Annotated in this window: 48 protein-coding genes and 2 pseudogenes; 17 read left to right on the top strand and 33 right to left on the bottom strand. The window is 62.5% G+C overall.

The genetic code is table 11. The features are described from left to right. The first annotated feature begins 820 nt into the window (after nt 1-820). Nucleotides 821-1333, top strand: coding sequence for a DUF1640 domain-containing protein (locus CKO31_RS14620; RefSeq protein ID WP_200238845.1), 513 nt, complete (start codon nt 821-823; stop codon nt 1331-1333). A gap of 312 nt (nt 1334-1645) precedes the next feature. Here CKO31_RS14620 and CKO31_RS14615 read toward each other — a convergent pair whose 3' ends face one another. From CKO31_RS14615 to CKO31_RS14605, 3 genes are all read right to left on the bottom strand, one after another. Further along, a complete protein-coding gene (locus CKO31_RS14615; protein ID WP_200238843.1) occupies nt 1646-1951 on the bottom strand; it encodes an MBL fold metallo-hydrolase in 306 nt (101 codons plus the stop codon). 780 nt (nt 1952-2731) lie between these two features. Further along, entirely contained in the window at nt 2732-3241 is a 510-nt protein-coding gene (locus tag CKO31_RS14610; protein WP_322789148.1) for an MBL fold metallo-hydrolase, read from the bottom strand. Between the two features lie 1968 nt (nt 3242-5209). Beyond that, on the bottom strand, nt 5210-6727 hold the full coding sequence (locus CKO31_RS14605) for a helix-turn-helix domain-containing protein (protein WP_200238839.1): 1518 nt from the start codon (nt 6725-6727) through the stop codon (nt 5210-5212). A 643-nt stretch (nt 6728-7370) separates the two neighbouring features. Here CKO31_RS14605 and CKO31_RS14600 point away from each other — a divergent pair. The 16 genes from CKO31_RS14600 to CKO31_RS14525 all read left to right on the top strand — a co-directional run bounded on the left by CKO31_RS14600 (nt 7371) and on the right by CKO31_RS14525 (nt 30084). Further along, nucleotides 7371-10178: a beta strand repeat-containing protein gene (locus tag CKO31_RS14600; protein ID WP_200238836.1), complete on the top strand. Its 2808-nt coding sequence runs from the start codon at nt 7371-7373 to the stop codon at nt 10176-10178. 1296 nt (nt 10179-11474) lie between these two features. Further along, nucleotides 11475-15173: a S8 family serine peptidase gene (locus CKO31_RS14595; protein WP_200238833.1), complete on the top strand. Its 3699-nt coding sequence runs from the start codon at nt 11475-11477 to the stop codon at nt 15171-15173. Nucleotides 15174-15600: 427 nt separating this feature from the next. Continuing rightward, nucleotides 15601-16512 (top strand): ABC transporter permease, encoded by a 912-nt coding sequence (locus tag CKO31_RS14590; protein WP_242475387.1) that lies wholly within the window; start codon nt 15601-15603, stop codon nt 16510-16512. Nucleotides 16513-16516: 4 nt separating this feature from the next. After that, nucleotides 16517-17770, top strand: coding sequence for an ABC transporter ATP-binding protein (locus CKO31_RS14585; RefSeq protein WP_200238830.1), 1254 nt, complete (start codon nt 16517-16519; stop codon nt 17768-17770). Between the two features lie 161 nt (nt 17771-17931). Then, nucleotides 17932-18705 carry a glucose-1-phosphate cytidylyltransferase gene (rfbF, locus tag CKO31_RS14580; protein ID WP_200238828.1) on the top strand — a complete coding sequence of 258 codons (774 nt, stop codon included), beginning with the start codon at nt 17932-17934 and terminating at the stop codon, nt 18703-18705. Continuing rightward, nucleotides 18705-19793: a CDP-glucose 4,6-dehydratase gene (rfbG, locus tag CKO31_RS14575; RefSeq protein ID WP_200238825.1), complete on the top strand. Its 1089-nt coding sequence runs from the start codon at nt 18705-18707 to the stop codon at nt 19791-19793. The genes rfbF and rfbG overlap by 1 nt, the downstream gene beginning before the upstream one ends. A gap of 27 nt (nt 19794-19820) precedes the next feature. After that, entirely contained in the window at nt 19821-20387 is a 567-nt protein-coding gene (locus CKO31_RS14570; RefSeq protein WP_200238823.1) for a dTDP-4-dehydrorhamnose 3,5-epimerase family protein, read from the top strand. Beyond that, on the top strand, nt 20384-21610 hold the full coding sequence (locus CKO31_RS14565) for a class I SAM-dependent methyltransferase (protein WP_200238820.1): 1227 nt from the start codon (nt 20384-20386) through the stop codon (nt 21608-21610). Before CKO31_RS14570 ends, CKO31_RS14565 begins: the two co-directional genes overlap by 4 nt. Nucleotides 21611-21681: 71 nt before the next feature. After that, nucleotides 21682-22524, top strand: coding sequence for an NAD-dependent epimerase/dehydratase family protein (locus CKO31_RS14560; RefSeq protein ID WP_200238817.1), 843 nt, complete (start codon nt 21682-21684; stop codon nt 22522-22524). Nucleotides 22525-22849: 325 nt separating this feature from the next. After that, nucleotides 22850-23620 carry a cephalosporin hydroxylase family protein gene (locus CKO31_RS14555; protein WP_200238815.1) on the top strand — a complete coding sequence of 257 codons (771 nt, stop codon included), beginning with the start codon at nt 22850-22852 and terminating at the stop codon, nt 23618-23620. A 311-nt stretch (nt 23621-23931) separates the two neighbouring features. Beyond that, nucleotides 23932-24852 carry a glycosyltransferase family 2 protein gene (locus CKO31_RS14550; protein ID WP_200238812.1) on the top strand — a complete coding sequence of 307 codons (921 nt, stop codon included), beginning with the start codon at nt 23932-23934 and terminating at the stop codon, nt 24850-24852. After that, nucleotides 24849-25631: a sulfotransferase family protein gene (locus CKO31_RS14545; protein ID WP_242475390.1), complete on the top strand. Its 783-nt coding sequence runs from the start codon at nt 24849-24851 to the stop codon at nt 25629-25631. The genes CKO31_RS14550 and CKO31_RS14545 overlap by 4 nt, the downstream gene beginning before the upstream one ends. Then, on the top strand, nt 25610-26551 hold the full coding sequence (locus tag CKO31_RS14540; RefSeq protein ID WP_200238807.1) for a polysaccharide deacetylase family protein: 942 nt from the start codon (nt 25610-25612) through the stop codon (nt 26549-26551). Before CKO31_RS14545 ends, CKO31_RS14540 begins: the two co-directional genes overlap by 22 nt. A 299-nt stretch (nt 26552-26850) precedes the next feature. Beyond that, nucleotides 26851-27708 (top strand): sulfotransferase, encoded by an 858-nt coding sequence (locus CKO31_RS14535; protein WP_200238804.1) that lies wholly within the window; start codon nt 26851-26853, stop codon nt 27706-27708. Nucleotides 27709-27815: 107 nt separating this feature from the next. Beyond that, on the top strand, nt 27816-28736 hold the full coding sequence (locus CKO31_RS14530) for a hypothetical protein (protein ID WP_200238801.1): 921 nt from the start codon (nt 27816-27818) through the stop codon (nt 28734-28736). A gap of 184 nt (nt 28737-28920) precedes the next feature. Continuing rightward, entirely contained in the window at nt 28921-30084 is a 1164-nt protein-coding gene (locus CKO31_RS14525) for a glycosyltransferase family 4 protein (protein ID WP_200238799.1), read from the top strand. Nucleotides 30085-30605: 521 nt separating this feature from the next. Here CKO31_RS14525 and CKO31_RS14520 read toward each other — a convergent pair. The 30 genes and pseudogenes from CKO31_RS14520 to CKO31_RS14380 all read right to left on the bottom strand — a co-directional run bounded on the left by CKO31_RS14520 (nt 30606) and on the right by CKO31_RS14380 (nt 54219). After that, nucleotides 30606-30908, bottom strand: coding sequence for a glycosyltransferase family 2 protein (locus CKO31_RS14520; RefSeq protein WP_242475386.1), 303 nt, complete (start codon nt 30906-30908; stop codon nt 30606-30608). A gap of 13 nt (nt 30909-30921) precedes the next feature. Beyond that, nucleotides 30922-31953, bottom strand: a complete 1032-nt coding sequence (locus CKO31_RS14515) for a glycosyltransferase (RefSeq protein WP_200238794.1) — start codon at nt 31951-31953, stop codon at nt 30922-30924. Between the two features lie 132 nt (nt 31954-32085). Further along, a complete protein-coding gene (locus tag CKO31_RS26865) occupies nt 32086-32643 on the bottom strand; it encodes a rhamnosyltransferase WsaF family glycosyltransferase (RefSeq protein ID WP_242475385.1) in 558 nt (185 codons plus the stop codon). A gap of 308 nt (nt 32644-32951) precedes the next feature. Then, nucleotides 32952-33416 (bottom strand): annotated as a pseudogene (locus CKO31_RS27675) (glycosyltransferase family 4 protein); the annotation flags it as partial. Nucleotides 33417-33586: 170 nt separating this feature from the next. Continuing rightward, a complete protein-coding gene (locus tag CKO31_RS14500; protein WP_200238787.1) occupies nt 33587-34690 on the bottom strand; it encodes a rhamnosyltransferase WsaF family glycosyltransferase in 1104 nt (367 codons plus the stop codon). 205 nt (nt 34691-34895) lie between these two features. After that, nucleotides 34896-35963, bottom strand: coding sequence for a glycosyltransferase family 4 protein (locus CKO31_RS14495; RefSeq protein ID WP_200238784.1), 1068 nt, complete (start codon nt 35961-35963; stop codon nt 34896-34898). Between the two features lie 69 nt (nt 35964-36032). Then, complete coding sequence (locus CKO31_RS14490) at nt 36033-37754, bottom strand: asparagine synthase-related protein (RefSeq protein ID WP_200238782.1); 1722 nt, start codon at nt 37752-37754, stop codon at nt 36033-36035. 248 nt (nt 37755-38002) lie between these two features. Beyond that, complete coding sequence (locus CKO31_RS14485; RefSeq protein WP_200238780.1) at nt 38003-39571, bottom strand: asparagine synthase-related protein; 1569 nt, start codon at nt 39569-39571, stop codon at nt 38003-38005. A gap of 228 nt (nt 39572-39799) precedes the next feature. Next, entirely contained in the window at nt 39800-40957 is a 1158-nt protein-coding gene (locus CKO31_RS14480; RefSeq protein WP_200238777.1) for a glycosyltransferase, read from the bottom strand. Between the two features lie 76 nt (nt 40958-41033). Next, nucleotides 41034-42278 carry a glycosyltransferase gene (locus tag CKO31_RS14475; RefSeq protein WP_200238775.1) on the bottom strand — a complete coding sequence of 415 codons (1245 nt, stop codon included), beginning with the start codon at nt 42276-42278 and terminating at the stop codon, nt 41034-41036. Beyond that, a complete protein-coding gene (locus tag CKO31_RS14470) occupies nt 42278-43288 on the bottom strand; it encodes a glycosyltransferase family 4 protein (protein WP_322789147.1) in 1011 nt (336 codons plus the stop codon). Before CKO31_RS14470 ends, CKO31_RS14475 begins: the two co-directional genes overlap by 1 nt. Nucleotides 43289-43365: 77 nt before the next feature. Beyond that, nucleotides 43366-44052, bottom strand: a complete 687-nt coding sequence (locus CKO31_RS14465; RefSeq protein ID WP_200238770.1) for a class I SAM-dependent methyltransferase — start codon at nt 44050-44052, stop codon at nt 43366-43368. Continuing rightward, nucleotides 44036-45259: a glycosyltransferase family 4 protein gene (locus tag CKO31_RS14460; protein WP_200238767.1), complete on the bottom strand. Its 1224-nt coding sequence runs from the start codon at nt 45257-45259 to the stop codon at nt 44036-44038. Before CKO31_RS14460 ends, CKO31_RS14465 begins: the two co-directional genes overlap by 17 nt. Next, a complete protein-coding gene (locus CKO31_RS14455) occupies nt 45256-45414 on the bottom strand; it encodes a hypothetical protein (protein ID WP_200238764.1) in 159 nt (52 codons plus the stop codon). The genes CKO31_RS14460 and CKO31_RS14455 overlap by 4 nt, the downstream gene beginning before the upstream one ends. Before the next feature lie 804 nt (nt 45415-46218). Then, a complete protein-coding gene (locus tag CKO31_RS14450) occupies nt 46219-46440 on the bottom strand; it encodes a hypothetical protein (protein WP_306341747.1) in 222 nt (73 codons plus the stop codon). 43 nt (nt 46441-46483) lie between these two features. Then, a complete protein-coding gene (locus tag CKO31_RS14445; protein WP_306341746.1) occupies nt 46484-46780 on the bottom strand; it encodes a hypothetical protein in 297 nt (98 codons plus the stop codon). Nucleotides 46781-47004: 224 nt separating this feature from the next. Continuing rightward, nucleotides 47005-47499 carry a hypothetical protein gene (locus CKO31_RS14440; protein ID WP_438874011.1) on the bottom strand — a complete coding sequence of 165 codons (495 nt, stop codon included), beginning with the start codon at nt 47497-47499 and terminating at the stop codon, nt 47005-47007. Beyond that, nucleotides 47496-48332 carry an Rpn family recombination-promoting nuclease/putative transposase gene (locus CKO31_RS14435; RefSeq protein WP_200238762.1) on the bottom strand — a complete coding sequence of 279 codons (837 nt, stop codon included), beginning with the start codon at nt 48330-48332 and terminating at the stop codon, nt 47496-47498. The genes CKO31_RS14440 and CKO31_RS14435 overlap by 4 nt, the downstream gene beginning before the upstream one ends. Before the next feature lie 672 nt (nt 48333-49004). Then, entirely contained in the window at nt 49005-49163 is a 159-nt protein-coding gene (locus CKO31_RS26855) for a hypothetical protein (RefSeq protein WP_242475388.1), read from the bottom strand. Between the two features lie 75 nt (nt 49164-49238). Next, the gene (locus CKO31_RS14425; RefSeq protein WP_200238759.1) at nt 49239-49688 is read right to left on the bottom strand and encodes a DUF29 domain-containing protein; all 450 of its coding nucleotides are present in this window, start codon (nt 49686-49688) and stop codon (nt 49239-49241) included. A 430-nt stretch (nt 49689-50118) separates the two neighbouring features. Then, complete coding sequence (locus CKO31_RS14420; protein WP_200238756.1) at nt 50119-50532, bottom strand: hypothetical protein; 414 nt, start codon at nt 50530-50532, stop codon at nt 50119-50121. Nucleotides 50533-50584: 52 nt separating this feature from the next. Then, nucleotides 50585-50896 carry a nucleotidyltransferase domain-containing protein gene (locus CKO31_RS14415; RefSeq protein ID WP_200238754.1) on the bottom strand — a complete coding sequence of 104 codons (312 nt, stop codon included), beginning with the start codon at nt 50894-50896 and terminating at the stop codon, nt 50585-50587. 192 nt (nt 50897-51088) lie between these two features. Continuing rightward, a complete protein-coding gene (locus tag CKO31_RS14410; protein WP_438874010.1) occupies nt 51089-51751 on the bottom strand; it encodes a hypothetical protein in 663 nt (220 codons plus the stop codon). Between the two features lie 21 nt (nt 51752-51772). Continuing rightward, entirely contained in the window at nt 51773-52024 is a 252-nt protein-coding gene (locus tag CKO31_RS14405) for a PIN domain-containing protein (RefSeq protein WP_200238751.1), read from the bottom strand. Beyond that, a complete protein-coding gene (locus tag CKO31_RS14400; RefSeq protein ID WP_200238749.1) occupies nt 52005-52196 on the bottom strand; it encodes a PIN domain-containing protein in 192 nt (63 codons plus the stop codon). The genes CKO31_RS14405 and CKO31_RS14400 overlap by 20 nt, the downstream gene beginning before the upstream one ends. Next, nucleotides 52196-52438, bottom strand: a complete 243-nt coding sequence (locus tag CKO31_RS14395; protein ID WP_200238746.1) for a DUF2281 domain-containing protein — start codon at nt 52436-52438, stop codon at nt 52196-52198. Before CKO31_RS14395 ends, CKO31_RS14400 begins: the two co-directional genes overlap by 1 nt. Nucleotides 52439-52455: 17 nt before the next feature. Next, the gene (locus CKO31_RS27670) at nt 52456-52677 is read right to left on the bottom strand and encodes a hypothetical protein (RefSeq protein WP_200238744.1); all 222 of its coding nucleotides are present in this window, start codon (nt 52675-52677) and stop codon (nt 52456-52458) included. A gap of 19 nt (nt 52678-52696) precedes the next feature. Beyond that, nucleotides 52697-52780: pseudogene (locus CKO31_RS27255) on the bottom strand (Uma2 family endonuclease); the annotation flags it as partial. A 15-nt stretch (nt 52781-52795) separates the two neighbouring features. After that, on the bottom strand, nt 52796-53044 hold the full coding sequence (locus CKO31_RS27250) for a DUF29 domain-containing protein (protein WP_200238741.1): 249 nt from the start codon (nt 53042-53044) through the stop codon (nt 52796-52798). Then, nucleotides 53041-54219: an IS630 family transposase gene (locus CKO31_RS14380; RefSeq protein WP_200238739.1), complete on the bottom strand. Its 1179-nt coding sequence runs from the start codon at nt 54217-54219 to the stop codon at nt 53041-53043. Before CKO31_RS14380 ends, CKO31_RS27250 begins: the two co-directional genes overlap by 4 nt. Between the last annotated feature and the right edge of the window lie 105 nt (nt 54220-54324).

The following is a 54324-nucleotide window of genomic DNA, read 5'->3' as shown; positions in this document are numbered from 1 at the left end:
GCGAGCCACGCGAGTGGCGCCGGGTCGAGCCGCCGGTGTGGACGGAGCGGATGTTGGCGGCCCTGGCAACGGGGTCCACGCGACGCCTGCGGGCGTCCCCTGCGCTGGCCCGGAGTCGATCACCCGAAATGGTGCTCCTGCCGGCGAGCCAATCCCGATGAGGAAACAACCGACTGGAGAGCCGTGTGCGGGAGAACTGCACGCACGGTTCGGAGGGAGGGGAGGCGCAAGCCTTCCCTACCCCTATCAGCGCCAAGGGCCACTGTGGGAGCGGCCTCTGGCCGCGACAGCCAGCGCCGAGCCCCGTGTCGCGGCCAGGATGCCGCTCCCATAGCGCCAAGGGCCGCCGTGGGAGCGGCCTCTGGCCGCGACAGCCAGCGTTGAGGCCCATGTCGCGGCAAGGATGCCGCTCCCACAGCGCCAGGGCCCACCGTGGGAGCGGCCTCTGGCCGCGACAGCCGCGTTCGAGGCCCCGGTCGCGGCAGGGATGCCGCTCCCACAGCGCCAGGGCTCGCTGTGGGAGCGGCCTCTGGCCGCGACAGCCGCGTTCGAGGCCCGTGTCGCGGCAGGGATGCCGCTCTCACAGCGCCAAGGGCCTCTGTGGGAGCGGCCTCTGGCCGCGACAGCCAGCGTCGAGGCCCACGTCGCGGCAGGGATGCCGCTCCCACAGCGTCAGGCGCCACTGTGGGAGCGGCCTCTGGCCGCGACAAACACCACCCCCGCCGGCTCAGCCGCGGGCCTCTGCTATGATCCAAGCAGACCCGAAAGACGCCAGCGTCAAAACATATCAGCCCTTCAACACAGCCCCACGTCCCCTCCCATGACCCTCGCCTTCGAGCTCTACGACCAGATCAACGAAGCGCCCGACGACCGCACCCGCTTTCGTCTGCTCGTGGACGCGATCCGGGCGCTGGAAGAGAGATGGCCGCAACCGGCAGACATCGCCCGCGGTGCAGACGTGCGCGAGTCGGAGCTGCGGCTCCAGAAAGAGATCGAAGTCGTCCGCAAGGAGATGAAGGAAGCAGAGCTGCGGCTACAGGGAGAGATCGAAGGCGTCCGCAAGGAGATCGAAGGCGTCCGCAAGGAGATCGAAGTCGTCCGCAAAGAGATGAAGGAGGTCGAGCTGCGGATCCAAGGCGAGATCGAGCTGGTCCGCAAAGAAATCAAAGAGGTCGAGCTGCGCCTGCAAAAGGAGATCGACCAAGTCCGCGTGGACCTCAAATCCACCGAGGCCAACCTCCGCACCGCCATACACCGCCAGACCATCTGGATCATCGGCGCCATCGGTGCCGTGACTGGTCTCATTCGCCTGCTCGACTGGCTGCTCGCCTAGCAAACGGCTGAGCACCGGTCTCGCAGAGCCCAATCCGGCGCCCCGCGCCCCCGAACCACCGGGACCAACCGAGCCTCACAGAGTCAAAAATCCCCATATCCCAGAAGCGTAGGGTGGACAAGCGAAGCGTAGTTCACCCCGTCTTCCACGGAGTGGGCGGCTCTGCAAGCGGCATCGAGACCGGCCAATTAAGGTAACCGTCACCATAATTCGGCGACGTGCGCCCGGACCGCCGGGACCAAGGTTGACGCACGAAATAAGGTTACCGTCCCCGTAATGTCGCTCAGCCGCCGGCTGGGTGTAAAGCCCACCTTACAGCGCATCCTCCGGCACCAGCGCCGCCGAGACCGGGCTGCACAGGATCGGCCCGCGGTAACCGGCCGCCGCCAGAGACGGCAGCCGGCCCACAGGGTCCATGCGCAGATGCGTCACCACCAGCGCCGCCATGGGCGCCATGGCAAAGCCGATCTCCAACTGCTCCGCCCAGGCGCCGTCCGGCCCGGCTTCGGCACCCTGAAGCAGCCCGCAGTCGACGAGCGCAGCGCGGCCGACATCCAGCGTCAGCTGATGGCAGGAGCCGGTGACGCGCCCGACGCCGACGTGGTGGTGGTTGTGCATGGGTGCTCCCCGCCTGATCCCGCGGCGCTCTCGGGCCTTGGCCTGCAAGATCGTAGGCGGGGTTGCAGCCAATTCTCCGTCAGCAGGCCCGGGACGCGCGCAAGCTCGGCGAGGTTGTCCGTCACGGCGACCGCACCCAACGCGATACCCTGCGCGGCGATCCAGAAATCACTGGCGCCGATCGGGGTGCCGAGGCGCTCCAGATGGGCTCGGATCTCCGCGTCCGTTCGGCTGACCCGGCCATCCAGTGGCGCCACTTCCATCCTCTCGACCAGTTTCGCCAGGCGAGCCGCGTTGTGCTCCCGATAAGCACGCTTTTCGACCGGAGGATGGACAAACGAAGCCTAGGGCGGACAAACCAAGCGTAGCGCGGACAAACGAAGCGCAGGGCGGACAAACGAAGCGTAGCGTGGACAAACGCAGCGTAGGGTGGACAAGCGAAGCGCAGTCCACCCCGTCTTCCAAGGAGTGGCCGGCGCTGCAAGCGGCATCCATACCGACCAATTAAGGTTACCGTCCCCATAATTGACGATCTGCGCCTCCGGCACCAATCTGGCAACGACTCGGCCTCGGCGCATGCTGGCGACCGTCTCGCCCGCTTCGACGGCGGCGAGCAATCCGGAGAGCTTTGCCTTGGCTTCCGCCAGCTACACGTGGCGCATGTGGGCACCCTGAAGTATGACTATGCGGTCAGAACAGAGCGGCGTCTCACGGAAAACAGGCCGTGTCAGGATTGCGGCCCGGCATACACGCTAACCTGTGCGAGGACCGGGACCAGCATCAGGCCGCCGTTTTCGCGGTGCCTGCGCAACGAGCGTCCCTGGGCGCTCGGTGCCCGATGCCTATCATCGCGGACGCAGTCGTCTTTCTGAAGGGTTCACGAACAACGTCAACACTTGTAGGGCGGACAAGCAAAGCGCATCCGCCGGCGCCAATGCTTTCCAGTGCCAGCGCCAGCAGCGCCGCCGAGGCCGCGCTGCACAGGATCGGCCCGCGGAACCCGGCCGCCGGCAGATACGGCAGCCGACCGACATGGTCAATGTGCACATGGGTCACCACCAGCGCCGCGATGGGCGCCACGGCAAAGCCCATCTCCAACTGCTCCGCCCAGGCGCCGTCCGGCCCGGCTTCGGCACCCAGAAACAGCCCGCAGTCGACGAGCACAGCGCGCCCGTCATCCAGCGTCAGCTGCTGGCAGGAGCCGGTGACGCCGTCGACGGCGCCGCGGTGGAAAATCTGCCTGGTCTCAATGCCACTTTCGCTCACAGCGTCAGACAGCGGCAGGGTCACCCGCAATGACCCCAAAAGCGTACACCGCAGCCCGAGCACAACGCCGAAGCCCATACAACGCAGGCCCGCAGCCCGTACAGCGGACAAGCGAAGCGCACGGTGAACAAGCAAAACGCAGCGAGGACAAGCGAGCGAGGCCGGACAAGCGAAGCGAGGACGGACAAGCAAAGCGCAGGCCGGACAAGCGAGCGTAGGGTGGACAAGCGAAGCGCAGTCCACCCCGTCTTCCACGGAGCGGCCAGCTCTACAAGAGGCATCCATACCGACCAATTAAGGTAACCGTCCCCATAATTCAGCGAGCCCAACACTGTAAAAAATCCCGACACCCCCCGCCGCCGCCCACGCATCGCCACCAGCGCAAGCACATACAAGCCGGTGATCAAATCCAACAGGTCCCGCTGCGCAGCTCAGCCGCTGCACGACGTATCTGCTTTGAAGAGTTAAAGTTCGGCGCCCACCGTGGGAGCGGCCTCCGGCCGCGACGGCCAGCGTCAAGGCCCACGTCGCGGCAAGGATGCCGCTCCCACAGCGCCGGGGCCCACCGTGGTAGCACCATCCCTGCCGCGACTTCAGCACCAACAGAGGCGATCCCGGCCGGCCTTGATCCTGATGCCGACCAGACTTGTAGCCGGGACGGAGCAGTCAACGACCGTTACAGCAGGACAGGCGCCAGTCCAGCGCTCCACCGTCCGGGATCACCTGAGCCCAACCCTGTAAAAAATCCTGACACCCCAGCCAAAGCCCTACCGGCACCGCCAGCGCCCCGCCGGCCATTGGGAGCAGCGGCATCCCTGCCGCGACAAACGCCAGCCCCAACCCCGCGGCCGGCTGTCGCCGCCATGCTCCCCCCAAACCACCAGCCCACCAAAGCCCCCAACAACCCCACACGCTTGCCTTCAACCTAACAACGGCAGCTGAACGGCCCCCAGGATGCATCCCGCAGGCCTGATCCCAAACCGGCCAGCAAGCCACAACCAGGCACAATAGCCAACCGATTCCAACGCGTTGTCACGCAGCAGGGCGCCGCACGGGCCTGCCAGGGCGCCCGTAGCGGCCCGCAGCCGCAAGCTGAGCCGTCACCCGGCAGGAATACTCAATTCGCGCAGACACTTGTAGCAGCAACAAAGCGGTCAGACGCCGCTTCTAGGCTCAAGCGTGAACGCCATCCGCGCCCCGGAGCGCGCCCCGGAGGAGGGCTGCCCGAACCGAACACATGGCCCGCGCCACGGACGCGCGCAGGCCGCAGCCGCCGCGGCCACAGGACATCGACCAGCGCCGCGGGCCCCCAAAGTCCACCGCGCCCCACCTCCGCACCGCCATGCACCGCCAGACCCTGTGCATCATCGCCGCCACCAGCGCCGGCACCGGCCGCAGCCGCCTGCTCGACGGGCAGGGCGCCGCAAAAGCCAGCCGAGGGCCGCCGAAGCCCGAATCACACCAAGGGTGCCAGCCCCGACGGCACTCGGCCGCTTGCGCCGACCGCTCCCGCTGCGCCGCCGCCGCCACCCGATACCCGAGCACCGCGGTCCCCAGCTGCACGGCCCAGCGGCAATGCTCCTACCGCTCAGGCGCCGCCCAGCCCCGGGCGCCGCTGGTGGCAGCTGCGCCCGGCGCACGGCGACCAGGGGCTTTTCCCGATACCCGGGATGGCGGCGCCCGCACCGCGTGCTCACGCCAGGTGTAAAATTCAGCTTACAGCGGCTCCGCCCGGCGAACCGTTGGCGGACCCAGGCGGATCGCAGTCACGATGGTCGCCCAATCCGCCGACAGGTTACGGACGAAGCGCTTCGCTGTTCGGCAGGCGGTGCGCTCCTGGGCGGCGAGAACGTGGTCTGGCCCGGGTTGCCCCAAGCGTGCGGTGCTGGGGTCGGGCGGGTCCCGCTGCCAGGGTTGAGTAGCGCGGCGCGAGCGGTCCCCTGAGCCGATTAGTCCCTTACCTCCAAAATCCTCGACAAACCGGTGAAGAGTTCAAAGCGCCGCCCTAACCAGGCTGGGCTGCACGAAGTACTCGCGCATCACCAGTGCGGTGATGACGACGCGGCGGCCGAGCTTGGTGAAGAAGTACTTGTAGGTGTGGGCGACCTTCTTGATCAGGCCGTGGGTGCGCAGGCGCTTGATCAGGTAGGAAGCGCGGGCGGGCGTGAGCCCTGCGATGTGGGCGCGCAGGTCGCCGGCGCGGAAGCCGGAGATGGACCACTCGCCGCGGGCGAGGGTGAGGAACAGGCGGTAGTCGGGGTCAAGGAACAGGTCGAAACCGCGGTAGGAGCGGCCCTTGATCTTGACCGGTGCGGCCATTTTCGCCAGCGCCTTCTGCGCCGCGTCGGGGTTGTCGAGACAGGCCATGAAGGCGAGGTAGCGCTCGTTGGCGGCGTGCATGAGCTGGCGCAGATCGCCGAGGCTGTAGATCGATTTACGCAGTGGAGCGAGCTTGAAGACACGCTCGCCGTTGCGCTGTTCCACGTGGCGGTGGTGCTTGAAGAAGGAGACATCGTTGGCGGTGCACTCCACACGCGCGATGATGCCGGCTTTATCGTAGAGCTTGAGGCTGGCAGGGCCCATGTGGTGGCGGATGCGGGTGCCCTGGATGCGGGTGGAGAAGTCGTTGCCGACCTCGCCTTGGAAGTTGGCATTGAGTTTGTGGCCGAGGAAGGTGGCGACCTGCTCGGCCTTGACCACATGCACGGCGGTGCGCACGATCGCCTCGTACAACGGTTGGAAGGTCGCCTGGCGACGGAACACCACATCAGTGGCGTACTCGACCTGCATGAAGCTCCAGTGCACGCCGTTGCGGAAGTGGCGCACGACGGGGCAGTAGCGCCGTGCCCAGGCATCGAGGTGGCGATGCAGCGCGGTGGCATCGAGGCTGTCCGCCAAGCGCTGGGCCTCGGCGGGATCGGCAAGGTGCAGGAAGGCGTTGTCGGCGGTGTCGAACGCGATGCCGGCCTGCGTCAGTTGCCGCGCCAGCCAACCGTGGCCGTTGAAGTAGACCTGCAGGCGAAACGGCGCCCAAGTCGGCACCCGCACGTAGCACAGGCCGAACTGCGCGTCGATGAAGTAGAAGTAGTAGTGCAGGCACTTGCCGCTGATCGGCTTGAAGAAGGTCTTGCCACTCGCCTTGTCATGCCAGGGACGATAGGAGGAGCAGGCCTCCATGGCGGAGAAGATGTGCACCAGCCCGGGGTGGTCGCCGCGCTCGGCGAGGATCTGCTGGACCCGATCCTCCTTGCGAAACGCCTTGAGCTTGCGGATGAATTCGATCTCAAGCCCAGCCTCGGCAGCCAGACGATCGGCGTTCGCGCGGATCTCATCGCGCAGCGGCTCGGCCCAGTGCGCATAGTCGAACAGGCGGATGCCGCGCCCACCGAGGTAGCCCGCCATCGCCCGGGCGTGGCAGATGTCCGGCAGGGTGCCTGTGATCACGACCCGGTCGAAGCACGAGAGCACGCAGCCGATCTCGTCCCGGTGTTGCTCGACGAAGGGGTTCATCGCTCGACTCCGTTGCTGAGGTGCTTACCCCGAACGATAGTCGATCCGCCCTGTTTGGTTCCGGCTTCGCCGGGTTAGGGTTACCGTCCCCAGATTTGGGATGCCGCTCGCGCGATGCCGAGCGCCCTCTTCCAAGCAAGGGCTCGCGTTGGCCTTCCACGTTCGTGTAAAGTCCTGGCACGAGGCGCCCGGAGTTGCCCTTTGATGCCGTAAATGATGAAAAAGAGCGGTTTATGGGGCTTGCGTGTCGATCTGACCCGGTTCTTTACGAGCCAGGCTCTGATACCGCCGACGACTCGGCTCACCGAGCGACAGGAGACTGTCAGTTTTTTTTACAGAGTTCGATCTTCGCTGGATGCCCGGAAGCCGGCATGGTCGTAAGATACTGTTTCAAAGGCTCAAGCAATTTGTGGCATTAGTTTTGCTTTGTGGGGCAGTAATGATTGAGTGTTGGGCACTCCAGGATAGAGCGAGGGGCTCCCTCGTAACCTGCTCGCGACCTCCGGGCAATCCGGCAAGGTCCTCCGGCAGCAGCGCCAGGCCCGGCTCGAACCTACTTTGAAACGCAGAGCAGCAAAGCAGAGTCATAACAACTCGTTCGCCGACCCTACCTCGGCGCCCGGCAAATCTTGGGAGTAATGTGATGCAAACGCGGAAATCGTTTCGGCCGGCGGCGCGGACGGCCAGCTCACTCATCGGCTTGATGGTAGCGCTGGGCAGCAGCAACGCTTTAGCAATCGCTATGGATGGCAGTGATCCGCCGAACGGGGTGTACTCTTTCAATGAAAGTGGAAATTGGGAAGACGACACCGCTCCGGTACCCGGGCAGTCCTACGAGACTCTGTCCTTCAGGATAAATACCCCCCCTGGCACGGGCGATTTTACCTTCGCGGGTGATCAGCTCACTGTGAATGGTGGGCTGTTCGTCTTCAAGGGTTCCGGCATCGTTACGGTCAACAGTGTTGGCGGCTCTGACGGTTTGGTGTTGAGCGATGGTGCCACAGTAGTTGGTGGACAATCAGGGCTACGATCAACTCTCAGCGGCTTGGTCACCTTGGAGCAAACCAGTACCATAAACGCTGCCGACCCGGGTCGCGGCATCGATTTCAATTCCAGCATCACTGGAAGTGGTGGGATGACGCTTGTTTCCACTGCCGGAGACTCTGGGGAGATCGTCCTACTCAACCCCAACAACGATTATTCCGGGGCCACGACGCTTCAGACTACCCCCAACGCCGGCGGCGACAGGGGTGTGATACTCCGCGCTGGCGCGCCCGGCGCTCTCTCTCCCAACAGCGACATTATCGTGACCGCGGGCAGTACCGTCGAGTTGGACGGTAACGACAATACCATCGCCGGCTTAGCCGGCGACGGCACGGTGGAAAACGCCAGCGCTACTGCCGCCGAGCTGACAATTCAAGGTGGCACCAACAATAGCTTCTCTGGCTCCCTGCAAGACGGCACTGGCGGTGGCGCCCTGTCGGTACGCAAAACCGAAGACACCCGCCAAATCTTCTCCGGCACCGGCTTCAGTTACACCGGCGGCACGACAATCGAAGACGGCCAACTCCGCCTCGCCGCTGGCGCCAGCCTCGGCGCCGGCGCTGTCACCATCACCGGTGACGGCTCCGGCACGGTGGAGCTGGACAACACGGACATCAATTATGCCGTCACGCTGGAGGGCCGCGGCTCCGACACCGCACATATCGACAACATCGCCGGCAACAACACAGTCAGCGGACCGCTCACACTCCAAGAGACGGCAGATAGCAACGACCCGGCCATCTTCACCATCGATTCTTCCGGCGGCGACCTAGACGTCTCCAGCGACCTAGCCTTCACCGGCACTGAAGCCTCAATCCTCAACCTCGGCGGCGCCAGCACGGGCACGGTCACGGGCAACATCAATCTCGCCGGCGGCGGCAGCAATGCCCTGGAGAAAGAAGACGGCGGTACCTGGACGCTTGCTGGCACCACCAACACGGACACGGTGACCGTGAACGCGGGCCAGCTGAACATCGCCGACACCCTGACCACGTCGGGTGATGTCACCGTCACCAGCGGCGGTACGCTGCAGCAGCAGGCCGGCAGCCAGTTCGACCGCGCCGATCAGGGCGGTAAATTCATTGTCGACGGCAGCCTCGACCTCAACGGCAACGACGCGTCCATCAGCGCCCTCGACGGCGCGAGCACCGGTGTCGTCGACAACACAGGCCCCGCCGCCGTCACCCTCACCCTGGGTAACAGCACGCCGACCGCGGGCAGTTTCGCCGGCACAATTCAAGATACCGGCACCGGAGCCTCGGTCAACATCGTCAAGGACGGCAGCAACACCCAAACCTTCAGCGGGGCCAACACCTACACCGGCTCCACAGAGGTTCAAGCCGGTGCGCTGAACATCCAGAACGACGATGCACTGGGCACCACAGACGGCGACACCACCGTCAGCGGCAGCGGTCGCGTGCAGCTTGAGGGAGGCATCACCGTCGGCGAAGCCTTCGACCTGATCGCCCGCAGCAACATGGGCGTGCACCTTGAGAATGTGTCCAACAGCAACACCATCAGCGGCGCCGTGACGCTCGAGGACGACTCGGGATCAACCACGGACGACAACTACACCATCTCCTCGACCAGCGGCATGCTGGATCTCGACGGCGGCATTACCTCGTCGCTGGCCACTGGCAACCGCATCCTCGACCTCGGCGGCAGCGGCGACGGCACGGTTGCAGCGCTCACCTTCGACGAAGTCGGCAACCAGCTCGTCAAAAGCGGCGACGGCACCTGGACGGTGTCCGACGCAACCATGACCGACGGCACCATCACCTCCGAGCAGGGCGTGCTGGCCCTCGCTGGCGACGCCAGCAATTTGGACGGCAGCATGGTGTACGAGGTCCTCAGCGACGCCGAGCTGGACGTAACCGGGATTACCTCGCCCACAACCGGCACCCTGGACCTGGACTCCGGCCAGCAGCTCAAGGGCAACGGCCTGGTCGACGGTAACGTTGTCGCAGCCTCTGGCTCGGAGCTGACACCGGACGATTTCGGCACGGTCGGCGAGCTTGAGATCAGCGGGGACCTTAATCTCGACGGTACGCTCCAAATCGACATCGCCGGCACCATGATCGACAAGCTGATCGTTGGCGTTGGCAGCGATCTCGACATCAGCGACGCCTTCGTGGAGTTCAGTCTTGCCGGCCGCCTGAATCGAGACGTTGCCGCTTATGTCTTTGCGCAGTACGGAACCCTGTCGGGCTCACCACTGGGCGTGGATGACTTCACTGCACCAGACGCGCTGACGACGTTCTATGACCTCGACTATGACTTCGGGAACAACGGCCAAATCGCCTGGGTCCGCAATGATGTCCCAGCACCAGCGCCGCTGGCATTGATCGGCATCGGTGCACTCCTATGGGGCGGTCTACAGCTCCGCGCCAAGCGCCGAGCAGCCTAAAACCCGCAAGCCGCAACTAGCTCAGGCAATGCCCACAAGCCCCCGCCCGCGGGGGCTTGTCATGTCCGGGGCGGTGAGCCGCAGCAGCGCCGGCGGTACCCATGTCGGCAGAGCCGGCCTTACTCACAACGCCGACCACCCCGCCCGCTGACTGTGTAGTCAGGCCATCTCAGCCTGTGACACCATCGGGGCTGGAAGCTCTGACTACGCAGCGCCCGCCCGCGCATGAACGGCGTTCCGATCAAGCCCCGGCTGCGCAGACCTCACCAGCAGCACATGGTCTGGCTCATAATCCAGACCCGTCAGCCCAAGCTAACCAACCTAGATCCGCTATTGGAGCCACAAAGAGCACGACGGGGCTCAGCAGCATGCACAAGTGCGCATCGCCACCTGCCCGGTGAGTGGGCTTTGGCCATAAGTCCGACCACGCGGATAGGCGCAGGGTGTAGGGTGGACAAGCGAAGCGCAGTCCACCATATTCCGCGCTGCTCGGTGGACTTCGCTATCGCTCGTCCACCCTACTGACCGTGCTTACGATCAAGGCCCCGTGCGTAGCCAGGGCGTCCAGCCCTGGTGCCGTCAGGTCAGCATGGCCTCACTACGCAGACGACCGCTGCTGTGGTTGCAGTGATGCTCGAGGCCGGTGAGTGAGCCCCAGCAAAGCCAGCCCCTACCTGTCTCTCGTTCGTCACGCCCTGCTTCATGGGCGCCATGACTGACCCCAACTTCAGGAGGCCGCGCGGGCGCGCCGACCACCGCAAACGCGAACCGCGACCTGACAGAGACCGACAAAGCAGTCCCGTCCCCCTCCACCAGTCCCCGCAACCGGGGCAAGCCCGGAGCCAGCCGACCCCAGCCTCGCCACGCCCAGGCGCCGGCACACACCCGTACATCCGCTTCAGCGCCCGACCCTCCAGACGCGCAGCGCCCGCATGCCTGAGCAGGCGAGCGCCAGCCCGCTCCCGCGGCGCGAGCGAGCGACAAGCTTGAGCCGATCCTGCCGCCCAAGTCACTCCACGCGATGGGCGCACCGGGCGCCGGTACTTTGCCCGCAGCGTACACGCAAAGCTCAACTGTGACGGCCAGCACAAGCCGCCGCATAGGATGTACCGACCAGATAAACTAGGCATTCTCCCCAGATAAAACCTGGGTCACGCTTCTAGCATCTGGTGAGATCTCCGCTTATCCGCTTGTGAATCCCGTCTCGGCCGACGCTAGGGGATCTTCCGATCCTTTGCGCGTAGGGGCGCCAACAGCAGTGGCGCGCCACGGCAAGACGAACGCGGGAGTAGAGGCATGAACGCACAGCAGCACCACGGACTTCGAGCAATTTCGGCAATCGTACTGGCAATGGTGTTCACCGGCGTCGCCGGTGTGCCCCAGGGACCGGTACAACAGCATACGCCCGGCCTCGGCGCCAAGCACCAAGTGCTGCAAGAGGCGGTGCAGGCAGAGGGAACCGCCCGGGTGCTGGTGCGTTTTGCGGTGGACGCCGCGACCTCCCCGGCGCCCGAGCGCGCCCCTCGGGGCCAGATGGCGGGCGGCGCGCCGAGCACCAAGGGCCAGCAACTGGCCGAGCGCAAGCGCGCGGTAGCGCAGGCGCATCAGCGTTTCGTGCAGCGGCACAACCTCGCGCCCGGGCAGGCCAAGGGCTTCTCCTTCGTGCCCTATGCGGCCGTCGAGGTCGACGCGGCACTGCTCGCAGAGCTGGCGGCCTCGCCGGACGTGCTCGACATCACGCCGGACGACTTCAATGAGCTCTCGCTGGCCTCCACACGATCAGTCATCGGTGCCGACGTCGCCCAAGCCTCCGGCTGGGACGGCACCGGCTACGACGTCGCGATTCTCGACACCGGGGTCGACTCCGACCACCCCATGTTGCAAGACAACATCGTGCCCGACACCGCGGCCTGCTACTCCAACGCCATCTACGCCTACGACGTCTCGCTCTGCCCGAGCGGCTTCAATCAGTGCCGGGACAGCAACGGCAGCCCGATCTCCGAATCGGCCTGCGGTGACGGCGCTGCGGAAGCTTGCGATTCCAAGTGCGGCCACGGCAGCCACGTCGCCGGCATCGCCGCCGGCAACGGCAGCGAGGTCGGCGTCGCACCCGGCGCCGGCATCATCCCCGTCAACGTCTTCATCGGCCGCGATATGGACGGCAACGGCAGCGTCGACTTGGTCGGTGCCTATGACTCGGACATCATCCGCGGCCTGGAGCACGTCCTGCGCCTCGCGCAGACCCGGGACATCGCCGCGGTCAACATGAGCCTGGGCGGCGGCATCTACAGCACCACCGCCCAGTGCGACAGCTGGGAATCCGCGACCAAAGCGGTGGTCGATGACCTCCGCGCCCTCGGCGTCGCCACCGTGGTGGCAGCCGGCAACAACGGCAGCTCCGAAGGGCTCTCCTCACCCGGCTGCATCTCCAGCGTCATCAGCGTCGGCTCCACCAACGACAGCGACAGCATCTCCAGCTTCTCCAACGAAACACCGGCCATGACCCTGCATGCGCCTGGTGAGAGCGTGAAATCCGCCTATCTAAAGGGCGAGATGAAGTGGATGAACGGGACCTCGATGGCCGCACCGCACGTGGCGGGCGCCGCAGCCGTTCTCCGGCAGAAAGCGGGCTTTGAGGGCGTCGATCTCAGCGTCGATCACATCATCGCCGCGCTGCAGCAGACCGGTGCCGCAATGTATGGCGGCGCCTACCGTGTGCCACGGATCGATCTCGCAGCGGCCGCGGACGCGGTTGATGCGACACCGCCGATCACAGTCATCGTTGATGACCAGCTGCATAACGGGGCAGTCACGGTCGTCGATGGCGAGCTGAGCGTCAAGAACGACCCGGACGGCTATGGCGGCCAAGCCCTACAGGGAGACACCGCAGCAGCCCCGAATGTTGTCCGCTTCAGCCCCGACTTGCCCACCGCCGGCTTTTATACCGTCTCCGCCACTTGGCCGGTGCTCTCCGGCAATGGCTCGGCGATCGACGCGACCGTCAGTCATTCAGGCGGGGTGGATACCTTCGTCCTCAATCAGACGACCGGCTCCGCCCGTTGGCAAGCACTTGGAACCTTCTTCTTCGAGGCTGGCCAAGGCGCCTACGTCGATCTCTCTGATGCATCCGGCGGCCGCCTTGTCGCGGATGCCGTGCGCTTCGAGCACGACGGCGCCGGCTTGGCCATCGCAACGCAGCAACTTCCGGTTGCCGTGCTCGGCCAAGACTACAGCACGGTTCTGGCTGCCTCGGGCGGCCTCCCGCCGTACAGCTGGTCCATCGTTGACGGCTCCCTGCCGGCGGGCTTGAGTCTGGACGCCGCACGCGGCGAGATCGCCGGGGCTGCAGCCGAATCTGGCAACTTCCTCGTCACCGTCGCTGTGGCCGATGCGCAGGGCACAGTTGCGACACAAGCGCTGACCATGGCCGTAGAAGCACCGGTCTCCATCAGTGGCGCGATCACTGCGGACTCCGCGCTGGCTAACCTCAACATGGTCGCCTCAGACGGCGCGAATTGTGCCGTAGCAGATGACAACGGCTCCTACAGCTGCACGGTGCCGCAAGGGTGGAGCGGTAATGTCTGGCCGAGCGCGACGGGCTATAGCTTCGAGCCAGCGTCCCGGAGCTATACGGATGTGCAGGCGGACCTTGTCGCAGAAGACTACGCAGCCATCGCCATGGACGACACCGTGTGGATCGAGGACGCGGACCCGGCGAGCATGAGGCTGTACTCCGAGTATGGTTGGGGCTGGTCGGAGAGTGGTCTGGTATCGCCGTACTCGGGCAACCGGGCAGTGTATTCGCCGGTGAACAGCGGGGAGCACCGTCATGCGGCGAACGGCGCGTCAGCGGCGGAGAGTTTGACCGTCGAGGCGGGTGATCGGCTGTATGTCTACGTCTGGCTGGATCCGGAGAACATGCCGCGGTCGCTGATGCTGACCTTCCAGGACGACAGCGGTCTCGCGAGTAGCGGCGATCATCGTCCGTACTGGGGTGAAGATCTGATTTTGCATAGACTTGGTGGTGAGGTAGGGACCGCCGCACGGCTGCCGATGGGCGATCTGCCTTCGGCGGGTGGCTGGGTGCGGCTGGAAGTGCCGGCGGCCGATCTGAACCTGGAAGGCGAGACGTTGATCAGCTACGGCGTCTACGCCTACGGCGGTCGGTTGGCCTTCGATCAGCTCGGGAAGAGCAGTGTGCCGGTCGAGCCGGTGACCGGCTACAGCATCAGCGGGCAAGTCACCAGCGGTGGTGTCGGTCTGTCCGGTATCGAGATGGCCAGTGCCGATGGTGCCGTCTGCACCGCCACGGACGCGAACGGCGACTACAGCTGCGAGGTCACCCAGGGCTGGAGCGGCAGCATCGCGCCGACGGCCTCGGGTTACAGCGTCGAGCCGGCGCAGCGCACGTTCGCCGACGTGCAATCGGACGTGACCGCGCAGGACTTCACGGCGACTGCGGTAGCATCGCAAGACACCGTGTGGATCGAGGACGCGGACCCGGCGAGCATGAGGCTGTACTCCGAGTATGGTTGGGGCTGGTCGGAGAGTGGTCTGGTATCGCCGTACTCGGGCAACCGGGCAGTGTATTCGCCGGTGAACAGCGGGGAGCACCGTCATGCGGCGAACGGCGCGTCAGCGGCGGAGAGTTTGACCGTCGAGGCGGGTGATCGGCTGTATGTCTACGTCTGGCTGGATCCGGAGAACATGCCGCGGTCGCTGATGCTGACCTTCCAGGACGACAGCGGTCTCGCGAGTAGCGGCGATCATCGTCCGTACTGGGGTGAAGATCTGATTTTGCATAGACTTGGTGGTGAGGTAGGGACCGCCGCACGGCTGCCGATGGGCGATCTGCCTTCGGCGGGTGGCTGGGTGCGGCTGGAAGTGCCGGCGGCCGATCTGAACCTGGAAGGCGAGACGTTGATCAGCTACGGCGTCTACGCCTACGGCGGTCGGTTGGCCTTCGATCAGCTCGGGAAGAGCAACCAGCCATAAGGACAGATCGGTTTGTTGGTCAGGCTGTTCTGGTATCGGATGGAAGCGGAAGCGGGAGGCATGGTCTCCCGCTTTTTCTGTCTACGGGCACCTCAACTGACGCAGTGCCTCAAGGATTGGGCTGGCGGGCGAGGCCCAGGAGGCCGCTGAACGCGTAGCATACGCCCACAATCTCGCTTGCTACCGCCCGACGCGAACACTGCGACGACCGCCGTACCGGTGGCGCTGCGGTCAAGGTCGATCCCAGCCCGGCCACCAACCCGGCGGAAATGGTTACAATATGCGGCCAAGCGGGGCCAAGCCGACGCCAGCCCGCGCGACGGCCCGACGATTTTCTAAGCCTTCCAGCTTGCAACGCCCGGAGGGCGCGGCGTCGGGCTAGTGCGGGGAACGGCCCTCGGGCTGTGCGCGACCAGCGAAGGGATGCATGCGGCCCCGGCTCACTCTGCCATTGATCAAAATCTCTTTGATGTCCGCTGATCACGATACCCCGGCGCTCCCGGTGACCATCTACACCCCGGAGAGCCGGCTGCAACACCCTGCCCGGATGCTGCGGGAGATGCTCGCGGACCTGCATACCGGACGCGAGTTGGCCTGGCGGCTTGCGGTGCGCGACATCAGCGCGCAGTATCGCCAAACAGCGCTTGGCATCCTCTGGGCCTTCATCCTGCCCCTGGCCAATACGCTCACCTGGATCTTTCTGAACAGTTCCGGCGTTGTCGCCATGGCGGAAACCGCCTTGCCTTTCCCGGTGTATGTGTTCACCGGCACCATGCTCTGGGCCATTTTCATGGACGCCGTCAACGCGCCGTTGCAGACCACCATTGCCGCGAAGTCGCTGCTGACCAAGCTCAACTTTCCGCGTGAGGCGCTACTCGTGTCCGGGGTATATCAGACTTTGTTCAACGCTGGTATCAAGGTCGCGCTGCTGCTCGCCGTGCTGCCCCTGATGGGAATCGAGCTCGGCTGGAGCCTGTTGCTGTTTCCTGTCGCCCTGCTGTCGCTAGTGCTCTTCGGCACCGCCTTCGGCCTCGTGCTCACCCCAATCGGTGTGCTCTACACCGACATTGGCAAGGGCCTGCCCTTGCTGATGCAGTTCCTGATGTACCTCACCCCGGTGGTCTTCGCCATGCCCAAGGAAGGCGTGGCCGCGGTGGTCTTCATGCTCAACCCAGTGTCGCCGATCCTCCTCACCGCGCGCGACTGGCTCACGGCCATGCCCGCTGACTATCTCGCAGGGTTCCTGATTGCGAACCTGCTCGCCCTGTTGTTGCTGGCGGCGGTCTTGATCGTCTATCGCCTGGCAATGCCGATTCTCATCGAGCGCATGAGCGCCTGACCCCATGGCCGAAGATACACTGATCCAGGTCGAGGGCGTTTCCAAGAAGTTCTGTCGTGGCCTGAAGCGCTCCCTCTGGTATGGCGTACAAGATCTGGGCAACGAACTGCGGGGAAGAGCACACGCCCACCTGGACGAGTTGCGGCCCGAGGAGTTCTGGGCGCTGCGGGACATCAATTTCGAGGTCAAGCGGGGCGAATGCATCGGGCTGCTTGGCCGCAACGGCGCGGGAAAGAGCACCCTGCTCAAGGTGCTGACCGGTCTGATCAAGCCCGATGCCGGCCGCGCCCTTACCCGCGGCCGTGTCGGAGCGCTAATCGAGCTGGGTGGAGGCTTCAACCCGATCCTGTCGGGACGCGAAAATATCTATATCGGCGGCTCGGTGCTCGGTTTCTCGCAGGCCGAGATCCAGAAGAAGTTCGATGAAATCGTGGCCTTTTCGGAGCTTGAGGACTTCATCGACATGCCCGTACAGAACTACAGCTCCGGCATGAAGGTGCGGCTGGGATTCTCCGTGGCCGTGAACCTGGAGCCGGACGTCCTGTTCCTGGACGAGGTGCTGGCGGTGGGTGATGCGGGGTTCCGCATCAAGTCCTACAACAAGATGTCGGAGTTGCTGTCGCGCTGTGCGGTCGTTTTCGTCAGTCATTCGATGACGGTGGTCGCCCGCGTGTGCAGTAGCGTCGCTCTGCTGAAAAACGGTCATGTCGTGTATTTGGGAAACGATGTGGCCTCTGGTATCGAGCAGTATTTGGATATGTTCGATAGTGGGCCGATGATGATCGAGTTTAACGAGAAGGCACAGCTGCATAATATCCGAGTTGGCTGCGACCGCGGAGGAGATCATGAGGATGACGTTCCTAGCTTTCGCTACCAGGATGATTTATACATAGAGATGGACGCAACTGTAGACGCAGGTCACTCGGCTTTTTATGTGGCATTCTCTATTGTCGATAAGGATATGAAGCCGGTCGCGCAGTATGCGTCGAACAACTTCGAGCAAGAATTCCGAAATACAGGTGAGTCGATGCGTATACGCATCAATGTTCCCCAATGTCTACTAACGAATGGCGAGTATTCTCTAAACATTGCATTGGCGGAGCCCTTTGATCGGGATGTCGGTGGAAACGAGCTCTCCCAGACTTTAGCCCTCTACAAGAACTGCGCAAGATTCAAGGTCCAGGGCTTTCGGGGCACGCAGTGGGCGCCGTTTCATCTACCATGTCGTGTTGAGATCGATTCGCATAACGCTAACTAGGCGCATGCTTGTCATGCGGTGTGCCAGGTTTTGGGCTGAAGTTCTTGAGTTATACGGCTTTGCGACCACACCGCGATGCCATTCGTTTGCGCGTTTGCTCCTACTGATCCAGCGAGCAGCTACAGCGGTCTAGATAACCTTTAGTATCTGGGTGCAAATTGGTGAAAGCCGTAATCCTCGCCGGTGGCCTCGGCACACGCATCTCCGAGGAGACACACCTAAAGCCCAAGCCCATGATCGAGATCGGCGGCAAGCCGATCCTCTGGCATATCATGAAGCTCTACTCCGCCCACGGCGTGCAAGACTTCGTAATCTGCTGCGGGTACAAGGGTTACGTCATCAAGGAGTATTTTGCGAACTACTTCCTGCACATGTCGGACGTCACCTTCGACATGTCCAACAATCGCATGGAAGTGCACCAGCACAAGGCAGAGCCCTGGCGGGTGACGTTGGTGGATACGGGTGAGGACACGCTGACCGGGGGCCGGCTCCAGCGCGTCGCGGACTACGTAAGGCACGACGATGCCTTTTGTTTCACCTACGGCGATGGCGTCAGCGATGTCGACATTCGCGCACTGATCGCTTTCCATCGAGAGCACGGCCGTTGGGCCACGGTGACCGCCGTGCAGCCCCCGGGTCGCTACGGCGCGCTGGCGCGCCAAGGCGACCAGGTGACCGGTTTTGTCGAGAAGCCGCGCGGTGACGGCGGCCTGATCAACGGCGGCTTCTTCGTGCTGTCCCCAAGATGCTTGGACCTCATCGACGGCGACAACAGCTCCTGGGAGGGCCGCCCCCTGGCACAGCTCACCGAGATGGGGCAGATGATGGCCTACGAGCATCAGGGCTTCTGGCAGCCGATGGACACCCTGCGCGACAAGAACCATCTCGAGTCCCTGTGGGATAACGGCCAGGCCCCCTGGAAGGTCTGGGTCTGATGGAGCCCGTCGCAGCGCGCGCGGATCCGGCGCCGTCCTTCTGGGCGGGCCGGCGTGTGCTGGTCACAGGGCACACGGGGTTCAAGGGCGGCTGGCTCGCCATCTGGCTGCATCGGATGGGGGCGCGCGTGACCGGTTTTAGCCTGGCCCCCGTCTCCCAGCCCAACCTTTACCACTTGGCCGGCGTCGGCGAGCTGACCGCAAGCCACCTTGCGGATGTCCGCGATGCCCAAGCCCTGCAGGGCATCGTGGCCGAGGCCGACCCTGAGGTCGTCTTTCACCTGGCGGCCCAACCATTGGTGCGCGCCAGCTACCGCGATCCGCTCGGCACCTTCGCAAGCAATGTCCAGGGCACGGCGAGCCTGCTCGATGCGCTGCGTCCGCTGAGCGCGCTGCGTGCCGTGGTTGCGATCACCACCGATAAGGTGTATCGCAACCTGGAGCAGGCGTTCCCGTATCGCGAGACCGACGCCCTCGGTGGGCACGACCCCTACAGTGCCAGCAAGGCGGCCGCCGAGATGGTCATCGCCAGCTATCGCGATGCCTTCCTGGCCGGGCAGGGCGTTGCCGTAGCATCCGCCCGCGCCGGCAATGTCATCGGCGGCGGCGACTGGAGCGAAGACCGGCTCATCCCCGACGCGGTCCGCGCCTGGGAGGGGCAGCAATCGCTAGACGTGCGTCGCCCCATGGCCATCCGCCCCTGGCAACACGTCCTGGAGCCCCTCTGTGCCTATCTCGTCCTAGCGGAGCGCCTGTGGGACTCACCGAAAGCCTTCGCTGGCGCCTATAATTTCGGCCCCCAGACCCATGAGGCCGCGACCGTGCGCGAAGTCATCACCCTGGCCCGCGAGAGCTACGGCAAGGGGGATGTCAACTGGGGCGACGGCAGCGACGGGCCGCACGAGGCCGGCTGGCTGGCCTTGGAGGTCGCGAAGGCGCGGCATCGGCTCGGCATCGCACCGCGTTGGTCGCTCGGCACCAGTGTCGAGCGCACCATGCGCTGGTACCGGCGCCAGGCACAGGGCGAATCGGCCGCCGCGCTCTGTGCGGAGGACCTTGACGCCTACTTGGGCGTGCAACCGACCTAAGGCCAGCGACCCCGTGGCCCCCGCATTATGAGCGCGACACGCTTCACCGCTACCCGGACTCCCCTTGCCGAGCTGATGCTGCTCCAGCGCCACCCCCTCGGCGATGAGCGTGGTTACCTCGAGCGCCTCTTCTGCCGCGACGAGCTAAGGGATATGATCGGCGAGCGCCGGATCGAGCAAATGAACCACACGCTCACCGGCAAGGCGGGCACCGTTCGGGGCATGCACTTCCAGCACCCGCCGCACGCGGAAATGAAGCTGGTCACCTGCCTGCGCGGCCAGGTATTCGACGTTGCAGTGGATCTGCGCCAGGGCTTACCGACCTTCCTACGCTGGCATGGGGAATACCTCAGCGCCGAGAATCACCGGACCTTGCTGATCCCGGAGGGCTTCGCCCACGGCTTTCAGACCCTGACGGACGACTGCGAGCTGATCTACCTGCACACCGCCGCCTACCAGCCCGATGCCGAAGGCGCTGTCAATGCCCTCGACCCGCGCCTGGCCATCGACTGGCCGCTGCCGGTGACCGAGATGTCCGCCCGAGATCGCGCGCATCTATCCATCGCCACCGACTTCGCCGGCATCAGACTATGAAGTGTCGCCACTGCCACGCCGCACTGGAACTGCCTTTTATCGATCTCGGCAGCGCGCCGCCGTCGAACGCCTACCTTAGCGCGGAGGACCTGTGGGCGCCGGAGGCCTGGTACCCGCTGCGCGTGCTCGTCTGCACCGAATGCTGGCTAGTGCAGACGGCGGACTTCGCGCGCGCCGATGAGCTTTTCGACGCGGACTACGCCTACTTCAGCGGTTTCTCGAGCACCTGGCTGGCCCACGCCGAGCGCTATGTCGCGGACATGGTCCAGCGCTTCGGCCTCGATGCGAACAGCCACATGGTCGAGATCGCCGCCAACGACGGCTACCTGCTCCAATATGTCCAGGCCCGCGGCATCCACTGCACAGGGGTCGAGCCGACCCGCAGCACCGCCGACGCCGCCCGCGACAAAGGCATCCCGATCGTCGAGGCGTTCTTCGGCGTGCAGCTGGCCGAACAACTGGCGGAGCAGGGTCAGCAGGCCGACCTCATGACCGCCAACAACGTCCTCGCCCACGTGCCGGACATCAACGACTTCGTCGGCGGATTCGCACGCCTGCTCAAGCCGGAGGGCGTCGCGACCTTCGAGTTCCCGCACCTGCTGCGCCTCATCGAGCAGAACCAGTTCGACACCATCTACCACGAGCACTTCTCCTACCTGTCGCTGCTCGCCGTCGAGCGTATCTTCAACGCCAACGGGCTCAGTGTCTTCGACGTCGAGGAGCTGCCGACCCATGGCGGCAGCCTGCGCGTCTACGCCCAACGCCAAGACCTCGGTAAGCGGCCGCGCCAGTCCAGCGTCGACGACCTGCTCACACGGGAGCACACAGCCCGGCTCAAGCGCCTCGACGGCTACACCGGCTTTCAGGCCAACGCGGACCGGGTCAAGAATGACCTGCTGAGATTTCTGCTGGACGCCGCGCGCGACGGCAAAGGGGTCGGCGGCTACGGCGCCGCCGCCAAGGGCAACACCCTGCTAAACTACGCCGGCATCGGGCCGGACCTGCTGCCCTTCGTGGTGGACCGGAATCCCGCCAAGCAGGGCAACTACCTGCCAGGCAGCCGCATACCAATCGTGGGGGAAGAGCGCCTGACCGAAACCCGGCCGGACGCCATCCTGATTCTGCCTTGGAACCTGAAAAACGAGGTAACGCAGCAACTCGCCTACGCGCGTGATTGGGGGGCTGGCTTCGTAACTGCGGTGCCCAGTTTGGACGTTTCTTGATACCCCATCACTACCGCGCCAGCCGGCTAGGCGCTGCTCCAACCGAGCCACATCCTGCAAAGGACCAACGAATGATCGCACTGACGGGCGCAACAGGCTTTGTGGGTTCGCAAATACTCAAAGCTCTGCTTGCCCGTGGCGCTCGCGTGCGCGTCATCGTGCGAGAGCCAGCGAAACTCGATTCGGCGCTACTACACGCAAGCTCGAGCCTCGACATTGTGACGACGCAGGATCTGTTTGCCGAAAGCAAGGCTCGGTTGTCCGATTTGCTCAGCGGCACAGAGACCCTGGTGCATGCAGCTTGGTATGCCGAGCCGGGGAAATATCTGACTGCGGAGCGAAATCTGGATTGCCTGACGGGCACGATTGCGCTTGCGAAGGCGTTCGCCACCGCAGGTGGAAAAAGATTCGTCGGCCTAGGGACATGCGCAGAATATGATGCCGATGCCGGAATGCTGCGAGTCGATACGCCGTTGAAGCCGAATACCCTGTACGCGGCCTGCAAGGCGTCTACTTATCTCCTGCTGTCACAGACCCTGTCCGCTGCCGGCTTGGCCTTTGCCTGGTGCCGACTCTTCTATCTCTTTGGTGAGGGCGAGGACGCGCGTCGCCTTGTGCCTCACCTGCATCGGCAGTTAAGCCAGGGGCAGCCTGTGGACCTTACGAGTGGTCGGCAGATTCGAGACTTTCTCGACGTGGCAGATGCGGGCCGCATGATTGCGGACATCGCGTTGAGCAGCCGGGAAGGTGCCGAGAACATCTGTTCCGGTGTCCCGGTGACAGTCCGCCAACTGGCGGAGGGGATTGCGGACGTCTACGGGCGCCGGGACCTACTGCGCTTTGGTGCGCGGCCGGACAACCTGTTCGATCCCGCCTGCGTCGTTGGTGTGTGCGAGGAGGTTCAAGAGCGATGAATAACGCGTCCGCCCTCGTTCTGTGTGAATTATGGCGTCCGCCGCCGGGAACCGGGGATCCAGGCAGACTCACCAGCACACTCCAACGGCGCGGATTGCGCCTTATGGCGAAACCGCAGACTCCACCATCACAATTCCTCGCGCTGGTATTGGTCCAGGTAGGTCACGCTCCCTAACTCGGCACTCCGAATCCCCAGTTTGACCTTAGCGAATAATGCGTAGACGCGCTGAAGGGTCCCGGTCACTATTACCGTACCACGGTGAATTGTCTTGCGCATAGTGTCGCGCTATCCCAGAACCTTTTCGAATACATCGGAGTTGTCCAATGAGCGCGTTCGATAAAGAAGTCGCACTGCGCGTCGCGGAAAATGGACTCAACGCATCACTCATCGATGCCGCACAACAATTTCTCTTGGCCTCAACGAAGCCCAAGTACTGTTACAATTTTTCCTGGCAGGGCCGACCCATCATCCAGTACCCCCAGGACATCGTTGGGATGCAGGAATTGATCTGGTCGGTCAAACCGGACTTGGTGATAGAGACCGGCATCGCGCACGGCGGGTCGCTCATCTTTACTGCATCCATGCTCGCACTACTCGATTACTGCGATGCCGTTGAGCAGAACGCGACACTCGACCCGGCTGTCCCTCGTCGACGTGTGCTCGGAATCGATATCGACATCAGGACACACAACCGCGCCGCAATCGAAGCCCATCCAATGTTTCATCGCATCGACATGATTGAAGGCTCCTCGATTGCGCCCGATGTTGTGCGCAAGGTTCAAGACATCTCGGCGAACTATTCTCGAATCATGGTTTGCCTCGATTCGAACCACACCCATGAGCACGTGTTGGCGGAGCTGGAGGCATATGCTCCGCTGACCAGCGTCGGAAGCTACTGTGTTGTATTCGATACAATCATTGATGACTTCCCTGCCGATACCTATCCGGATCGGCCATGGGGCCCTGGCAACAACCCAAAGACTGCCCTAAGGGATTACCTAAAGCGTCATTCAGGATTCACGATCGATGCGGAAATGGATAACAAACTCCTGATTACCGTTGCGCCTTCCGGCTTCCTACGGCGCAACTACTGAGACAAGAACAGTTATATCTGGCTAACGACGCTAGTCCGGCCGTAGCCCTGTTTGCGATCAACGTGCAACTGGGCTTAGTGGCTATCGATTACCAGGAACACTCCGCAGCCTCTGGAGAGACTTCGGCACTAAGGTGTTGTTTCGGCCCTGGCAACACAGGAGCAGACACGCCTTGGGCGTGTCGGCGAGGCGCAACTGGGGGTTACGGGAGATAGGGACCGTCGCCTTTCGCGCACCAAATTGATCTTAGAACTAATACACACTACGCAACGCATAAGTTTCATGAGTATCGTTGGTAATCGGGTCGCTTCATGGCTAACTCTCTGATCAGCATAGGAATTCCAGCGTATAACGAGGCAAAGTATATCGGTGAAGCGGTTCGCTCTGCGCAAACGCAAAGCTACGAGAATATTGAAATAGTTGTTAGTGACAATGGGTCGACAGACGCGACGTATGAGATCATACGGCAGGCGTCTGCGGGCGACGAACGAGTTGTAATTATAAGAAATTCGTATAACATCGGGGCGACCCACAATTTTCGCATAGTTCGGGATGCTGCGCGAGGATCATTCTTCATGTGGCTTGGCGCACACGACATCCTTGCACCGAGTTTTGTGGAGGACGCAATTCGCAAACTGTCGAACCCACGCTGCGCTATGGTATTTCCTCGGTGCAACTTTGTTGATGAAGGAAATCCAGCAACTGTTCTGATGTCTGGTGACTCGGATATCGATACATCGTCTGTAGATTGTGTTGTCGCGCCCGTATTGGTGGCGCAGAATTTAGTTAAGTGCTCTGCGATCCACGGTTTATTTAGGGCAACTTTAGTTAAAGGGTTACCGTTCGAGCGCATCTATGGTGGAGACGATTTAATTCTTTTTCTGACGGCCGCCTACGGCACGCTGGAGCCATCTGATGGGGTCGGCTTACTCCGTCGACACCCTCGTGTGGGAGAGACCGCAGAAGAGAAGAGCGCGCGCTACGAGCAGGCGGGTATCTTACGGCGAGGAAAGGGCGTTGATCGCGCGGTCACCGCTGCTTACCATATTAAGTGGATTTGGAAACTTCGGCATTTCAGTGCGGGTCAGCGTTCTTGGCTGACCCATCAGTTCCTGTCTGTGTATCGGCGTCGATACAATGTATCTCTGCCCCGAGTATTCGTCGCGGCCGCAGCCATGGGTCCGGGCTTCCTGAGAGGCAACCTACCGTCGCGCGAGAGAGCGTGGAGATGAAATCGGGCTTTTTTGTCATTGCCGGTTTCCAGAAGTGCGCGTCGACGTGGTTGCACCGGGCACTGCAAGCACATCCAGATGTGTTCTTACCAGACGAGCATATGCTCCACTTTTTCGATATCCACTTTGATCGGGGCATCCCTTGGTATCAGAGGCTGTTTGAAACGGCTGCGCCTAGCCAGATCGTTGGTGATGCGACGGTGACCTACGCGCGTTCTGCGTTAGCCATGCAGAGGATTGCGCGGCTCGATTCAAGCGCACTGGTGGTGCTGATCTTGCGAAACCCCATCGATCGGGCATGGTCACATTACTGGCATGAGCGCAAGAAGGGCAAGATCGCTTTCGAGTTTGAAGAGTGGGAAAGCAACTATGACCTTTATTCTGACTGGATACTGCCTGGAATGTATGATCAACACATCGACCTCACGGAATCCCTGTTTGGTCGAGACCAGGTGCTGGTCATTTTTCAGGACGATGTAGCTGTTCGGCCAGTGGGTGTATTATCCTCTGTGTTCAACTTCCTCGGTGTCGATCATGATCGCGCCGTTGAGGTAGGCGCGGAGCGGAAACGCATCAACTCAACGGTGATCGGCAAGGGTTCGGCCGGGAGGTTGTCATTTTTTGCTAAATGGAAAGAGCGTCGTGAACGAGAGGCTTACGCGGCGGGCCCCAGCAAAGGCGCCGTTGCACGGTTGAGCCATCTGTATAGGCCGATGGTTCGTGAACTGGAGGCTCGTTATAACAGGGATCTTGAGAGATGGCTTCGCCCTTCAGCCTAGAGCGCTTTCGGGGACTCAAGGGGCTGTTTAGAAAGCCCAAGCACGCCTTCGATGGCCCCCGCGGTTTTTGTCTGGGCTTTCATTCCATATCTGACACTCCGATTTCGAGCATCGGAAGGCCGGGCGTCGTCACGTCGCCCGCCGATTTTCGGTCACTGATCGAGGAGGCAGCCCGTATGGCGGAGCCCGTGAGCCTAGCGGAGTCGCGCTTCCCGGACGCTTGGTTTGCCGTGACGTTCGACGACGGATTTGCCGATAACCTGACGGAGGCTTTGCCCATACTGGAGGAGCTTGGCATACCGGCTACCGTGTCTCCGACAGTTGGCTTTATTGAGCGTGAGGTGATCCCCTATGAGGTGGTGCTCGCGCGGGCGCTCAATGCTGATCCGGCTGGGGTTTCTCGGAGCCTTTCTGCCAACGCGATAAACGGCGACAAAATAGCCGCCTATGAAGCAATCCGCAAAGAGTACAAGTTCCGCAGTTGGAAAGACAGGGCGGAGCTTGTAGCTAATCTTGGTCTTGACGACAGAGCAAGGCAGAGCGTCTTCGATTTGTACCTGACCAAGGCCCAGCTAAAAGAGCTCAGTCAGCATCCACGTATCACCATCGGCTCCCACGGGATGTCACATATCTGTATGTCCTGCGTTCCCGCAGAGGTAGCTCGCGTGGAGATGGAGCACTCGAAACAGTACATAGAAGACCTGACTCGCGTGCCGTGCGAGATCTTCGTGCTTCCCTACGGCGATCCAGTGAATAGCCGTAACAGTTGCGTAAAGCGGGCAGGTTATCGGCGTGTAGTGACAACAAAACCCGCCCTTAACCTTGGCAGTACTCCGTCGACTATTGATCGTTTTTTGTGCGATGGGCTTAGTGTCCTGGGATGTGACTGGAACACGATGGTGGATACGGCTAGGCGCTAGCCGGTCGCGAAATCTTCAGGCGGCAGTCTTCGTGGGTAATCGTATCACCGGTTTTTTTTCCCTGCGGAATGTCCCTGATCGAAAGTCCGTGTAAAGCCTGGCGTAGCCGATCGTTTCGCTCTTGGTAAACCCCTGAAATCACTCGCGTCGTCTGGCCTGCTGGCTACCGGGTCAGAACGTGCGCGTGCGGCGTTATGATCGATGCCTGCCCGAATCACAGGGTCGGGCGGTATATCCGGTGGGTATGTAGTTGACCGGGTATACTCTGGCGAAGAATCGAGTGAAATTGCTTGAGGGCAATGGCCATGACTATACCGCCTTGTGGAAAAGATCGCGCAATAGTAATCGCCGCACTGCCTCGGGGTGGGTCGAATATTCTTTGGAATCTGATCGCGTCGCATCCATCAGTCTGTTTGCCGCGCTACGAGGTGAGGGAGATAATCGGCCGACTTGGGGTAGTCGGCAAGCTGATCCGGAAAGGTTTCGGGTTGAGTCCGGTGATCGGGCCCATCTTACGAGCACGATTTAAGAGCGTAGCCTACGATCTTAAAATCGCGTGTCTGGAGGATGAGGATCAGGGGCAGGCTGCGCCGGACAGGCGTTATCGACAAGAGGAGATTGAAGAAACGGTCGTTTGCTTGAAGTCGTTGATGGACGATGTGGCATTGTCGAGCTTCATCGCGGCCACATATGCACAATGCCATTTCATAGGCTTGGTCCGGAACGGGTTCGCGTTTTGCGATGGCGTAGTTCGTCGGGGAGGTTCGGCGGAAGACGCGGCACGTTTGTATTCTAGAACGGTGAATCAGATACTGAGTCAGGCCGAGACCTGCGAACACTTTGACGTCATTCGGTTCGAGGACGTCTTGGAAGATCCATTCGCGGTCTCAGAAAAGCTTTTCCGGTTTCTGGGGCTCGAACCAAGTACGTTGGAACATTTGCGCCTCAAGGCGAAGGGTAAGCGGGGCGCGAGCGGTGATTATGGCGTAGGGTTCGGGGAGGTGGATCGGCACTATTGGTTTGACCGAGAGGAGATTGTGCGCGCCCTTGATCCGCGGATCGATAAGAGACAAGCAGACTGCCTCTCGCTATCCGACCGTCGGACTTTCGGGCGCATAGCGGAGCTTGAGCTTGCCCGATTTGGCTATTTGGAGTGAGCGATATGAGCGTCGACTTTTCTGGATTGGAGTACGTGAGCAACGCCCACCATCCGTATGCTTGTTATGATTAGCGCTTTAGCTTGTTAACGCTCAGTGGTAATCTTTTGAACATCCTTGTCGGTATTACGCACTGCATTGAGAACGAGTTCGAGCAGTGCCTTGAATCCATCGATAGGCAAACGTTGCCGGCGTTTGACCGGTTCGTGCTCTCGAACCTACCCAATAAGGAGGCGCACGATACGCTGTATAGGACCTTCATGGAGCGCGCCGGGGAGGTCGATCTCTTCATCAAGGTGGACGCGGACATGGTGTTGGCCCGGCCCACCTTTTTTGAAGAGTGCGCGGAGCGGTTTCGGAGCGAGCCGGAGCTCGAACACCTGGAGATAGCGCTCAACGACTGGATGACGCGCCGTCGGATCTTCGGCCTCCACGTGTATCGATCCACCCACCGGTGGCAGCAGACGGCAGAGGCGATCTTCGTAGACATGGTGGACCATCCTCATCAACGTGTCGCGGACACCACACGCTTGGCGCCCGCGGCCGTCCACAGCCCCGACCCGTCGCCGTTTCAGGCGTATCACTTCGGCGTGCACAAGGGTGTGAAGTTCGTGCAGAAGGGGCGTTCACGGGTGCAGGCCGGTCAGCGTGTCGCGCACTGGTACCATTTCGAGAACCTAGAGGCCCATTTCCGGGAGACTGGGGATCGGCGGCTTGCGCTCGCGGTCATCGGCTTCAACGATGCCCTTCAGTCTCGCTGGGGCCCGGAGGCGGTGGATTACGACTCGGAGGTAACTGCCGCGCGCTTCTCGTCCCTCGCTGCGATGGAAGGGCGTGAGCTCGCGCGCATTGCAAGGCAGTCGCCGCTGCCCGGCGAGCGTTTCTTGCCGGCAGGGGCGCGCTTCGAGCTCAACCGGCTTCGCGTGAGCGGAACCTTAGGGCCGGGAATCCTACTCGATGCCGCGAAGCGCCTCCGGCGAGGTTCCTACCGGCGGGAGTGCCCCGCCGTCAGTCGTCAGCGTTGGTAAGCACGGCTCGCCTGCTTGGGGTCCTCGACTGCCGCCTGCCTACCCGCGGCGTAGCAACCTGCCCGCCTCGACGCTGTCGATCATTGCGCGGTGTTGCCGCATAAGGATCATGCTTATCACCCTGGGGTGCTAGGCGCCCTACGCAGGTAGCAGCCCTTTAGGCGGTGGTATCCAGGAGAAACGGATGTTTTACGTGAGCGCCTATCTTGGGGAGGCCCATGGGTCCGCAAAGTCGGCTCGGGATTTCGCCAAGGCCCTGCTCGCCCATTGCGGTGACACACGGATTGTCTGTCCGCGAACTGAGTTCTTTGATTCGTCGGCCGCCGGATATCCGCTCCACGAACCGATCTGGTACCGGACAGAGGCACGGAAACGCTACGGGCGTGGCTGGGTGGGACGGGTCCGCGGACGCCTTGATCGATCCTTCCGGCATCTGATGCGTAGCGGCATGCGCCGAGCTATGCACCGCGAAGTGGTCGTCGTGAATGGATGGGCAAGCATCAGTTATTGGCGCTCTTTGGCCGCCGCGCCAAAGCGTAGTGCACTCATCGTAAGGGAGTCCCCTCGACACTTCGAGTACGGCACTAGGGGCACGCCGATATCGCAGGTCATCCGCGAATTCGCGACCTTCGATCAGCTGATTTTCGTTTCGCGCATTGGCCAGGAAGAATGGACTCGAATGCCGGAGCTGTCGGCTAAGCCCAGCTTCTGTTTCCCGAACTGCTGCGAGGAGGAAGAAGTCGCTAGTGTCTCCTCGGGAGAGCGAGACGCGATTCGGTCCGGTCTAGGGCTTTCCGGCGATGAGAAAATGATCATCTGCCCAGGCGCGGTGGAGGAGCGCAAGGGGATCGAGATCGTGCTGCGGAACTGGAAAGGCATCAAGAAAAAGCTGCCGACCGCGAGACTGATCATCCTGGGGAAGGCGACACCCGATTACGGTCTGCCGCTGGTTGAGGGAGTTGCCGCGGGAAAGTACGGCCCAAGCATAACCCATATTGCGGAGCAACCCTCTGCGATCCCCTATATCTGCGCGGCAGATATGATGTTGTTCCCGTCGCGAGCAGAGGCGCTGCCCCGTGTCATCCTGGAGGCCATGGCAGCGGGCACCCCCGTTGTCGCCTCGACAGCCGACGGCATTCCGGAACTGATCGACCATAATCGGACGGGGTTACTCTTCGATTGGAATGAGCCTGAATCGATGGTTGCGGGAGTGGTGAAGGCCCTGACTGAACCGACACAGGCCGCGGCGTGGGCGGATGCGGCACGTAGGCGCTACGACGAGCGGTTCTCCCGGCGCCGTCAGATGGAGCGCATGCCGGCGCTACTTTCCTGGTTGGGAGTGTTGTGAGGCCGGATGTCGCCGAGCGTGGCTGCGTCGAACATCGCCGGCAGGCTCAGTGCCGCCACCCCTTGTTGGTGGCGGCTATGGCCTGCGGCTGCTGATTGGCCGCCAAAACCCTGACGCTTGGGGCTTGAACATGACTTCGCCAAGCTTCTGCGCCCGTTCGCGAGATTCTAGTCTTGGAGCCGAGCCAGAGCTTCAGCCAATCCGCCGACTGCGCGAAGCGACTTTATCCAGGCCAACATCGGCCTTGATCATAAGTCCGTCCAAAACCTAGTGTCGCCGGTGGTTTAGCTTCCGCCATGCCCAAGAAATCAGACACTTAGGCTGGAGCGCCGGAGGCGGACGCGGAAGGTGGTCGGAGTTATGATCAAGGCCCCAACATCTTTGGCGTATCGATAAAATTGCCAAGGATGAGTTGGTCTAAAAGCCGTGCCTGCCGTTGCTAAATGTGCGGACCCGAGGCCATCTGGAGCTGGCCCCACAAATTCACAATGATTGCTGGAGTTTTGGAACGTAATATACTGTCAGGCGACCTCGGCGATACCGGCGTTTCGCGCTGCGCTGGCGCCGCGGTTCGCTTGCACATGATAGCGCGAGTGCGGATCGTCTAATGCATCGACGACTTCGGAGGTGTTGTCGGTCGACCCGTCGTCGACCACGATGAGCTCCAGCGCTGCGAACGATTGGCACAAGACGCTGCGTATCGCGGCGCCGATGGTGTCTGCCCTATTGTAGGTCGGCAGGACAACCGAGACAGTGGGAGTTGTCAATGGTGGGTCCGTGAGTGTGGCAGGGGAGTCATGCTGTTGGAGCCCGAGAGAGGCCATGGTTTGCGAGCACTTACCACGTGGGTCTATCAGGGCTTCGCATGGACTCAGTCCAGTGGCGCTCTATCTGGGCAGTTTGCGGACAGGCAACCCCCGACAATTTGCCGAAGAGCATTTGCTGGGCGACGACGAATGCAGGATCCTTGCGGGCATACAGCTCGCGCGCGAGTTGACGCATACTGCGCGGTGGGTATCGCGCGTGCAGCCATAGCCGCAGCTGGTCGACATCGGGCGACACTGGCGTTGCCGAGTGCTCTCGCAGCGAGCCAAGAAAGTCGGATGCGATGCGGGCATGGAGCTGCCAGCGCGAGCGACAGCTCGCAAGGTATCTTGCGGGGGCGCGCAGAAGGGCACGGGGAAATCGCCGAATGGCGGGTGGCTCCCGTTGTCCGATCTGGTTGCCGGCGTGCTGGCGGTAGCGCACGAGCGGCCGCTTGATGACGCCGATGTCGCCTCGCGCTGCGGCATGTAGGATTGTCCAAAGATCATGGTGGTACGGCGGCGGGAAGCCCAGCTTGGGAAACGGGAGCAGGAAGGGCAGCAGCGCCCGACCGAACGCCATTGTACAACCGGTAGCGACGTTCTTTGTGATGAGGTAGAGCAGTCGGTGGTCCAGCACGCGTGATTCCTGTCGAAAGAGAGATCCATGGATCTCCGCCCCGGCCTCGTCCATGGTCGCGAGGTCAGTATGGACTAGGATGGCGTCTGTCCGGCGGAAGAAATCCGCGGTGATCGCCAATTTGTCCGGCATCCAGATGTCGTCTTGGTCGCAGTAGCAGATGTAATCAGCGTCAACCGGGGTGAGCGACAGCCCCGACTCGAATGCCTTGACGGAACCGGCGCGCCCGCTGTGTGCTCTGACCAGGAAGCGGCTGTCGGCGGCAGCGGCGGCCTGTAACTTGGCGTGCTCGGCGGGGTCGTCGGAGTCGTCGACGAGGACGCAGCGCCAGTCAACATGGGTTTGGCCCGTTAGTGACTTGAGCTGCTCCGTCAAGAAAACGGCGTTGGGGCGGTAGACCGCCATGACGATCCAGAACTTTGGCATCTGGGACCCGACGTTAGCAATTATGCTGCATGGGTGTGGCGAGCGCTAGCCAACCGCCGGTTCCGGGAAGGCTGGAGTCACGCCGGTTGCGTGGGCTGCGGTTGGTGCCGAGGCTGAGCAGGCGACACCGGGTCAGTCATCGGGTGTCGATTGTGCTGCACTCCCGCGGTGGAACCAACTGTTGACCTCGTCGGCTGTCGCCTCCATGGCCGTCGTCCAATCCGCGGGCAGGGAGAGTTGATCGCGCTTTACTGCCTTGGTGGCCGCGGCATGCGCGGCTTCGCAAAGCGCCGCGGTGATCGCTTCCGTAGTGGGCGCCGCGGCAAATAGGTCTGGAGACAACTTGTGGAGTTCGTCTGCCGTTTTGGTCTGGAAGGTGGTGGTTACAACCGCTGCACCTGCCGCAGCACCCTCCAGCGGGGGGTAGCTGGTGTGTGGTGAGAGCATCAGTGAGAGTATGACGTCTGCGGAACGGATGAGTGCCGCATAATCCTCAAACGCGAGCCAAGGCCGATTGACCAGCGTCGCGCCGCTGCCGAGATCGATTGGCGGGAGGGGCTCACCAATTGACAAAAACTCCCAATCATGAATCGCGAAGCCGTTTTGCGCGATAGCGCGGCGGAGTGCGCGCAGGGCAAGCTCGAATAAGAAGCGCGGTTGTTGCGGTTGGGCATAAAATAACAGGCGCAATGGCTGTCCACTGCGCCGTGCGGCTTTCGAGACTTCAGCAAGTCGAGTGCCTTGATGGCATCCGCCGGCCGCTTGTACGGTTGCACGGCGCCGAGCACCAAGAGTTTAGGTGCCTCTCGGACGTCGTCGGCGTCAAGCAGACGCAGGAACGCGCGCAACTCCGGATCATGTTCGACCCGGCGGCACGATTTTGTAGGGCTCGAAACGTAGTTGTATAGCACCGCGGAATGACCCCAACCAGCGGGTCCTGTGGTATCTATCTGCACTGCGCGAGAATTGAAGAGCACGCGGTTGGACGCGGCCTTGACGAAATCGCGTTGCAACTTGCCAAGAAAGCACGAACGACTGAGGAATTCCCTTATATGCCAGACGTGGGGAATGCCCGCGATCATGGCTGCAACAGCCCCAACGTTGACGACGCTGGTGTTTGAATAGATCACTTGACTTTCGCTGTCCCGTGCAAGCCGGGCGATGCGGGACGCCGCTCGGTTGATGTTGCGGCAGACGCCGGCATCCGTTGTCGTCCACCATGGAAAGTGGATAATGCGGACAGCTACACCGATGCTGGTCAGTTTGCCGACGAGTGGGCCTCTTCTCGGGCATACAACTATGAGCTGCCAGCCGGCAGCCTTGAGGTACTCGGAGCAAGTCAGCAGGGATCGTTCAGCCCCGGCGAGGCCGGCGCTATGGGATATGACCAAGGCGCGATTAGCGACTTTTGGTCCAGCGGCTCGCCGCAAGACGTTGTTGCGTGCGCCAGCCGTCGCGTTCACGACCGCGTTCCGACAAGCGCAGGTGCGCAGAAGGATCGTGAGTTACCCGATCGTGCTGCGCGGATCTTGTTCAAGCTGGGCTTCATTGCGATACCGTTCAAGCCATTATGCCGTTCGCGCTGATGGAGATTGTGACGCTCTTTTGAGAAAGTAGTCCCAACATCGATGCTTCAATCTCGGCTATCGAGGAACTCGCACAGCTTGTCGACTGCGGGTTCGAGGGCGCGTTCCCAATCGCTGTGCAATGACAGTCGATCTTGTTTGTTTTTCTTTGCTGATGCCGATTCGACCGCTTGTTCGAGTGCTGCTGCCAAGGCCAGCGGGGTGGGTTCGGCGGCGATAATGTCGGGGCTGAGTTGCGCGAGCGCCTCAGCGGTCTTGGTACCGAAGGTATTGGTGACGACGAGAGCCCCGCATGCGGCCGCCTCCAAAGGCGGATAGCTTGTGTGGGGCGCAAGCGAAAGCGACAACATGATGTCCGCGCTACGCATCAAAGCCGCATACCTGTCGAAGCTGAGCCATGGCTTATTGCGCAGGACTTGTCCGTTTCCCAGTGCGATGTCTGGCAAATGGGCTCCGACCCCGATGACCTCCCAGTCTGTCGGCGGCAACAGGCCGCGACGGCAAGCCTGCTTGAGCGCCAGGATGCCGATGTCGAACATGAATCGGCGTTGCTGCGGGCGGGCGTAGAAAAGTAGTTTGCGCTTTCGACTTCGGGTGGATTCGGGGCAGAAGAAGTTGCGGTCTACTGCGGGCCAGAAACTGGTGGTCTGGTGGTAGAAGTCTGGATCGGAGAAGCGGCCCGCTTTAAGGTCCCTCAAAAATGAAGCCACAGTCGGCTCGTTCACAATCGGCAACATATCCATCCCGTAGGTTTCCAAGGCGAGCGCATACTCGGAAGACCAGGGGAAGAAACCGGGCTCAAAATCCTGAATCAGATAGGTAAACTTGCTGCCCGAGGTTTGTGCTATCGCGCTGCGCGCCAAGTGAGCTGTTCCCCAGGCGGTCGCTAGGAAGCGGTCCTCCGAGCCGAAAGACCAAGGATCTTTGCCCGGGCGAGCTGAAGCGAAGGTCAGCTGTCCTGCTGGGATCTGTTGCCCCGTGATGGATTCCGCATGGCGCAGCAGGGGAGCAGAATCACGGTCAGGATCTGCAAAGGCTGAAAAGATCCGGACCGGCACGCCGCGCAATGCTGCGCGTACGGCGAGTTGAAGGACGGTGTTTGGTCCGCCGCTCATATTTCTGAGCCGACAGGAAGACAGCAGGACGTTCAAGTACGGAGGTGAGTCGGCCACGGATCGCTCGAATCGCACTGCATTGAGTCGCCGCACGCAAGGAGAGGTGGGGTTAGGAGGCCGAATTTTCTGTGCGATCCGGCGGGCAGACTTGATGATTCGCATTTGTTGCGGAGGAGGCTGTGGTTTGGGGGTGTGTACTTGCTGCTTGTCTGAAAATAACAGTCGGTTCCGGGGCCTCGTGCTACCGCGCGTTAGCGGTTTGGCGCGGCTCCCTGATCGTGTAAAACAAAGCTCTCAACCTCATGGAAATCGCTTCAACGCTGTAGCTCGTTTCTGCGGTCCTCCTTCCACATCGTCCAATGGCCTCGGCGCGGCTTGGATCGCGCGCAAGTTCAAAGAGGCTGTCCAGCCATTCCTTGTCGCAGGTCGCTGGAAGCCCCAAGTCCCCTGCTCTCAACAGTTCGCGATTCATACCGACGGGCGATACGACGACCGGGAGAGCCGCCGCCATGTACTGCAACATCTTGAAGCTGCATTTTCCCCGCTCCCAATCGCCGTCACTTAGGGGCATGATCCCGACGTCCATGTGCTGGAGAGACTCGACTTCGTTGGCGGGCGTCCAGCGGAGATATGTTATCCGACTCGAGGGCACGTCCGGCAGGTCTGGGGAGGCATCGCATACGACCAGCAGGCGGGCGTTCCCATGTTCTCTCAGGAAGTGTCCGAGCGGTCGCTGAATTGACTGAAGGTAGCGAAGGTTGGGGCGTGAGCCGGTCCATCCGACAGTGAACGGCTGGCCTTCGGGGCGGTGGTCGCGTGGCTTGAAGCGGTCGGTGTCGATGGCCGTTGGTACGACAAAGACATTCTGGTTGTGCTGGGAGAACCAGTCGGCCAAGAACTGGTTGCCGGCGAACACGGCAGTTGCAGACTTCGCGATTTTTCCAACGAAGGGGCGCTTGAGCCAGATGGCGTCGTCGACATCGAAGACGAGGGGTCGTTTGAGTAGGGGCTCGTAGCTGACGCCCCAGCGCAGCAGATCGCGCTGAAGCCAAACGATGTCGCCGAATCTCGATGCGATCACTCCGGGGATGCGCGCGGCGTAATGGGCGGCGACCATCCCGAGCCCGAGTGGTCCCAGGTAGCGGGGCCGGATACGGCCGAGGGCACCCGGGAGCTTTGCGTTCTGCTCGAGCAGGGGTGGGTGCTCCTGGACCTCGACACCGCGCTCGGCGAGGGCCGGGATGTATTGCCGGACCCGAAACCGGGCGGAAGGCATTGTGCGGCCACTCGTGAGCGCGACGACTTTCATGGGATGGCAGGCATCAGCGTCGGAGCGTGATCCGGTAGGAGGTTACCGGCCGCGCTGGGGCGGGTGTGGTCATTGAGGCGTTGACCGATGGTGGAAGCTCGCGTCGGCCGCGAGCTGCTTGGTGGCGAGGTCCGCCAGGACCGCGCGGATGGCCACGCGCCGCGCATCCATACGCGGTGTTCTGTGGCCGATGGCCCGGAGCATGTCTTGCACGGGTTGTGGCATGTAGGTGCGGATTGTCGCAACCACGCGGCGGCGGCGTGCGATGCGCTCTTCCCCTTGATCGAGGTTATTCGCCAGCCAATGGGAAAAGGAAACGGGCAGGATCGAGTCGCCCCCGGCTGCGCGCAGCTTGTCGGCCAGGAACGTCTTGACATCACTTTGCCGGGCAATAGAGCCGATATGCTGGACTGAGTCGCGACGTGCAAAGGGTACGCCGGGGAACATCTGCTCTACGATGTGGCGGAACACGCGTTTGTGGGTGCGCATGTGCTCGGGCAGTTGCTGGAAGGTTTCGACGACCGGGCGGGAGAGTAAGGGGTTCACGACTTCAGTGTACGCGAACTTGATATCGTCCAGGGACGCAGTAACATAAGGCGTACGGTATTCGAGCCAGAGACGATCGCGCCAATCGGCCAGGGATTCACTCGGACGGCGTCCGAGGCTTTGCGGAATCTGATCCGGCGAGGCGCGCAGCTCGTCGGGTAGGAAGGCGTCGCGAAAATCGTCCGCCGTGAGCAGCGTGCTGGCATCGCGCGCTTGATATTCGTTGCGAGCCGGCCCTTTGCTGCCGAATGCATCGTAGCCGCGTATCATGGTCACGGGCTTCGCGGAGAGCCTTGCCCAAAGCGCGAGTCCGTCCATGTAGCCCGAGAGATGGTCCAGGCGGCCTTCGCCGGCAGCCACGAAGCGCGCGAATACCTTTTCGAGGTTCGCTTGCTCAATGTCGGTGACCCAATAAGAGTGCTTGAGTCCACACTGCTGTGCCAACTGAATGGCCAAGGCGGCGTCGCTGTCCGGGCGTTTCGGTGCGTCCCGTAGGCCCCAGGTGACGGCTTCGACATTGCCTTTCTCTTGTAGATAGTACAGCAGACTGCGGCTGTCCATGCCACCTGACAACGCGAGCACCCACTGTTGGTCTTCAGAGATCATGGATGCGGCGGCTTCGTCGACCGCTGAGCGCAAACGCTGCTCGTGCTCAAGGTCCGGCCGCTTGACCTCACGGACGGTGAGCGTGCCGCCGGGTTGGAGGTCTAGCCGCCAGGACTGGGGATCGAAGCGGATGGTGCTGTTACCGGGCAGCAGTTGCGCCCGCGCATCCCAGGCGTTCTCCGGGCCGAGCGTGCCGCTCGCGAGGAACCAGCCGAGCGCTTGCGTATTGGGTTGATAACTCCCGAGGGCAGCGACAAGCATCCGCTGTGATGTGCTTACGACAAAGGCGTCTTCGGTGAGGCAATACCAGATGCTCCGCGAGGCGGTGTAGTCTGTCGACGCCTTGACCGCGTGGCCGTCGCAGCGGAGCAATGCGAAAGTACCGTCGGGGGCAGGCGCATCCATGGCGAGGTGCGTGGGACCGGGATTGGCAGGTGCCCCAAGGCAGAAGCTCAGGCCGTCCGCCAACAGGCTGGGCAAGGGACCATAGACCACGGACAAGGCGTGCTCGCTGGCGACCACGCGGGGAGTCTTGACTGTCGCGTTGTCCGGCAGGAGGCGCTCGCAGAAACCTTGCGCCCAAGTGACAGCGTCAGGCGGAGTTCCGTTGCGGTAATAGACGATCAGGCCTTTAGACATGGTGGAGAGTTATGCAGCAGTGACACGGACATGGCTTGCCGGCGCTTCGCTGGTGCCATTTGGAGGTTTTGGTCTATGCGATGTATCGAGCGGTGTACAAGCCGGAAGAAGCGCTAGAGCGCTTCGACGCTCGCGGAATATGCACGGCGCCGCCCTGAGCATTGGGAGCTGTCTTAAGTGATAAGTGGCCGCGCTGATCGAGGAAAATCCGTGCGAGGGGCTGTGCGTCCGTAAAGTGCGTGTTCAGACTACAAAGCCTCTGCCGGCGCGGCGTTCCTTCCAGCGGCGGCGTTCGATAGCCCGGACGCAGCATCTTCGGCGAGCTGCTTGGTAGCCAGATCTGCGAGGACGACGCGCAGGGCGACGCGGCGGACGTCCATCGTAGGTGGTCTTTGGGCGAGCAGTCTGAGCACGTCTTTGGCGGTCGGCGGCAGCGTGCTGCTCAGGAACGTAAAGGCGCGATGGCGAAGTGCGGTGGACTGCTGGCGCTGCTCGAGATTTTGCGCCAGCCACTCGGCGAAGGGCTGTGGAATCGGCGACTCCTGACCAATCTGCGCCAAGCGGTCGCGAACATAGTTCTTGACATCCTGTTGCCGGGAAATGGCTGCGATGTGCCGTACCGAATCTCGCCGTGCGAACGGCACCCCCGGAAACATCTCTTCCACAATTTGGCGAAACAGCCGCTTGCGGGTTCGCATGCGAACGGGAAGCGTCTGGACCACCTCGACCACGGGCCGAGACAAGAGGGGGTTGACCACCTCCGTATACGCGAACTTGACGTCATCGAGCGCTGCGGTGATGTAAGGGGTGCGGTATTCCAGCCAAAGCCGGTCCCGCCAGTCACTGAGCGACTCCTTCTCGCCTTGGCGAAGCCGTTCGGGGATATCCGCGTTGGAGCTGCGCAGCGCCGCAGGCAGAAACGACCCGCGTAGGTCGGCACTCGAAATCAGGATGCTCGACTCGCGGGCTTGATAGTCGGTGCCGACCATCGGCTTGGTGCCGAAGGCGTCGTAGCCGCGGATCATTACGCTGTGCTGACTGGACAAGCCTGACCATAAGCTCAACCCGTCCATATATCCGGAAAGATGGTCGACCCGACCTTCTCCGGCAGCGATGAATCGGGAGAATACCTGGTCAAGCTCGTCTTGGCGGTTGTCCGTCGCCCAGTGGGTGTGGCGCATGCCCGCGGTGGCGGCCAGCCGTGCCGCGACGGCTGCGTCGCCGTCGGCGATATCTCGCGATTCGGCCAGGCCCCAGGTGACGGCCTCGACGTTGGGGTTGCCTTGCAGATGGTACAGAAGACTGCGGCTGTCCATTCCGCCCGACAGGGCCAACACCCAGGATGCGTCCTGCGAAATCATCGATGAAACCGCTTCCTCGACTGCGGTCTGAAGCTGGTGCTTATGCTCCTGTATAGGTCGTTTGATTTCCCGAACAGTGAGAGGGTCACCGATGTCGAGCGTGGATTGCCAGCGCTCGGCATCGAAGCGGACAGTGCTGTTGCCCGGCAGAACGTGGACGCGCTGGTCCCAGGCGTTTTCCGGCCCCAGCGCCCCGCCGGCGAGAAACCATGCAAGCGCCCGCTGGTTGGGGCTGAAACTCCCGAGTACGAACGAAATCATTCGTTGGGAGGTTGCAGCGACGAAAACCTCGTCGGTGTGGCAGTACCAGATGGTGCGAGAAGCCGTGTAGTCCGTCGATGCAGCGACGCGGAGCCCGCCGGCGCGCAGCAATGCAAAAGTACCACTCGGGACGGCGCTGTCGGGATGAAGCTGGTGGTTGCCAGACTCGGAGCTTGCGCCGAGCAGGAAGCTCAAACCGTCCGCCACTAAATTGGGCATTGGGTCGTAAACTACAGAGACGGCGCTACCTTCTACTACGACACGAGGTTGTCGCGGATGAGCATTGTCGGGTCGGATGCGGGCGCATAACCTCTCGGCCCAGGCCTGAGGCTGGGTTGGAGTCTGGTGGCGGAAATATGCGATCAGGCCTTTGGACATCAGCAACCTACCTCGGCTTCAGGAAACAGGGCGGCCGTGCCGCCTTCAAGTCAACGGGCTGGATTGGCTACCAGTCGCTGCTTGATGGAGTGTCCTCTCCCAAGCAGGAAGGGTGGTCGCCAGCCCGAAACGCGCGCTTATTCGCTCACGAGCACTGGAGCCCATGGCGCGACCGCCATCCGGGGCCGTCAACACTCTTAGGGCGCCGTCGGCGATCGCATCCGCGTCGCCGCAGGCGGCGAGGTATCCGGTAGTACCATCGTCGATGATTTCGTCCGGACCGAAAGGACATTGTGTTGACACTGCCGGAATCCCCAATGCTTGGGCTTCGAGCAAGGCGTTGGGAGACCCTTCATAATCGCTGGTCAGCAAGAAGAGCGATGCGCGCGCGATGATAGGGTGAGGATTGTTGTGGAATCCCGCCAAAGTGACGCGGTCAGATAGGCCTAATTTTGTAATCAACTTCTTCAGGGCAGTGCGCTGAGGGCCATCGCCGAGAATTACTAAGTGTGCGCCGGTATGCGATGAAATGCGGCCAAACGCCTGGAGCATGACATCATAGCGCTTCTGCGGGGCCAACCGTCCGGCGGCGACTACGATAGGCGACGCAGGGAGGCTGAACTTTGGCTCCTCCGCAGCGCTGCGGTGGACGTACTCCAGGTCCAGCGGGTTCGGAACATGGAGTACTGGCCAAGCTGGGCTGCGATGATGTTGCCGAAACCCATCCGCTAATCCGGCGCTGTTGGCAATGATGCATCGAGCCGAAGGATACACCATGCGGGCCCAGAGCGCATGTGGTCCTGCCTCTATCTTCGTCGGACTGTTTGCGACGCGGGCGATCCAAGCTACATTTTGCCTTGACGAAGCTATTGCGGAGCCGGTCGGCAAATTGTAGTGGGAGAACATGCTTACAACAACGTCCGGCGGGTCCGCGGCGAGCCATCGGCGGAGCCATCCTATAGTTTGAACTGTCTTCGCTACCGGCCAGAGGCCGTGCTCGCGCTCGAGACATCGGACCCGAACATCTGGCGGCAGATCGTATTCGATACGGTCGCGAACGAGCGCGAGCTCAGGGGCGAAGTTGCGGCGGTTCAGATTGGTGAGTAGTGTGCTGGTGACACGCTCCGCGCCGCCGACGGTTAACCTGCCGACGAAAAAAACGACACGCAAGGGCGTGTTTGGCTCGGGCAGGGTATCCTGCATGTTAATTGTTCGGCCTGAATGGTAAGGGCGGCTAGTAGGGTAGAACAGGGATCATGGAATTAACGCGGGCGGCTTGTCATTTGGTGGACTGCGCTTCACTTGTCCACCCTCTGCGCGCATGCGAGATGTCAGCGTCATCATCAACGCTATAATTGTTGACTTTAGCTCCCGGTGAGGCAGTTGCCTCTGTTGTTGCAGCAGGTGGGGCATAACCGCTGAGGATGTTTTCTAGGCTGTCCATCATTTTTGCGATTGAGAAGTGGTCACGGACACGGTCCCTCGCGGCATGAGCCATGGCTTGCCTTAATAATTGGCTCGTGCTCAGGTCGACGATATGCTGTGCGATTTGGTCGACATCTCCGACTCTTGACAACAAGCCAGTTTTTCCGTCTTGTACAACCTCGCTGGTGCCGAATGGGCAATTGGTTGCAATGGCTGGTAGCCCCAAGGCTTGCGCTTCGAGAAGCGAGTTGCTCAAACCTTCGTAGTCACTGGTCAACAAAAAAACGTTCGCGCCGCCCAAATACGGATACGGATCATCGCAAAAGCCCTGCCAGGTAACGGCGCTCGCGATTCCCAGGTGATGGGCGAGTTGCTGCAGCGGCTGCGCCAGTTCGCCCTCGCCGAGGACATGCAAGTGTACGTCGACCTGCTGCCGGGCTTTGGCGACTGCGCGCAACATGACGTCGAATCGCTTTTGCGGATGCAGGCGGCCGACGGCGATCAAATGAACGGCGCGCTCCGGCATGAGGGAAACGGGTTGTGCAGCGCGTGCGGCAAGGGCTTTCGTGTCAATGGCGTTGTAGAGGACCTGTGTGCGCCCCCGTGCGAAAGCGTGTGAGCGTTCGAACTCCTCGGCCAGACCTCGGCAGACAGCCACGAGCCTATCTGCCCGTTTGTAGCTTATGCGGGCCCAATGGCCATAGAGCCCAATCTCGCGACCTGCCGGGTTATTGGCGATTCGTGCGATCCACACCGGCTTGTGGCGAGTCCAGCGGAGCGTTTCGGCGGCGAAAACATTCGGTACGGACCATGCGCTGAGGAGCACTGCAGGTTGGACGGCGTCGATCCAGCGAGCGAGCCGCAGGACGGCGCGCGGGTTGTGCCAAGGCTTGTATTTGCCGAGCACCCGGACGGTCACGTCGTCCGGAATATCGTAGCTGATGGTGTCGCGATACATCGCGAGGTAGGGCTTGAATCTCGCCCGGTCGAGATGTGTGACGACGTTGGCGACGAACCGTTCTGCGCCGCCGGTGGAGAGGCTGCCGACGAGGAACATCACCGGCAAAGGCTCGGCGGTGCTGTGGATGCTCGCCGGCATCAGCCCGTTGCCCTCAGGGTTTCTGCGTTGGCGTTGCCTTTGTCTTCCAGCAGTCGCGCCGCCAGGTCGATGTAGTCTCGCACCATGCGGTCTAGGGAGAAACGCTTGAGGGCGGTTTCGCGGGCAGCTTGGACCATGCTCGACCAGAGGGCCCTGTCGGCGGCGAGCCGACGGGCAGCGGCCGCGAAGGCGTCGGCGTCGTCCAGCGGGCAGAGTATGCCGGTGCGCACATGATCCACGGCTTCGGGAAGGGATGATGTGTCGGCGGCAATGACCGGGGTGCCGCAAGCGAGGGACTCCATGACCGTGCGCGGGAGGCCTTCGAGTCGGCTCGGGAAGAGCAGGGCGTCGGCTTGGCGGTAGGCGGTTCTGACTTCGTCGAGGGAGAGTTGACCCAGGCAGTGCATGTTGGCCGGCAGTTGGTCGCGAGCGGCGGCGTCCCTACCGCTGGTGAATGCGAGCTCAAAGCCGTCGCCGAGCCGGTGCATGATATCCACCAACAAGTCTGCGCCCTTGCGACGGGTTAAGTTACCGATGAAGAGCATGCGAAAGGGCCTGCTGTTGCGGTTTTCTTGGCGTGCGTCATGCTCGGCAGGTTTGAAGTACGTGGTATCCACCGCGTTCAGAATGGTTTGGGGCTTGGGGACGCGTAAATACTCTGCCACGGCGCGGGCGGTGTAGTCGCTCACGGCGACGCAGCGATCCGCGGTGGCGATACTGCGGCGCAAGCAATGCTGCACCAAGGTATCGTGAAACAAGGATTGCGCGCGGCTCTTGTAGGGCTTGTAGGCCGGGTCTAGCACGAACAGGCGTTCCACTGTGATGTTGACGAGCTTCGGGCGGTGGAATGCGAATCCGTTCCAGGAGTTGCTGATGATGACGTCGGTGCCCGCGGGCGGCTTGGCTGTGCGCAGGAGCCAGGGTGCGTATTGGAGATGATGCGGGTAGCCCTCTGCAGTGGCTTCGTGACCGGCGCGGCGCAGACCCTCGGCGAGGAACTTGATAGACACATCTGAGCCGCTATTTCCGTGCGTGAAAGGTAGCCAGAATTTCATTGGGCCGGCAAATACCTGTAAAATCTTTCAGGTTAAAGTGAGCGAGGCGTCAGAATCATGATTAACGTCGGGATGACTGGATAGACAGCGGGTAGCATGAATCTTGGGGCACTGAGTGCCAAGCGCCTCGGTTTGGAGAGGTGTGGTTGTTCCAGGTCTCGCATGACGCTGATTGCGGCGAATGTTTGCTGGTGAAATCGAAAGCCCGTCTGGTGTAGCAGCCGTGTCAAGCTCCGATGTGACAATGGTCGGCAATCATAGAAGTTGCCGCGCCCACGGAGGCGCAGATAAATTGAGCTGAGCGGCGCTGGGAGCCAGCTGAGAAACAAAAGCTTATAATGCGGCTCGATGAATGCCCAGCGGTTGGGTACGGCGAGGTAGACATAGCCGTCGGGCTTGAGGACGCGGCGGATTTCTTGCAGGTGCTGTATCTGTGCTTCGCGCTCGCCGACGTGCTCGATGACGTGGTTGGTGATTACGATGTCGAACGTGTCGTCCTGGTACGGCAGGCGCGTGTCCTGGATTTGCTGGAATTCGTAGCCTTCTGTGACCTGGCGTTGGTCCATGACGTCGCAGGCGTGGACGCGGCCGGTTGGGCCCACGCGCTCGCTGAAATACTGGGCCATATAGCCGGAGCCGGTGCCGACCTCGAGGATCCTGGCGCCTTGTAATGAGCTGAAAGCGCTCAGCAGGAGCTCGATCTTACGTGCTTTTCGCAATCGGCTGGCGTGGCTCAGAATGGCGTGCGGGCGTCGCTGCACTGCATTGCTTCGCTTCAAGGGTGTGTGGGGTGTGGGCGGGATGCCCTGCGCGGGTGCTAGCGTAAACCTCTAGGGTATCTTGGGCAACGCGGCTCCAGGCGTAGTAGTTGGTGGTGGCTTCGCGGGCTGTGGCGGCGAAGGCTTGGCGCTGTTCCTGCGTCCAGGCCAGTAGGTGTCGCAGCTGTTGCGCCCAGGCTTGCGGTTGTAATGGGGGGGCTAGAAAGCCTGTCACTCCGTCGATGACGGCGTCTGTGATGCCCTCGAGGTCGGCGGCCACCAAGGGGGTGCCGCTGATGGCCGCCTCTAGGGCCGTGATGCCGAAGCCTTCGACATCGCCGCCGTCCGGGCTTGGTATGTTGGGCATGACGATGGCGGCGGCGCCTGCACGCAGCTGGCGGAGTTGCTCGTCGTCGACATAGCCCAGGCGCTCGACCTTGGGCGCGGCTGCCAGTGCTTTTTCTTCCTGCGGCGACCAGGTACTGCCGACGACTTTGAGGGAGACGTCCTGCGGTAGGTGCGGGAGGACCTGGGTGGCGAGCCAGGCCGCGCCCTTGCGGGGGACGAGGCGGCCGATGAACAACAGGTAGCGCGATGAGCCCTGTGCGAGCGATGGTTTTGGTGGCTGCTGCGGCGCGCGCACGCCGAGCGGTATGACGGCGCAGTTGTGAAAGCCGTAGCGCTCGGCGAGCTTGGCGGTGTTGTGGCTGTTGGCGATGACGCGGTCGATGCTGTGCTTGCGCGTCTGTGCCCAGCCGATGAATTTGCGGTAGAGCCAGGGCTTCCAACCGCGTCGCTCGCCGTAGACGAGGTCGAGCCCGTGCACGGTGATGACGCGCGCAATGTTAGGAGCGACATTGCTGTGGAGCCATGCCAGCGGGAAGAGCACGAAGTCGCCAAAGTGGACGACATCCCAGTGTTTGCCGGTGCGAGCGAGCTGGAGGGCGGTGCTGAGTAGGAATTTCAGCACAGCCGGCGGCCCGGGCGGGGAGCCGTCGGGGCGGCCGGGGAGGGCGAGAACCGTGAGCTGTAGGTGGCTCTGTAATTCTGCGCAGAGCTCTTTGCTGTAGGTCTCCATGCCGCCGACGGCCGGCGGCCATTTTCGGGTGACAAAGAGGACCTTGGTTGCGGGCGACAGCGTTGGTTGTTCGCCGTCTGGGCTGGTCATGCTGGGCCTGGCTTGTGGTGGCGGGCGTCTGGGCCGTGCGTGGCGATGGTGCGGGTGCGGGCTCGCTCCGTTTGGTGCGGGCCGATTAGCGTCTTCTCGCTGCGTGGGCGGATGACGGGGGTGCGCTGTGCGGCCAGGGCTGGGGGTTTGGGCATGTTCCTGGCTGCTGTGGTTTGTTTTGGCGGGTGGGCTGGGATTTGGCTGTGCTGGTTTTGGCGCGTGATGATGGCGGGCGTTTCCGGCGGCGTCTGCTCGCCGTTGTCGCCGGGGGTTTGGACCATGCGCTTCATGGTATGGGCTCACGCTGTCGAGGCTGGGAGTGGTCGACTGGCAGGGCGTGTGTGCGGGGCGGATTATACCTCAAGGGCGGGTGGCGCTGGTTTGGTGTGGTTTGTTGGAGCTGCTTCGTGGGCGCGCGGGAGGTGATGGCGGGCTGGCAGTGGCGGCGGGGTCCGCGGGTAGACGGAGGCTCGGTGCGTGATGTGGGAGCGGCATCCTTGCCGCGACGGGTGCTGGCTTAGGCTCTGGAAGTCGTCGCGGCAAGGATGCCGCTCCCACGGGGCGCGGTGTTCTGTGGGAGCGGCGTCTCGCCGCGATGGATGCTGGCTCATGGCTCTGGAAATCGTCGCGGCAAGGATGCCGCTCCCACGGCGCGGTGTTCTGTGGGAGCGGCGTCTCGCCGCGACGGGTGCTGGCTCATGGCTCTGGAAGTCGTCGCGGCAAGGATGCCGCTCCCACGGGTGGGGCACTGGACAAGTCGTGCTTCCCGCGGGCCTGGGCGTGCCTGGGTGGCGGTTGGGTGATGTCGGGTGGCGCGACAATCAGACGGCCGTGGTCAGCGCCGTATCGGACTTCGTTCCTCAGCCCGAGGTACGACTCGATCGACGGAGCTAAGCCGTGCTCGGGTCGTCGTGCGTATGGTCGGGGTTGTGGTCGGGCTCGTGCGGGTCGGCGGTCGGTCAGGTCGAGCGGAGTGCTTTGACGTCTGCTTCCGTTAAGCCGGAGGCGGTGGCGATCTGCTCGTCTGTGAGCAGGTTCATGGCGATGAGGTTGCGTGCCACTTCTTCGCGGCCTTGCCGCTTCGCATCGTTGAGCAGCGAGACCTCGTCGTGCAGAGCGCGCTCGCGCACGAAGGCGAGGCGGCGGGTTTCTTCATCGGCGTTGAGCTCGCGCGGAGGCATTCATCGCGCATTTCAACGCGCCAGAGCGCTTGTTGTTGCTCAGTCACTTCGAGCGGAGCGCTTTGACGTCTGCTTCTGTTAAGCCGGAGGCGGTGGCGATCTGCTCGTCGGTTAGGAGATTCATGGCGATGAGGTTGCGTGCGAATTCCTTGCGAGCTTCCTCGCGGGCTTCTTTGCGGCCCTTTTCAAGTCCTCTCCGCTCTGCATCGTTGAGCAGTGAGACCTCATCGTGCAAGGCGCGCTCGCGCACGAAGGCGAGGCGGCGCGTCTCTTCGTCGGCGCTGAGCTCGCGGAGGCGGTTCATGGCCTGTTGGACCGGCTCGTGGGTGAATTGGGCCATGAGGAGCTCCTCCTGCCAGTGTTTGAAGAAGGTGATCCAGGCGCGCAGCGGGCCGGACCTGGGGCCGAGGCGGTCTGCTCAAGTAGTGTGTGCATGGTCGGACGCGCCCTGCTGCGTAGTCAGGGCTTCCAGCCCTGATTGTGTCAGGCCAGGATGGCCTGACTACGCAGTCAGCAGCCACGGTGGTCGGGATCGTGGACAAGCTCGTGCGGGCTGGCGGTCAGTCAGGTCGATCGGAGCGCTTTGACCTCCGCTTCCGTTAAGCCGGAGGCGGTGGCGATCTGCTCGTCGGTGAGCAGGTTCATGGCGATGAGGTTGCGTGCGAATTCCTTGCGAGCTTCCTCGCGGGCTTCTTCGCGGCCCTCTTTGCGGCCTTCCTCTCGGCCTTCCCGCTTAGCCTCGTTCAAGAACGAGACCTCATCATGCAGGGCTCGCTCGCGCACGAAGGCCAGGCGGCGGGTTTCTTCGTCGGCGCTGAGCTCGCGGAGGCGGTCCATGGCCTGTTGGACCGGCTCGTGGGTGAATTGGGCCATGATGAGCTCCTCCTGCCAGTGTTTGAAGAAGGTGATCCAGGCGCGCAGCGGGCCGGACGTGAGACCGAGACGGTCGGCTTTCCTGAGCTCGACCAGGTTCATCTGCAGGATGTTGCCCAGCGACACGCTCGGCAGGCGTTCATCGCGCATCTCGAAGCGCCAGAGCGCTTGCTGTTGCTCAGTCACTTCGAGCGGAGCGCTTTGACCTCCGCTTCCGTTAAGCCGGCAGCGGTGGCGATCTGCTCGTCGGTGAGCAGGTTCATGGCGATGAGGTTGCGTGCGAATTCTTCGCGAGCTTCTTCGCGGCCTTGCCGCTTTGCGTCATTGAGCAGGGATACCTCGTCGTGCAGGGCGCGCTCGCGCACGAAGGCGAGGCGGCGGGTTTCTTCGTCGGCGCTGAGCTTGCGGAGGCGGTCCATGGCCTGTTGGACGGGCTCGTGGGTGGACTTGGCCATGATGAGCTCCTCCTGCCAGTGTTTGAAGAAGGTGATCCAGGCGCGCAGTGGTCCCGACGTGAGGCCGAGGCGGTCTGCTTTCGTGAGCTCGACCAGGTTCATCTGCAGGATGTTGCCCAGCGACACGCTCGGCAGGCGTTCATCGCGCATTTCGAAGCGCCAGAGCGCTTGCTGCCGCTCGGGCTCGGTGGCGGTGAACAGATCGAAGTCCAGCAGATGCAGCCCGACCGAGGCGCGCAGCTCCTGATAATCCTCGCCGGCGGTGAGCTGCCCGCCCAGGGTGCGCGCCAGGTAGAACAGCCCGCGCTTGTGCCAAGCGCCGTAGCGGCGGACCTGTACCTCGACATTGTAGCAGTGCCCGGCGGCGTCCTGAGCGAGGACATCGAGGACGATGTACTTGCCGGTGAGCTCGGTGGGCTCCACGGCGGGGTTGAGGATGTGCACCGAGGCGATGTCGGGGAGGTCTGGGCGCAGGTCGTTGATCAGGGCCACCAGCAGCGCGGGGGCCTCGGCGAACAGCCGCTTGAAGACATAGTCGTTGGTGGGGTCGAGTAATGCGGGCATGGTTGGCGGCGGCGGGAGTGGTGGAGTGCGCTGCGCCTGTGCACCCTTGTATCTTGCCGAGTTGCGAGGTGTTGCGGCAAGGATGGCGCTCCCACGGGGGCGCGGTGTTCTGTGGGAGCGGCGTCTCGCCGCGATGGATGCTGGCTCATGGCTCTGGAAGTCGTCGCGGCAGGGATGCCGCTCCCACAGCGCGGTGATCTGTGGGAGCGGTGTCTCGCCGCGACGGGTGCTGGCTGTGGCTCTGGAAGACGTCGCGGCAGGGATGCCGCTCCCACAGGGGCGCGTTGGTCTGTGGGAGCGGCATCCACGGCGCGGTGTTGGCTGTGGGAGCGGCGTCTCGCCGCGATGGGTGTTGGCTGTGGCGCTGGAAGTCGTCGTGGCAAGGATGCCGTTCCCACGGGCGCGGTGATCTGTGGGAGCGGCGTCTCGCCGCGATGGGTGCTGGTTGTGGCTCTGGAAGTCGTCGCGGCAAGGATGCCGCTCCCACAGCGCGGTGATCTGTGGGAGCGGCGTCTCGTCGCGATGGGTGCTGGCTGTGACTCTGGAAGTCGTCGCGGCAGGGATGCCGCTCCCACAGGGGCGCGCTGTAGCTGTGGGAGCGGCGTCTCGCCGCGATGGGTGCCGGGGTTCCTCGTGGTCACTCGTCGCCGAGGATGGCGGCCAGGTCCATCTCTAGCGCCTCGAACGGCGGTATATGGGATGGGCGCGCTGGCTGCCTTGCACTGTGGTGATCATGCGCCAGTCTTCGCCGTCCAGCGCGTAAGCGATCAGTGTCTTGTTCTCGGGCCAGATGATCCAGTAGTCGGGTACGCGGTGGCGGCTCAGTAACAGCGGTCTGGTCAGGATGTCCTTTTTCTCGTGGCCGGGGGAGACGACCTCGCAGGCCCAGTCGCCTTCGGGCTCTCCTCAGGCAAGGCTCGTATTTGGCCAGAAGGCTTCGTCCAGCAGTTGCTCCAGAGAGAACGGGCAGTTAGCCGGGAAGTGGCTTTCGCCCAGCCCCGTCTCTCCAGCGGCGAGCATCTTGGCGCTGAGATAACAGTCATTGAGTGCTTCTTTCAGGAGGGGCGTAAGGCTGGGGCTGTCGGCGAGTAAGGCGCTGAGCTGCTTGCGCTGTTCGCGAATGGTGCCGGTACAGCTCGGGCCTCGCTGCTCGGGTTGATACGCGTATTTCAGCAGATGCGCTAGCAATACCACGGTTCGGCTGCGTAGGGCACGCTTCTCGCGTTTCCCCATGTCCTCCAACTCCTCGGCCAAGTGCTGGACATCGAGCTGGTGCCACTTTCCTGCCCGCAACTGCTGCGCCTGGTCAGCAAACCACAGATAGTAGTCTTGGTCGTAGCCTGGATGATCGCTCATGTAGGATCTCGATCGCTGGCTCGCGGGCTCAGTCGGGATCATGCAAGCGTACGCCGATGCCGCCTTGCATGTCGATCGCCGCGCGGCAAGGATGGCGCTCCCACCGTGGCGATGGCTGTGGGAGCGGCGTCTCGCCGCGACTGACTCTGGCAGTGGCTCTGGAAGTTGTCGCGGCAAGGATGCCGCTCCCACGGGGCGCGTTGCTCTGTGGGAGCGGCGTCTCGCCGCGACGGATGCTGGCTCATGGCTCTGGAAGACGTCGCGGCAAGGATGCCGCTCCCACGGCGCGGTGTTCTGTGGGCGCGGCGTCTCGCCGCGACGGATGCTGGCTCATGGCTCTGGAAGTCGTCGCGGCAGGGATGCCGCTCCCACGGGGCGCGGTGGGCATTTGCGTAGCGCGGCGCTTCTACCGTGAAGGCACTCTCTGGCGTCAGGACTGAGGCTCGCGGATGGCGTCGGCCGATACGTGGCGCCAGACCGTGAGCATGTCTTCGACGCCAGTGATGAAGCGCGTCAGTGCAGCGGCCTTGAGGGAGGGCGCATCGATGTATTCATGGGCCAGCTGATTGCGGAGCTCGCGCAAGAGGCGCCACTGGTCCACACTGGGGATGGCGCCCAGGCGCTCCAGCCGTTGCAGCTTCTGAGCGAAGGGTGTCGCATCGAGAAAAGGCTCTTCGCTGAGGTCCAGTATGCCCGGGAGCACGCGCAGGCCCAAGGTGTCCTGCAGTTTGCCGAATCGATAAGCCAGTTGATCCAGTATTCGCAGTCTATCGCTGGTCAAATGCTGCACGGTTGCGGCGGTGAAGTGCGTTGCACCGATTTCCTCCCGTGCTTCCCTCAGCACTGCGGCATGGCGCTCGCATTCTTTCGGGGCGGCTTGAAGCGCTTGGGGGTCGTCACAGGCGGACACCTTGCCGGCAGGCCCGGTCGTAAATGGGCGGATAGGGGCCGGCGATTGCGGGCCTGATGACGAGGTCGATCTTCTCGTCTTCAAAATCGGGCGTGGCGTGGAGGTGGGCGAGCGCGCGCAGCTTGCGGTCGATGACCTCGGCGGGGTCGTCGAGATCTGTCTCGACATAGAAGTCGAAGTCGCCGCCACGGCGTTTGTCGTCGGTGCGGGAGCCGAACAGCCAGACCTGTGCATCGGCGCCGAAGTGATCGGTGACTGCCTGTTTGATCGCTTGGATTTGGGGCCTTGTCAGTCGCATTGAGCACTGGGGCGGACTGGGTGCTGGGAAGCTCTGAGCGTGTTGGAGGTGCCAATCGGCGTGGCCCGACCTAGGCGCGCCGGACTTGCGGGGGTGAGGTGGACTGCGCTGCGCTTGTCCACCCTACATCTTGCTTGAGCAGCCATCCGTACGGCCGGGGTTGTGGTGAAGGTCTGGCGCGGCGGTGATCGATCAGCTTGCTCGGAGTGCTTTGATCTGTGCTTCCGTTAAGCCGGTAGCGGTGGCGATCTGCTCATCGGTCAATAATTGCATTGCGATCAAATTGCGTGCTACCTCTCTACGGCCCTTTTCAAGTCCTCTCCGCTCTGCATCGTTGAGCAGTGAGACCTCGTCGTGCAGGGCGCGCGCGCGCACGAACGCGAGGCGGCGCGTCTCTTCGTCGGCGCTGAGCTCGCGGAGGCGGTCCATGGCCTGTTCGACCGGCTCGTGGGTGAATTGGGCCATGAGGAGCTCCTCCTGCCAGTGTTTGAAGAAGGTGATCCAGGCGCGCAGCGGGCCGGACGTGTGGCCGAGACGGTCTGCTTTCGTGAGCTCGACCAGGTTCATCTGCAGGATGTTGCCGAGGGAGATGCTCGGCAGGCGTTCATCGCGCATTTCATTGTAGCAGTGCCCGCTGGCGTCCTGAGCGAGGACATCGAGGACGATGTACTTGCCGGTGAGCTCGCTGGGGTCGACGGCGGGGTTGAGAATCTGCACTGCGGCGATGTCGGGGAGGTCGAGATGCAGATTGCTCTGGAAGTCTGTCGCGGCAGGGATGCCGCTCCCACAGCGTGCCGGCGCTGTGTGGGAGCGGCCTCTGGCCGTGATGGGTGTGGCGATGCTCTGGAGGCTCACCTCAAGGATCGTTGGTCGGCATCATGGCGTTTCGACGGGCATTCCGAGGCTGACCGCTGTTCCGCGCATGATCCGATCCAGGGTACAGACTGTCAGATTGCGTCGTTCGGCAATCGCGACATGTAGCGCGTCCCCCGCCCTTAAGCCTAACTGCCACTGGTCGCAGAGCGCCGCGGCACGCTGAAAATCGGCGTGGTCGAGTGTGATGATCGCGAGTTGGCTCTTTGCAAAGTCTCTGACCTTGGAAAGGACATCAATGTATGTCTGAATCATCGAGCATGCTCATGCGCCGTTTTACGCTCAAGGCGCTCGAAATCTCGGTGAGCGTCCAGTCGCTCACGGTGGTCGCATCGGACGCTTGCCGGTCGAGCCAGGACCAAGCGTCCGCCGTTTTCGCCTCGTTGAGGAACAGCGCGAGCAACACGCTGGTATCGACATAAGCCATCAATACCGTGCCTCGTCACGAAGGCGACGGATGAAGTCCGACGCATTCTCGGATTGTTCAGGTTGGGAAGTAACCCAGGCTCGCAGTGCGGCGCGAAATTGCTGAGCCGCCTCGGTCGGCATGTAGGATGGCGGCGATGCCGGAAGTTTCGCCTTCAGATACTCGGCAAAGTCGAGCAGTTCAGCGGCCTGTCTTTCGGGCAGGTTCTTCACGGTTTCGTAAATCTGGTCCGCGATGTTCATGGGGTCACCATTAGCTGTTAGGAGGTGCATGATGCCCTGTATTGTGTATGACAAAGCAGGCGTGCGGGGCAGCTTCCAGCGGGGTCTGGCGTTGGGTGAGTGGCTCCTTGCGGATTAGGATAGAAGTCGTCGTCCAAGGTTTCGAGCGCTGAGAACGGACACTGCGAGGTGAAGGTCTGGGTGTCCGGACCAGTTGCCCGAATCGGGAGGCGTCGTGCTTCGGGATAGGTCTCCCCCAAGCGCTCGGTGTGAGGCGTGTACGCGGTGGCGACTCAGCAGCAGCGGTAGGGTCAAGGTGTCCTTTTTCTCGTGGCCGGGGGAGACGACCTCGCAGAGCCAGTCGCCTTCGGGCTCTCCTCAGGCAAGGCTCGTATTTGGCCAGAAGGCTTCGTCCAGCAGATGCGCGAGCAATACCACGGTTCGGCTGCGTAGGGCACGCTTCTCGCGTTTCCCCATGTCCTCCAACTCCTCGGCCAAGTGCTGGACATCAAGCTGATGCCACTTTCCTGCCCGCAGGAGCTGCGCCTGGTCAGCGAACCACAGATAGTAGTCTTGGTCATAGCCTAGTGCTTTGCTATGAAAATCCCGAGACCGTCTGCAACTCAAGCCGCGAGCGGCTTGCCGGTATAGGTCCAGCGAAACGGCTTGGCCAGGGTGTTGTTGAAGTGGTCGATGAAGGTGGAGAGTTTGCGTTGGAGGTCCTCGACGGAGATGAAGTTACCGCGGCGGATGACTTTGCGCGCGAGGATGGAGAACCACATCTCGATCTGGTTGAGCCACGAGGCATGCTTGGGCGTGAAGTGGAAGACGATGCGGTGGCTGGTGTCGCACAGGAAGCGCGTGCGCGTGGCCATCGACTTGAGGACGCCGTGCTTGCCTTTGACGCCGAGGTCGCGGTCGATGCCGCAGGCCGCGGCGACCAAGCGCACGACGGCTTCCGAGCAGTGGATGTTGAGATTGTCCATGATCAGGTGCCAACGGGCGTCGTCGTCGCGCTGTGCGAGCAGTTCGGCCAAGTACTGCGCGAAGTCCTGCTCGGTGCGGCTCGGGCCGATGCGGTAGGTGACCGTGCCGGTGACGACATCGAATGCGGCGATCAGGGTCAGGGTACCGTGGCGGATGTACTCGTACTCGCGCCGCTCGGCCCGGCCGGGGCGCATCGGCAAGGTGGGCGCGGCGCGCTCCAGGGCCTGCACGCCGGTCATCTCGTCGATGCTGCGCGTCTCGATGCCGGCGGCGGCGCGTTCCGGCGCGAGCCGATAGGCGTCGCAGACGTCTTGGCATTTCTCGTCGAACTGCTCATCGCGCGGTGTGTTGAGCCAACCGCGGATGCGGTGCGGCTTGAGATCGGCCTCGCGCAGGAAACGCCCGACGGAGCCCGCCGAAATGCGCTCGGCGATGCCGCGGGACACGATCTCCGCGGCCAGCTCGGCCTGTGTCCAACGGTTCAGCTCAAGCCCGTCGCGCCGCGGCGGCTCGCATGCCAGCGCCAGGATCGAGCAGATCTGCTCGGGCGTGAAGGTCGGCGGCGTGCCGGGGCGCGGCGCATCAACCAAGCGCTCCAGCACCGACACCGAGCGTGCCCCGACGCTGCCCGCCCAACGCCGGCGCCAGCGCTGCACCGTTGCGCGCCCGAGCGACAGCCGGTCCGCGGTGGCGCGGACGCCGACGCCGTTAGCGCCCAGCAGGACAATCTGCGCGCGTGTCGCCAACACACGCGGCGCGTTGTGTCGGCGCACCAGCGCCTCCAACACCTGACGCTCCTGGTCCGAAACAGGCACGGAAGCCGCAGCGCAGCGGGGCATGGCAACAAACCTCTGATCATCGAAAATTCACGAGATCAGAATGATAACGAACATACCTCGAAACGGTCTCAGGACTTTCAT

The sequence above is a fragment of the Thiohalocapsa halophila genome, from assembly GCF_016583825.1.
GTDB lineage: Bacteria > Pseudomonadota > Gammaproteobacteria > Chromatiales > Chromatiaceae > Thiohalocapsa > Thiohalocapsa halophila.
This window is presented reverse-complemented; position numbering and strand designations above follow the sequence as displayed.

Bases quoted from the DNA above. Each gene is read 5' to 3' on its own strand.
- CKO31_RS14620 (WP_200238845.1), top strand. From the start codon at position 821: ATGACCCTCGCCTTCGAGCTCTACGACCAGATCAACGAAGCGCCCGAC.
- CKO31_RS14615 (WP_200238843.1), bottom strand. From the start codon at position 1,951: ATGCACAACCACCACCACGTCGGCGTCGGGCGCGTCACCGGCTCCTGC.
- CKO31_RS14605 (WP_200238839.1), bottom strand. From the start codon at position 6,727: ATGAACCCCTTCGTCGAGCAACACCGGGACGAGATCGGCTGCGTGCTC.
- CKO31_RS14600 (WP_200238836.1), top strand. From the start codon at position 7,371: ATGCAAACGCGGAAATCGTTTCGGCCGGCGGCGCGGACGGCCAGCTCA.
- CKO31_RS14595 (WP_200238833.1), top strand. From the start codon at position 11,475: ATGAACGCACAGCAGCACCACGGACTTCGAGCAATTTCGGCAATCGTA.
- CKO31_RS14590 (WP_242475387.1), top strand. From the start codon at position 15,601: ATGCGGCCCCGGCTCACTCTGCCATTGATCAAAATCTCTTTGATGTCC.
- CKO31_RS14585 (WP_200238830.1), top strand. From the start codon at position 16,517: ATGGCCGAAGATACACTGATCCAGGTCGAGGGCGTTTCCAAGAAGTTC.
- rfbG (WP_200238825.1), top strand. From the start codon at position 18,705: ATGGAGCCCGTCGCAGCGCGCGCGGATCCGGCGCCGTCCTTCTGGGCG.
- CKO31_RS14570 (WP_200238823.1), top strand. From the start codon at position 19,821: ATGAGCGCGACACGCTTCACCGCTACCCGGACTCCCCTTGCCGAGCTG.
- CKO31_RS14565 (WP_200238820.1), top strand. From the start codon at position 20,384: ATGAAGTGTCGCCACTGCCACGCCGCACTGGAACTGCCTTTTATCGAT.
- CKO31_RS14560 (WP_200238817.1), top strand. From the start codon at position 21,682: ATGATCGCACTGACGGGCGCAACAGGCTTTGTGGGTTCGCAAATACTC.
- CKO31_RS14555 (WP_200238815.1), top strand. From the start codon at position 22,850: ATGAGCGCGTTCGATAAAGAAGTCGCACTGCGCGTCGCGGAAAATGGA.
- CKO31_RS14550 (WP_200238812.1), top strand. From the start codon at position 23,932: ATGGCTAACTCTCTGATCAGCATAGGAATTCCAGCGTATAACGAGGCA.
- CKO31_RS14545 (WP_242475390.1), top strand. From the start codon at position 24,849: ATGAAATCGGGCTTTTTTGTCATTGCCGGTTTCCAGAAGTGCGCGTCG.
- CKO31_RS14540 (WP_200238807.1), top strand. From the start codon at position 25,610: ATGGCTTCGCCCTTCAGCCTAGAGCGCTTTCGGGGACTCAAGGGGCTG.
- CKO31_RS14535 (WP_200238804.1), top strand. From the start codon at position 26,851: ATGGCCATGACTATACCGCCTTGTGGAAAAGATCGCGCAATAGTAATC.
- CKO31_RS14525 (WP_200238799.1), top strand. From the start codon at position 28,921: ATGTTTTACGTGAGCGCCTATCTTGGGGAGGCCCATGGGTCCGCAAAG.
- CKO31_RS14520 (WP_242475386.1), bottom strand. From the start codon at position 30,908: ATGGCCTCTCTCGGGCTCCAACAGCATGACTCCCCTGCCACACTCACG.
- CKO31_RS14515 (WP_200238794.1), bottom strand. From the start codon at position 31,953: ATGCCAAAGTTCTGGATCGTCATGGCGGTCTACCGCCCCAACGCCGTT.
- CKO31_RS14495 (WP_200238784.1), bottom strand. From the start codon at position 35,963: ATGAAAGTCGTCGCGCTCACGAGTGGCCGCACAATGCCTTCCGCCCGG.
- CKO31_RS14490 (WP_200238782.1), bottom strand. From the start codon at position 37,754: ATGTCTAAAGGCCTGATCGTCTATTACCGCAACGGAACTCCGCCTGAC.
- CKO31_RS14480 (WP_200238777.1), bottom strand. From the start codon at position 40,957: ATGCAGGATACCCTGCCCGAGCCAAACACGCCCTTGCGTGTCGTTTTT.
- CKO31_RS14475 (WP_200238775.1), bottom strand. From the start codon at position 42,278: ATGCCGGCGAGCATCCACAGCACCGCCGAGCCTTTGCCGGTGATGTTC.
- CKO31_RS14460 (WP_200238767.1), bottom strand. From the start codon at position 45,259: ATGACCAGCCCAGACGGCGAACAACCAACGCTGTCGCCCGCAACCAAG.
- CKO31_RS14455 (WP_200238764.1), bottom strand. From the start codon at position 45,414: ATGCCCAAACCCCCAGCCCTGGCCGCACAGCGCACCCCCGTCATCCGC.
- CKO31_RS14450 (WP_306341747.1), bottom strand. From the start codon at position 46,440: ATGCCTCCGCGCGAGCTCAACGCCGATGAAGAAACCCGCCGCCTCGCC.
- CKO31_RS14445 (WP_306341746.1), bottom strand. From the start codon at position 46,780: ATGGCCCAATTCACCCACGAGCCGGTCCAACAGGCCATGAACCGCCTC.
- CKO31_RS14435 (WP_200238762.1), bottom strand. From the start codon at position 48,332: ATGCCCGCATTACTCGACCCCACCAACGACTATGTCTTCAAGCGGCTG.
- CKO31_RS14425 (WP_200238759.1), bottom strand. From the start codon at position 49,688: ATGAGCGATCATCCAGGCTACGACCAAGACTACTATCTGTGGTTTGCT.
- CKO31_RS14415 (WP_200238754.1), bottom strand. From the start codon at position 50,896: ATGCGACTGACAAGGCCCCAAATCCAAGCGATCAAACAGGCAGTCACC.
- CKO31_RS14405 (WP_200238751.1), bottom strand. From the start codon at position 52,024: ATGATTCAGACATACATTGATGTCCTTTCCAAGGTCAGAGACTTTGCA.
- CKO31_RS14400 (WP_200238749.1), bottom strand. From the start codon at position 52,196: ATGGCTTATGTCGATACCAGCGTGTTGCTCGCGCTGTTCCTCAACGAG.
- CKO31_RS14395 (WP_200238746.1), bottom strand. From the start codon at position 52,438: ATGAACATCGCGGACCAGATTTACGAAACCGTGAAGAACCTGCCCGAA.